This is a genomic window from Nocardia sp. NPDC049190 (assembly GCF_040648115.1).
Classification (GTDB): domain Bacteria; phylum Actinomycetota; class Actinomycetes; order Mycobacteriales; family Mycobacteriaceae; genus Nocardia.
On record NZ_JBEZDE010000032.1, the window covers coordinates 1 to 57671 of the forward strand.

Below are 57671 nucleotides of genomic sequence, written 5' to 3' on the forward strand. Positions count from 1 at the left end.
GCGGTGTCGAGTTTCACGCGCAACCCCGGTTTCGCGCCGGGACGGGTACCGCGCAAGCAACCGAAACCGGTAGCGGCGCGGTCGCTGTCGGAGCGTGTCGCGGATCTGGCGACAGACCAACTTGGGGTTGATTCGGCCGGCGCTCGCCCGCCCGAGCGCCCGGTGGTTCTCCCCGGATCCATCGATGCCGGGTCGGTCCGTTCAGCGGGCGCGCCGGGCGTCCCGGTCGACTGGGCTACGGCGTTGGATCGTCCAGAGCGCGCCGTGCGCGACCTCGATACTCCGGGAGCCGCGAATCTCCCTGGGATGCGGCATCTTGGGCTCGGCGCCGGATCTGTCTGGTTCAACCGGCCGCCGGGCAGCGAGGACGCTTCCGCTGGCGACGGTTCCGCGCCGACGGGAATTCCTCCGCAGCACCATGGCTCCCTGCCCGGTCATGCGGGCAGTGTCGAATTCTCGCTGTTCCGTGCGACTTTACTTGCCGCGTTGCGTCGAGTGGGGACAGCGGCATCCAAGCAGTTGATTCGAGCGCTGGCGAACACGCCCGAACCGGCGCTGCGATCCGCGCTCGCGAACCTGACTGACGATCAGCAGCGAGTCGTGGGACGTTGGCTCCGTGGTGATCGGGTTCTCGACCTGCAGTTGGACCGTGCGATTCGGCACGTGACAAGACTGTTGGCGCCGTCCGAGGAGACGTCGGCGGATGACCGGCCGGGCGTCGCGCTACTCGATCGTGCGGTGGCGGTTGTGCGTCAAGCCCGCGACGAGAAACCTTGGGAATTGGTAGTGGGTCTGCGGCGATTGGCTGAACGCAGTCCGACCCAGCTGCGGTGTGTCGAGCAGGTTGCGCTGGCGGATCCACTAAGGAAACCCGCTGCGGCGGCCGCCGAGCTGGGGATACCTGTGCATGATTTCGTGCAGCATGCCAACGACGGCCTATCTTGGTTGGCCCGGTTCCTTTTCCCAGGCGCACGGGGCAAGGACATCGTGTTGGTCGACGATGCCCGGATCCATTACCGCGCACAGCTGCAAGTGGTGCTAGAGGAGCTGCGCGAACACCACGCCGAGCAGTGGCGATCTGTCACGCTGCGCCTGCGGACCCAGCCCGCGAAGCCGGCCGCAGAGCTGGCGGCCGAACTGAAAATTTCCCTGAGCAGCTTCAATACCCGGCTGTACTACGGCACCCGCTGGGTGGCCGAACGGCTCGCGAGAGAAATCGGCGCTGTCCAGGTCACCGCACCGAGGCACATCGATGGGGCGGGCGAGGCTTCGTTCGACGGGGAATCGTCGACGGATCGCCCGCGGAACGAAGCTGTGGCGGCTTATGACCGTCTCCGATCGGACCATCCGGCGGCCCGGCATGACGTGCAATGTCTGCCGGATGCGGGTCGGGATGCGTGGGCGGCGGTGGGGGTTGCGCCGCCCGCGGATTTGGTCGAGTTCGAGGCCGACCGGCTGGACGGTGTGTTGGTCAAGGACGCCGCCGGCGTGCTGGGTGCGGGGTGGAATACGGATATCACCGTGCTGATGGGGGCCCGGGCTCGGGCAGCGGCCGGAGATGCGGTCGTCGCGGTGTTCGTGCACGAGCCGGAGCCCGGGCAGGTGGCGGAGTGGGCGCATGCGGTGGTGGTGCGGCAGAACAGTGTTGGCGATGTGGTGGTGTTCGACCCGGTGAAGGGTGTGGAAACCCCATTCGAGGATTACCGCACGCCTGCGCATGTGGCGATGTTGGCGATGGTGGTCACTCGGGACGGCCCGGATCCGGCGTTCGTTCCGGGGCAGCCGCTGCCGGCTGTCGTCGCGGCCTTCGCCGACGTCAGGATCGGCGCCGCTACCCCGAACGCCACGGCCGGGGATGTGGCGGAGTTGTCGACTCAACCACTACAGGGGCCTCCCGATCCACGCGATGGGGCTGAGGTGGTGCGGTGGATTCTCGGTAGTTCGTCGGTGCCGATGCGGTGGCATCGGGGGGCCGCGCAGTTGCCGGATGAGGTTCTGCTCGCTTCGGCGGCCGACCCGAATATCGATCTCGACGCGATCCGTAGGCGGTGGGAAGAACTCGAGGTCGACTATCGGCAATCAGGCTGGCGCAGCGGAGGAGGTCCGGTGCTCCGCGGCGATCCGCGCACCATCACCGCCGTGCGGCGGAAAGGGTTGCTCCCGCAGCAGCACAAGCGCGACGGAATGGTCGTCCACACCACGGTACGGGGGAAATCAGCGGGCGATAACGGCAAATCGGTGACGGTGGACCTCGCGACGTCGGATGTGGTTGTCTTGCACCGGATTCACGTCATCGACGCGCCCGGCGGGTTCGGAGTGGTGGATGAGGACGGTAGCGTCTACTCCGTGCATTGGCCGGGAGGCTTGCGCTCCGAACGTGTCATGGGCTGCTTCGAGATTCCCGCGGAAGTCTGGCAAGGAGTTCGAGGCGATTTCGCGGCCCTTGCCGACGAACTGCCGCGGTACTGGCAGCCCAACCCCGGGTATCGGTCGCACGACGGCGGTCCGGACCTTTCCGCACCGGAGACCGGGGACGAGGAGGGGTCGGCCGGGTCCGAGTTATATGGGCAGCTTGCATCGCCCTCGCAGTTGCCGATTCTGACGCGACCGGAGGAGGTGGCGCGGGCGCGTCGACATGTGCGGGAGCTGATGCGGGGATGGCAGTCCGATCAGGTCGATCACGCCGAGCTGCTGGTCTCGGAGCTGGGTTCGCGGATAGTGGACGGCGGCCGCGTGGGGGTGTTGTTCGCCGAGGTGACCGGTGAGCAGGGGGCTCGGGTGTTGCGGGTCGAGACGTTCGGCAGTGTGGGTGAGTCCGAATCGGTGATCCGGGCGGGCGAGCCGGTTCGGCGTGAGTGGGCGCTAGAGCTGTTGGACGCCCTGTCACAGCGGTCCGGTAGGGGTAATGCAGGCGGATTCGAGTCGGTCTGGTTCGAACTGGCGGAGGCCGTGCCCCCGGAAGCGACGGCGGCGGATGTCGGCAAACTCAGGTCTGCGGTGGTTCGTGCTCGGGAGCTGTTGGAGGGTTTGCTCGCGGAACTAAGTCCCCTGCGACGAGAGTGCGTGCGTCGGCGGTTCCTGGCGGATTCGCCTATGTCTTTTTCCGCTATCGCGGTCGATTTGGGTATCGACGAGAAGGAGGTCGACCGGCTGATACGGCTGGGCGTCAAATCCGACATGCTGCGGTCGGATGTGGTCGATTGCCGTGATCAGTTCGCTGTGTTGGGCCCGGAATTGGCGAAACTCGGCCGGGGTGAGTGGTATCGGCGGGTCATGGTGAATCTGCGTCGGTTGGCGCGTGTAGCCGCGATCGCCAGGTTCGCCAGACACTATGACGCGGTTACCTCGCCAGATGATGGGGAACTTGCAGGTGGGATCACTGGTCGCGTCGATAGACACGGCATTTTGTACGTTACCGCCCGGGTGGCGGAAGGCACTCCCTCAGGTGCAGTGATGTTCGGGCATCTGATGGATGCCGTTGGTGATCATGTGCGAGTTATCCACGCACGGTGGGTGAATCGTCCGGAGTTCACCTCCAATCTCGACACGTTCAATGACGGGATCAAACGACGGCTCTCGCCGATCGACGCAGCATTACTCACGTTTACCGGGAAGATGGCCGTCCGAGCGGGGTACACCGAGCCAGAAATCCGGACCCTGACCGGCACCCCCGGTGAATATGTCTGCGTAGAAGTGCGGTTCAGCCGGCCGTCGTCGGAGACTCCTGCCGATACCGTCACTCCCGGTGCCGAGCTCCGTGAAGATTGGGATTTGGATCCGACTTTCATCGAGGTCTGGGAGCGGTATTCCGGTGCGGTGCGTGTGGCGGTGGGATGGTCATATTCCGATAGGGCATTGGTGACGGCCCTGGTCGACGAGGTCGAGGAGTTGGCCCGCCATCGGATGCCGTTGCGTGAGCGGGGTGCTGACCCGTCCGGGTGGCTGACCTGTTTGGCCACGGTGGTGGCGAAAGATCCGTTGGGTTGGGCGAGTCGGGTGCGTCGTGCGCTGGTGGCGGAACTGCCGGCCGCCGACCGCGTGGTGGTCGAGCCGATCCTGGCGGACGCGAGTGCGACGGTGCTGGCGCATGCGGTGGACTGCTTGCTCCCAGGTCGCCGCGAGGTGATAGATCTGTTGTATAGGCAGCCGGACTCGTTGTGGGAGATCGGATTCGAGCCCGACCTGATCCGCGGCGTGGTGGCTGACGTGGTGGCTGCGATTGTCGATGTCAAACCGATCGCGCCGTTGCACGCCGGTCTCGGTGACGAGAAAGCCCCGGCTGATTACACCGTGGAACAACTCGAGGTACTCGAGCGAGTGCGCACCGGTGCGATGCTCTCCGATTCTGAGCGTCTCGTGCTGGCGTCCGCTGTGGACAACCTGCGGCAACGCCTGGATGGGAATGCGGAGCTGCTGCGACGAGCCGAGAGCTATCTGCTCGGCCCCGCCGAGCGGCTGTTGGCAGGCGAATCGGCGACGGCGACCGTGTTGGTTCCGGAGGAGTGGCTGCCGGCCTGGTTCCGAGAGTCGGGGTCGACCGGCGTGATCGCGGACGGCCCTGCGGTGGAGGTGGTGTCCGCGCTGCGGTCGGCGGTGCGGAGTCTCGCCGCGGACGAGTCGGTAGCGGCGGACTATCTGCGGCTGCGGATTGCGGGCCTGTCCGCACTGGAGGCCGTCGAGGTCATGGGACTGCCGTCGTGGCCGGCATCGGGACCGAACCGGGGTGGGCCCGGATGGGACTTGCACCGGGGCGCGATGGCGAAGGTCGCTCCGGTGTTGGTGCAGGCGGCGGCGATTTCGGACCGAGAGCTGCGAGCGGTGCCCACCCTTCTGGTCTATCGAGCGTGGCCGTTGTTGCCCCGCGTCGTCAGGCCGCTGACCGAGCACATCGTCTCCGGAAAGCGTGCGCTGCCCGATGCCGCGGAGATGGCGGAGTACTGGGAGTTGCCGGTCAGGGACGGCGTATTCCCGGCGACCGTCGCCCGTTTGGGGGAGATCTGCCTCGCAGAGTGGGCTCCGGCAGTGGCCGTGCCTGCGCAGTTCGGACCGACTACCACCACCGCCCTCCGTGCGTTGGCCGCGGAACTGGACCCCGACCGGGCGAAGCTGCTTCGGTTGTTGCTCTGGCTGCTCGACGAGCGGTCGACCGCACCGAAATCCCACTCCGATCCGGCGATCATGCGTCTGGACAATCTGGTGTTCCCCCCCGATAGCGGGCTGCAGTCCGTTCTCCTCGAGGCGCAACGCCAGGACAATCCGCTCGCGCTGGGACTCGGACCCACGCTGACAGAATCGCCGCGCTCGGCAACCCAGACAACGCCCGATGGAAGATCCCAGGTCCCGGCTACTCCCCGTTCCGTCCCGTCCGACGCCTTGCGGCCCTCGAGATACGTGCGTAGCCCGTGGGCCGACCGGGCCACGGCGGCGCTGCCGGATCCGCGTGCCGTCCGCGGGGCGGAGGTCCATTCGGCGAAGAAGGCCGCCGCCGCGCTGGCCGCCGGTGCCGCATGGGAGTCGCTGTCTCGTGGTGAGATCGACGCGCTGGTGCGGGCGCGTCCGGCCGATGTGCTCGCGACCGACGCGCCGTGGCCGGTATGGCACGCGGCATCGATGATGCTGCTGGTCCGGGACCGCGACAAGCTGCGAGACCGCCTGCGATACAACCTCGCTCTCGAAGACGAGCAAGAGCCCACGACCGGCGTGTTCGCCCGGCATCGAGCGCAGATGCGCGCGGACGTCGAGCGCCGGCGCGTCGAGATCGACGAGCTGTTGCGTGCCATGGTGCCGGCCGAGCAGGCGAGTGCGCTCACCGTGGAACTGCTCGAAAACGCCGACCGGCTGCAGGCACGATCGGACTCGGATCCGGTCTACCACCGTCTAAGGGCGGCCGGTGTGGAGCGGGTCGACGAGCTGTCCAGCGCTGTCGCCTACTACATCGGCGCTGCCTGGGTCCTCGCCACCGTCGACGCACAAAGCGCCCATCGAGCCTCGCGTCGGACAAGCAATCCCACGGACAGCACCGGCGACGGCGCAACCTCGAAGCCGCGCGAAGGCGGCGGGATGGCCGAAACCGGCCCGAAGGTGAACTTCCACCACGACGTCGATCCCGCCGAGATGCTCGATGTCGGCCGACTCGCGCAGGCAGGCCGGTCGCCTGAGGGTGGAATTCCGAAGGCACTGGAGAACCTCGTCCGCGCGGTGTTATGCACCCAGGGTGTGCGAGTGCGAGATCCGCGCGGGGACAACCGGTCCGGGAAGCCCGCGCCAATGGTCGAGGTCGTCGAGATTGGCGTCGGCGGCGCCGAGTTCCTGGTGCTGAAGGTGGAAGTCGTCGATGGTTCGGAGCCGCGACGGAAGGTCGAGTTGCACCTGTCGCGTGGTCACCAGGATCGGGTCGACCGCGTCACTCGACTGATCGAGCAGATGATGCCCGACTGGGGCCGGGACGTGGTCGTGCGGGCAGATGATCGTGCCCGGCTTGCGGCCGAGCACATGATGCGGTTCGACGATGTCACCATCACCGTCGAGGTGACCGGTCACCATGGCGCACGTCAAGCCATCGTGGCCGTCGATGGGGATTACGAGCGGATGGAGCTGCGGTTCGACGAGGCCGAAGGCAAAGACGAGGCCGACGGCGCACCCGTCGAGTGGAGCATGGAGAGCGATCGGTCGTTGTGGTTGTCTCCAGTGACCCGGGCACAGCACACCTTCATCGAAACCGGGCCCGACGGGGTGTCGCTGGTGGACATACGGCAGCGGTTGGTCGCCTCCGATCTCCAGGTGAGATACGCCCTGAAATGGTTGTCCCTGCAGCAAGCGATCGAGCACGACGGGGTAGATACCAGCGTGGACAGTGTCGTAGCGCTGCGCGGCCGGTATCCGAACCTGATGCAGGCGAACCCGATTCTGGATCGGTTGACGCGGGCGGCCGATGTGGCTCTGCATCAGGACTCGGGTGGCGACGCGAGACAGTTCCTGTGGCACGGCCTGCCGTCGTTGTCGGAGGCGGACGAGGCGGCGGTGCGCTACGTGGCGCAGTTGGTCCGGCCGGAGCGGGTAGCCGCGCTGATCGCGGCGTTGAAAGGCGTCGCGCCGATGCACCTTTTGGGTGCGCGGCTGCGCGACCTGCAACAGATCCTGGAGTTGATGACGCGGAACCAGCACGAGCGGGAGTTGTCGAAGTATGCGCCGGATCTCGCGCGGGCGTGGAAGCAACCGGCGCCGGCGCAATGGGTGTGGCAGGTACCGGGCGAGACCCGAACAGACCTGGACGAAACGCGGGACACGGCCGCCGCCGGCACCTCCGAACCGCCTGCGAGGTCTTCGGCTGCCGATGTGGAGCCGGGCCGCTCGGCACGTGGCGTCAGCTATACCGAAAACTACGGCCGCATGGACGTCGTCGGCGCGTCCCATCCGGCCCTCGCCGATCCGACGAAGACGGAGCCGGGGACCGCACCGACCCCGTCGGCACCGGCGCTGGAACACGGTCGTATCGAGGGCCAGCACGTGGCGGAAGGGGACGCGGTCGTCCCACCCGCCGAATCGGGGGACGAAACAACCACGGACACAGCTGCATCCGGTCAGGGTCGCAACCAATACGGGCCGCTGGAGCTGCTGCGGCGGCTGCGGAGACTCAACCCGAACATCACCGTGCCGGAGAACACTGGCACACAGCGCATTCTGGTGTCGGAGTTCGCGCAACACACGGGCGCCCGCCAAGTGCTGGTCAGGCAGTTCGCGGTCGGCACCGACCGCCCGCACCAGCGTGTCGTCGACGCGTTCGGCAAGCTGGTGAACAGCACGTCCAGATCTCAGCGGGAAGGTATGTCGGTCGTGGTGTTCGATGGCTTCCACAAGGCTGTCGACGGCGTCCAAGGTATTGCCTTCCGGCTGGTGTACCGGGCCGGCGCCATCCGCCTCGATGGCCTGCGCAAGGGCGTGAACGGGCGCTTCCGAGACACCATGACTGTCGACGAGCGGGCGAACCTCAAAGGCGTTTGGGCGCTTGCCTTCGACCGCGACGGCCACCCGATCCGTCTCAGTGGCATCGACATCGGCGGTTTGACAACGGACTTCACCATCGGGGTGGCAGTGGTGCGGGCCGGAGCGCCGGAGCCGCCCTTGCGGCGGCCGCACGGCCGGGGCGGGCCACCGTTGGGGCCGGGGCCGGTCGGTTTCGTGGACGGGCCGGGTGTTTGGTCGGATGCGCCGCTGCGGCCTCGGCGCGGAAGGTGGCGACCCGATGAACTGGCGACGTTCAATGCGGCGACCGGCGATGGGAGTTCGCCCGGCGATGCGTTCCGGGCGCGCGGTCGGGGACGGGTTCCGGTGGATGCGGAACTGCGGGAGATTCTCGACGTCGAGACGGTGGCGGCGAATGTGGCCGCTGGCTTCCCGGCCCACCGAACCCTGGTGGAGGTTTTGACTGCGGCGATTCTCGACGGTCGGCTGGAAGCGGGACGGCCGATGCCGTCAGCAGCGGGGTTGGGTGCGGCGTGCGGGATGTCGGCTGCCACGGTAGGCCAGGTATATGCGGAATTGAGACGCAGCCACCTGCTCAGGTCCCACCAAGGTTCTGGAACCGTGGTGGCGGACTACGCCGAGCTGGCGGATAGCCCTGTTGCCGAGCGGGATTCGGACCTCCAGGTGGACGTGGTCGACCTGTTGCCGATAGTGGCAGGCTGTGCCGATGTCACAGCCCTGACGCGAGCTATCGAAGCCGCGATTCTCAACGGCAGGCTCGCGCCGAACCGGCTGCTGCCCGGTGTCAAGGACGTTGCCGAGTCGATCGGGGTATCGCGGTCCACGGCGGCGCGGGCCTATTCCCGCCTGCGTCGCGACGGGTTACTGAAGAGCCTCGACGGCGTCGGAACCGTTGTCGCGGCACGGCACGAGGTAGCGCACCGTCCGATCGCGGCGGTGGACTCCGAACACGACGAGACGCACTCCCTCTCGAAAGACCACCAGCAGCCGAAACCGCAAGCAGAAACCGAGAACTCGCCCGCCTCTCTCGATCAGCTGCGCGAGCGCTTCGAGGCGGAGGTGGCGGAGCGGATGGCGGCGCGGTATCCGAAGGCCGCCGGGCAACTGGTTGCTGAGGTGTTTCGTCGCGCGCAGACCCGTATCGGCGAGCTCGACGAGTTCGAGGAGATCGAGGAGATCCGCCTGTGGGTCATGTCGATCACCAATGGTGTGTTGGCGCATCATGACAAGTTCGTGCGGCATATGCGGTTCCGCGCCGCGGTCGAGGCCGCGGCGCAGGGGGCCGAGCGGGACGCGTTGGCCCGGGCGAGCCATCGGGACTTCCGGAATGCTGTGGCTGCGCTGTCCCGTGGTCGGCGTCTGGTGCTGATGCGACGGTTCATTGACGGCATGTCTACCGAGGCAATTGCCGAAACGATGGGTCTCGGCGCGAAAGCGGTCAGGGAAATGGTGCCGGAGATCCTGCGCGAGTTGGCAGTCAAGCTCGGCGCGGAACTCGGCGAGGACGAGGACGATTGGTCTTCGACGGGTGGGGAAGCACTTGCGGACCTGCTCGAGAGTGGTGGTGTGGCTCTTGCTATGTCCAAGGGTCCGCTCGCGCCCGCGATAACCGTGCTTCGGGCGGTGTCGCGCGACGCGCGTCGCGACGAGTTGTGCTTCCTTGTCGAGCAGTTGTCTCCGATGGACCGGGATACTTTCGTTCGGTGGTGGAGCGGCGAGACGGCGCGCGATATCGCGCGACCTCGGACAGACAAGCCAAGCAGACAATCGGTCCGCCAGCGTCTGCTCCGTGTTGTTCCCCAGTTGGCAGTCGGGTTCGGCGATGATCAGGCCGATGACGACGCGGGTGCTTTCCCGAAGGGGGATGCGCTGGCGCAACTGCTTGCGACTGGTGGTGTGAGCCTTGCGATGTCCAAACGGAAGCTCGCACCCGCGATAGCCGTGCTTCGGGCGGCGGCGCGCGACGAGCGTCTCGACAAGTTGCGTCTTCTTGTCCAGCGATTGCCTCCGTCGAGCCGGGACATCTTCATCCGCTGGTGGCTCGGCGAAGCGGTGTTGGCTATCGCCGAGACGGTCAATCTCACCCAGAACGGTGTCGAGTGGCATCTGCGCCGCCTTGTTCTCCAGTTGGCAGTCAAGCTCGGTATGGAACTCGACAAGGGTCAAGCCGATGACAATGCGGATGCGTTTCCGGTTGGGCCGGCGCTGGCGCAATTGCTTGCGAGTGGTGGTGTGGAGCTTGCGCTGTCCAAGGGTGCGCTCGCGCCCGCCATAGCGGCACTTCGGGTGGCGCGTGACGAAGACCTCGACGAGTTGCGCGTCCTTGTCGAGGAGTTGTCTCCGTTGGGCCGGAACACTTTTGTCCGGTGGTGGCTCGGCGAAGCGGTGTCCGGCATCGCCGCGACGGACCATGTCACCGTACACGCTGTCCAACTGCGGCTGCACCGCCTCGTTCCTGACTTGGCCGAACGGCTTGGTGGTGGCGCCTCGGCGGACACCGCACGGCGGGCAGGCCCAGCGGTCAAGGGACGCTCCGGGCGTTCGGGAGTGGTGCCCAGCGCTCGCGTAGTCATGGACGGGACTGTGCCGCTGCCGGTTCCGGTGGTGAATGACAGCGGGCCTGATCAGCTTGCCCCGGATACAGGTGCCCTGCCGGGGCGCGTTCCCATTCCGAATGACTTCGGGTACGCCGACCCAGCCGATTCGCGGGAGGAACGGGCGCTGCTCGGTCGGTTCCGGGCGAGCATTCTCGCCGAAATGCGTTCGGCCCGTCCCGATGTGCCCGACGACGATCCGAGATGTCGGGCGCTGCGTGATGCGGACCGCGGTCGTGTGTGGTCCGCTGTCTCGGGGCTGACCGAACAGCAGCGAGAGTATCTCCGAGGATGGTTCCTGGAACGGACGTCGTTGCGAGCGCTGGCGCAGCGGTTGGGGCTGCGTCGCAGCGGACCTGAATTCCTCCGGCTGCAGCGCGAGACCGTCGCCGACCTGGTGAACGCGATTGCCGCAGACGCGGGAGCGGAACCGTGGACTGCCTTGCGGGAATTGCCCGAGGGGTCCGAGACCGCGTCGCTGGCGCCGACGCTCGGCGACGATTCGAACGGCGTATACGAGGAGTTCGAGAATATCGACGACCCTCGCGTGATCGAGGCCGTGCTGAGTGCGAGGCTGGGCTGCGACGCCGTCGGATTCGGGCTGCGGAGAATCACGAAGAGGGCGGCTCGCGAGTTCCCGCAGGCGATCGTCGACATGTGTGGGGCGCATAGCGAGATCGAAGTGCGCGGCGGGTTCGCCATCGGTGCGCAGAAGCGGGATGTCCGCGTAGTGGCGGGGTATGTGCAATCCGAGGTTACCGGGCCGGCATACACCGGATCGGTCTATACGCAGTCGGTGGGATTGAGCGAGCGACTTGCGAGGGATCCGGCCCTGGCCGAGGGAGTGGTGTACGACAAGACGGTTCGTGCCCTCGCCGAGAGCTTGAATATCGCCGGTCAATGGCGTGCCGCGCCTCTTGCGCTGGAGCGGCTGCGGCGTTTTCATGACGAGAGCGGCCAAGGGCAGCGGCTGAGCTTCGGTGACTGGCTGCGTGAAAACTTCGATGAGGATTGTTTCCAGTCGAAGGTTACGGATTCGGAGCATGCCTTCGAGCCGAGTTGGGCGCTGTCGTCGTCGTTCGCCGCGGTCGAGGTCGGTGAGTTCACGGATGGCCAGCGGGTGTTGTACCTATTGCTGGTCGAACAGGCCAGAATATGGCACCGCCGCGACGCGTACAGCCCGCGTATTCCGATCGAGGAAGCGGTGGCGTCCGCCGAGGCCAGCCGGGCGGTCGGTGCGGCGCTCTTGGCAGAATTCGGCATCCTGACCGTCGGACTGGACGCCTTCGGAATGGATCCGCGCGCGGTCCAGCAGGTGGACGCCGCACTCCGTGATGTCTATCGATTGCATCGGGAGATCGACGCGAATGTGATTCGGGTGGACGGTCGTCCGGCTGAGGTATATGCCACGACCGTGGGGACCGGATCGATCACCCTCGGCGCGCGCTGGGCGCGGAATCCCCGATATTTCGAACGGGCCAATCAGGACGATATAGACGCGAAGTTTCACCGCGGCCCGTCTGATCGCGCCTGGTATTTGACCTTCGTGCACGAATTGATGCACGCCTTCCATTTTCAAAGCTGGAACGTAGTGACCTTCTTTTTACTGCGGTTGGACCGGGAAGGGGTCATCAATGAGCTGCGGAAAGAATTCAGCACGCAACCGCCTGCGGTTCGTGTTCGCACATTCGAGAGGTGGTTGGGCGAACAGTTCACCGGGTACAGCTTTGCTCCGGACAAAGAGCTTGCTCGCTCGGAAGCATTGCAAAAAGGATTGATCGAGGCATACGCCGAGGCCGGTGCCGCCGTCATCCCGGCAATCTTGGAGGAGATGCGACGGGGATTACCGGAGGAAAACGCCGATATCGTCGCAATCCTGGAGAAATTGCCCGAGGGACGTACCACCCTCGGCGAGCGGGTGCTGTATCGCCGTCTGGTTCGACAGGTGCGGGCCACTGCCGCACGGCGACGTACCCAGGAGTGGAAGACGATTCTCGCGGAGGCGGCCGGTGCCCGGGGCGGGGAGCCGCTGGGCCCGCACGCGCGGCTCTTCACGGGCGCGGTCCCATATATAGAGGTCTTTACGGGGATCGGCGATGACGGCCGCGTCATGGACCCGCGGTTGCGGGCGGCGCTGGAGCGACAGGGCATTCCGGTTATCGAAATCCAGGTCGATGAAACGGGCACAGTGTTCTCCGAGGAATCTCTCGAGTCGTTTATCGACCGGCTCCGCAATCGGGATGGGACTGTAGCGCAACATGCGGCCGCTGCCAGTGCGCCGTGGCGGGCTGTTTTGCCGGTACTGGCCGAGCACCTGGGCGTGGCCGAGCAATTGGACGATCTTCGAGCGCTCTTCGAACTGACACGGCGCCTCGATGAGTTGGATCGACGGATTGCCGATCTCCTCCTCTCGGCGTCCGACCGCGCCGAATCGGTAGCGCAACGTGGCGATCTTCGCGACAAGTGGCGTCGGTTGGCCGGTAGTCTCGGGATCCGGTCGGGACATGTGGGCTCGGATAATTCGGACCCGCTGCCGCATCGGCTGCCGTGGCATGTTGTGTCGCTCGTCAATCGGGTGGCGGATCTTGATTCCCAGATCGCTCAGGCAAATGATGTCCTGGCGTGCCGCCGCGCATGGCCCGAGATATTCGAGGCGGTCGGCGCGGAGGCTGTGACACCATTTGTCGGCTTCAGTGAGAAGAAACTCCGAGACGACGGGCGGCCCGACAAAATCGTCGTGACTGTGCTGAGGCCGCGCGCCGATAGTGATCGCGGCCAACTATTCGAGTACGACTACTCGATCGAATCCGCGCTGTGCGACACAGAATTTGCTACGATGCTGGAGCTGGCCGAGAATGTCGAACTCCGATACATTGCAGTGATCGATGAGGCTGAATACCCGTACCCGTGGCGCGATCCGGAGTCGTTGATATCGCCGGTCGACACCGACGGGACTAAATGGAACGACGCCGGGGTAAAACTGCGACTGTTCGACGTTGCCCGACCGGAAATGCGTCGAGGGGAAGACGGCAATTTCGAGGTGCGTTGGTCGAACGACGATGCGCGTTGGCGCAAGCTTTTTCCGTACCCCGAAAAGGAACCTCCAAGGGCACAGATCGATCCCGAGCGCAATCGGGCCGAGATGGAGCGCCGCGGGCAGAGTCGGGACGATGTGGTGCGCCGTCGCCGTGAGGTGGAGGATGAATGGAAGCTGCTGGCACGACGACTCGGGATCGCGCCCGAGGATCTGGCCCCGGACAACCTGGGCAAGCTCGGGCAGCAGGCGCTGGACCGCTTCGAGGCGCTGGAAATACTGCACGCCGTCCTCGAGCGTGCCGACCAGTGGGAGACAGAATGGGGGACCCGGTCCGGCAGGCGGCAACTATCGCTGGCGCGGGTTCCTAATGCGCGCGACATAGGTGGGCTGCCGACCGGCGATGGCAAGCGTACCCGCTTCGGAGTACTTTTCCGGTCCAGTACTCCGCAATACGCTACCGAGTCGGATGTGCGTAAATTGCTCGATCTCGGGATCGATATGGTGCTCGACCTGCGAACGCCCGAACAATCATTGGAAGGTGGCCATGGGCTACTTCCCGGGGCCGGGATCCAGTGTGCCAATCTGCCCATCACCACCGACGGTAAACTACCCCGCGGAAAACAGAACTTCACAAAACTCTACTTTCAGAGTCTGACATCGAAAGTCAGTGCGCAGTCAATTGTTCGGACGGTGCGATACCTTATTGATCCCGAGCAGCGTGCCGTCATGATCCACTGCATCCACGGACGGGACCGCACCGGAATTCTCATCGCGTTGCTGCTTGCCGCCGTCGGCGTTCGGACCGAGGCGATCGTGCACGACTACGCTCTCACGAACGCGAACCTCCACCGCCTGAAAGGACTGCCGGGCAATTGGGGGCGAGCTACCGAACCTGTCGCTCTGCGCAGACTCCTCGAATTCCTTGACCAGCAAGGCGGCGCCCCGGCCTTTTTGCGAAGCCTCGGCGTGACCGATGCCGAAATTGCTCTCCTGCGCGATGTTCTGATCGAACCGACAACCGGAAGCGCCACCGCACACCCCAAAGACCCGCAGCCGCCTCGCCCCGCACCGCCGACGAGAAATGTGGAAGCCGAGGAGTTCGGCCTTGCTTCGGCCCCAGGGTCGGGTGGGGTCGAGAACTCGGATGTGCCTGATTTCGGCCGTGAGCCGTCTCCTGGTGGCGTCGATGGCACCAGAGACATAGACGGTCGCTCCGATTCCAGGGACCTGGGGTCGGATGCGGGATTCACAACTTCCGGTCGCGATCTCGAGCTCGACGCGGCTCGAGGGGAGTCCGGCGGACTGCCCTCAGCTACGGACCGGACCACCGCCCAGGCCGCACTCACGAATGCGTGGGACGTGGCCAACGTCTTTCGTGGCCTCCACACGGTAGGCCCCGAATCCCCCGCCGATTCACCGCAGCCGCCTCTGTCGACACCGTGGACCGGACCTACCGAGAACACCAGACCCGATGCGGGGCAGGGCAATTCTCATGCGACCGGGGCAGCGGAACCTCCGGTGACGCCGTGGAACGGTCGAAAGGCGCCGAAGCCGTTCGACGCGGCCGCCTTCGCCGACGCGCTCGACCTGCCGATCACGCAGGCCCGCAATCTCGCCGACTCGCCTCCAGCACCAAATATTCGCCGAGGTGAGAAACCATTTGTCGGCTTCGCCAAGGACCCGAACCTCGGCCCGGATGCCTGGGCTGATGGTCCGGGTGAGAATGGCGAACCCGAATCGACCTCCCCCGCACCGGATGGCGACCGCACCGATCGAGCCCCGGACACCGCACATCCGGGTCCCAGCACCGGACCGCGGAACCCGGAGACGGGGTGTCCCGGGGGGCGGTCTGTTCCGCGAGAAACGCAAGGCTCAGCGGACCCACCATCAAACGGTGCTTTCCTCCGCGAGTTGGAAGATCACCCCGAGCCGGGGAAATGGATTGAAGCGCAACGCAAGAAGCTGGGATTGATTGAAAAGGACTTTGCTCGCGCGATCGATATTTCAGTTAAAAGACGGAAGATTATCTTGGGCGCCGCCCGACCCGGTTTGGAAACGTTCCGAAAGGTGTGTTCGTATCTTTCCCTTTCCGGAGACCAGCAGCGTGTGGTCCTGCAGAAGTTCTATCCGGGCGAGTTGGTTTCGTTTCATATTCATCCCGTCGAACACGGTAGGATACTGACCAGCTGGCTAACCGCGTATCTTATGCATCGGGGATGGACCCAACTCGATCTCGCTCGGGCCATGGGAATGGATCGGGGACAGTTGGGACGCTATTTCACCGGTAAATATACACCGCGTCTGGAAACGTTCCGTGCGATATGCGTCGCCATGGATGTTCCTGATGAGTTGCAGCGTCAGGCCCTTCGTCAGTTCTACAACGAATGGCCGGAAACATTCAGTCTCGATCCGGGCGATCACACTGTATTCGGTAGCTGGCTTACTGCGTGTCGTGCTTCACTGGGATGGAGCCATCAACAAGTTGTCGACGCGACAGGGCTGCATTACAATACCATAAAATTGATGGAGTGGAACAACCGTCAGAGATTCCGTATGGAAACTCTGGAGAAACTGCGCGAGGGGTTGGAGCTCGACAACGACAGGTTCACCGAGCTTGTACATCACTTCGGTCTGGATGACTCGAGTCGCGATTCTGCCGCCGCCCCGCACAAGCGGGGGTTTTCTTCTCCCACGCCGCTCATGCGATCGCCGGAACTGGAGATGCTGGCATGGTGCCGTCGTAGGGCTGATCTGCCCGCAGGTGTTCGTCAATCGGTAGCCGAATATCTGTATATGAATGATCTCTCCCAGCAGCAGGCGCGGCGATGGCTCACCCGCGCCGAATTCGACTCCGCGATCATCGATGCCGATGAGCAACCCGGAATCATCCCCGATCCGCGGGGGTTCGATAGTGAACGCGACTGGGCGACCAGCCTACGCGACTATCTCGCACTCGACCCCGAACGCATGGACGATTTGACCGATAGCCCCTACGGCAGCTGGCGGAACATCGAAGACGGCAAGGAGGACCTCACGACGAGACAATTGCGAGCACTTCTGCGCCGAATCCCCCGGGCCCACGGCCTCTACTTCTCGTGTGACGAGCAATTCCCGCGCCACGGCCTCGTCCACAACGGCCGGGCCGTGTATCCCGAAGGTTACATGCAACAATCTCTGACTTCTCCCGGAGACCCTCGCATAGGCGAATACTTGCGCAATAGACGCGTATCGGCTGGATTGAGCCAGTCAGAGCTCGCCAATAAGGCAGGCGAGAACATGACAATAGGCAGAATCTCAGCATACGAGACCGGACAAGTGCCCTTTGTTTCGATGGCGGTAGTGGAGTCCTTCCTAGGCATTCTGGTCCCCGATCGGAGCGTAACTTACGACGAGGTCGGTGAATGCTTCGACTATCTTCCACGAAAGGAACTGCTGATTCCCAGTCCGCACGCTGCCGAATCTTTAGGCGAATATGTGCCGTATTTCCGACGCGTCAACCGTCTCCGGATCTACGAAGTGAAAGATATTCTCGGCGTCGATGCGACGGCCGAACTACTCGGCCGAGGCGCGGGGCGCAGCGCATCCGTCCTCATCAACAGCAGAACCGCCGATTTCCTGATGCTCCATGTGTATGAAACCTTTTTGCACATGAACGGCCGTTGGGAATGGAACGACTACGCCGAGGCGTGGGGATACCGCTATCGAATCGATCCGACGGGGGAAAAACTCCCGGACCCCGGTCGGGCCGAATCGGCGTCAGGCTGGGTGTACTCGACACGGCTATTCTACCGACTGACCCAAAAGAAACTGGCCGAATTAACTGGCGTGCCCGTGAGAACCATGGCCAATGCCGAAACAATTCACCCCCCCTCGCTCGTCATGCTGCGGCGGTTGCGCGATGCAACCAATGAAGACGAGAAGCTGCGAAGCCGCGGACCGATCACCGACGAAATGTTGGACGCTGTTCTCCTTCATCACTATGCCCACGAGGGAGTGTCGCCCAGCGAGGGGCGCGAGGCACAACTCTTGAAGGATTATTTCAGGTCCAAACCCCGATCGGGCAAGGAAATCGCGGCCCGAACTCGCGTCGAGGATGAATTCACTTGGATTGCATTTGCCACCGCGGCAAGATACCGCTACGAGACCCTCGAATTCAGTGAACGCGTATCGGTAGCGATGGAAGCGATCATCAGGGCAATACCATTCCACAACCCTCTGGAGACATTCAAATCCCACGCCTGGGCTTCGGCCAAGATCGCGCTTTATTCCGCACACCTCGATATCAAGTACTCGAACATATCCGACAATACCCCCTATGCCACGAACCTCATAAGACTGCTCGTCGACAAGATCGCCAGGTATATCGCTCGCTATCAGCAGGACCATCAGGGCCGGTCCCCCAAGGACACCGACATCGCAGCAGCACTCGGCATCGAGCTGGCCGAGGTCACGAGAGCTCATCAACTGCTCGGCACCGCGAAACCATGGTCGCTGGACGAGCCGCTCCGCGGCAAGGGCGGCAATATGGAGCGCACTCTCCACGACACGGTCGCCGACGACTCGACGTCGGAGACCGACACAGACGAACCCGACACCGACGCGGAATCCGCGACCGACTTCTCCAACGACGAATTCGACACCGTCCCCGACGAATTCGAGCTCAAGCTACGCGCCGCGCTGGCGGATCTATCCGACGACGATTACGGGTTCGTGCGGAATCTGATCGAACTCAATCTCGTCGGCGACGTGCCGCTGGGCGATGCGATCGCCCGTCTCGATCCGGAGCGGGAACGAGACCGCGAAGCCGTCGTACGTCTCCTCACGAACAGCCTCGACAAACTCAGGACCGCATTCTCGAAATTCCGCCCCGCGTTCCAGCAGGGCACCTCGGCCGACACCGCGAGCCAACGGTCGCCGCAACTGCGGAGCTCTGATTCGCTGACCAATTTCTCCCGGCCTGATCGCAATGCGCAGGACACCTTCACGCGAACACTGACCGCGCTCCGCGACATCGGCGTTCCCCTTACCGACGCGTCCACCCACGAAACCTGGTGGCAAGACCTTGAAGACGCCACCGGCGGACAGATCCGACCGGTGTCTTTCGACCCCGCCGACGGCAACTACGCCCCCACCTACGCCGTCGCCGACAGACTCCTCGACGCCGATGATCCCTTGGACGCCGCCGCGGTCCTATTCGACGACGGCAACGGCGACTACCTCCGCCTGATCGTCATGGCCGGCATCCACCCGGACCCGAACGCCGCCCTCCCCGGCCCCCGCGTCGTGGGTGGCCGTGTCCACCCTCGCACAGTCCTCATCCCCAGAGTTGTTGTCTACGACCCGCACACTCACGGCCCCATGGAATTTGCCACCTGGATCGACCCCAACCTGGAACCGGACCCGGACCCGGACTTTTACAACAGGCACCGCAACCCCTACGGCCGCATCCGCCGAGCCTGGATCATCGGCTACACCGTCGACCTCGGCACCCGCACCCTCGATCTCCTCCACGAACCCGGCTACCTCTACCCCGCAGACATTCCCCCCAATCTCCCATTCGAGCGCTGACAAACGATAACCTGTTGCACACCACCGGCGCTGTCCAGCAAGAAGTGTCGGCGCCTCGTCGGGCGGCTGATGGCGGTGCAGGCCAACCTGCGATGGCTGCCAGGGTAGATCATCAGGCATTGGTCGGGGTTGAGGTCGTGGGTGCGTAGTGCGAGGGCGCCGCCTCGGCGGCAGGCGGTTTCGATGTGCGGGCGCAGGATCGTGGGCGTCGAGTTCGGGGGCATCGCCGGTAGTAGCGCGGTCTGGCAGATCTCGGCCAGCTGGTTCGATGGGATGGCGTAGCGGTGGGGAGGGGCGTCGTACGGGCATGGTGAGTGGGCGGGCAGGGTTGCCGCACCCCGGGCGGGTCCCGTTGTCCTAGGCGTAGAGGTACACGCATCGCACCGCACCGGTGAATGCTCGATGGCGCTGGTGCCGCCGCGGGAGGGTGCGGGTCGGTTGGTGCGTGCCATCTCATCCAGCTCGGTTTTCGTCGGTTTTCGAGGCGGTGATCACGCCAGGCGTCGCGCAGGTGGTCGAAGTGGGTGTTGTAGGTGCGCAGCGGCCCGCCAATAACTGCGCCCGTACTTTCGGAACGACCTCGCCGAAGGTGGGAACATTCGCGCCGGTGGTGACGAGATCGGCGGGAGAGATGCCCATCTGGACAGCAGCAATCGCGCGGCAGCGACGGTTTCCGCGCTCGCCGCATGCTGTGTCGGTGTCGTCATCGTCGTGGCGGCCCGGTCAGTCGCAGGCTGGCCGCGCGCAACTCATCGAGCGCGGCGGGTGGGTGGATCAACAACTGGTTGCGGGTGCGGTGCCCGATGAGCAGGGTGCGGTCGCCGACGAGCAGCTCACCTGCCGCCGCAGCCGATACGGGATGTGGAAGTTCGCCCACCCGCGGCGATAACGGCCTGTCCGTCCTGGGCCGGGCGGGTCAGCAGCACTTCGGCGGCGAGGCAGGTCGGTTCCAGGCGGCCAGTCCACGGCGGCGAAACTGATCTTGTCGAGGAGGCGGCCCCCGTCGCCGACAGTGCAAATCCCGTAGACGACATCACCATAGGCGGGCTCCGCCGTTCGGGTCTCGGGTAGCGGTTCGTGTGCGAAGGCACTTACACAGAGAGCACGGATGTGTGTCACATCTGACGTGAACCTGTGCGCGAGAGGGGACTTGAACCCCTACGTCCGTGGACACCAGAACCTAAATCTGGCGCGTCTGCCAATTTCGCCACTCGCGCTTGATGGTACGACCGTCCAAACTCTACCGGGCGTATCGGTCATCGCGCAGCATCGGGTGGGTGTGGCGTACCCGTCAGTAACCCCACCTGCGATTATAACAATTTGGAAACTATCAACATGAGGAGAACTCATGTTTCGTACGCGTTGGTAACCCGATGGACCAGCGGGTTCAAACATGAGGAAGGGGCGTGCTTCTGACTATTTTGGTACGGAAGTACCGAAATACTCGGTGGTAGCCCCGACGCCCGGGGGCAAACGTGAGGATTTCCTCATGATTTTGTGTCATCCTCGCCAATATCAGGCCGATTGCTTGCGATCACCCGTACACCCAGAGGGAGCGGCGTGTCGCCAAGGGCATGTCGCACGGAGAAGGAAGTCGAAGCGTCTTGACGATCAACGAGAGCACCGAGACCGGGACCGGACAGAGCGCGAAGGCGGCCGCGGCCGCCGGGAAGGCCGCGTCCGCTGGTGCGCGGTCGCCGCTGCTGGATCGTCTGCTGGATGGCGTTCCGTATGCGCTTGCCTTCGGTGGCCAAGGTGCGCAGTGGCTCGGCGAGCTGGAGGAGATCGGGCGCGACAGCGCTTTGGAGCCGGAGCTGACCGCGTTGGTCAACGAGGCGGCCGCGCTGCTCGAGCCGGTCGCGGCGCAATTGCTCGTGGTGCGGCCGGTCGGCTTCGACCCGATCGGCTGGATGTTGGAGAACGAGCTGGCCGACACCGACGAGGGCGAGGTCTCCGCCGCGCCGTCCGAGCGGGTGCTGCGGTCGGCCGCGGTGTCGATGCCTGGCGTGCTGCTGACCCAGGTGGCCGCGGTGCGGGCGCTGCGGCTGCAGGGACTGGACGCGTCCGAGCACGCGCCCGCCGCGGTCGTCGGGCACTCGCAGGGTCTGTTGGCGGCCGCCGCGGTCGAGGCGGGCGGCGAGCGCGACGCCGAGCTGTTGGCCGTGGCGCAGTTGATCGGCGCGGCGGCTGGTCTGGTCGCGCGCCGGCGCGGGCTGATGCCGGTGGGCGATCGCTCGCCGATGGTCGCGGTGTCGAACGTCGACCCCGAGCAGTTGCGGGCCGTGGTGGCCGAGGTAAGTGAAGGCATCGATCCGGCCGCGGCCGCGGTGGTCTCGATCCGCAACGGTCGTCGTCGCGCGGTGTTGTCCGGTGCGCCGGCGCAGCTGGAGCGGGTGCGCCAGCGGTGTGCGCAGATCCACGACGAACAGGCACGTGAGCGGGACGCGAAGGTGCGCGGCGGCGCGGTGTTCGCGCCGGTCTTCGAAGACGTGGCTGTCGATGTGGCGTTCCATCACCCTGCGCTGGCCGACACCGTCGACCTGGTCACCGGCTGGGCCACCCAGTGCGGCGTGGACGCCGAGCTGGCGGGCGAACTGGCCCGGCAGATCCTGGTGGATCCGATCGACTGGGTCGACGTGGTCGATGACGTAATTTCCGCGGGTGCGCAATGGATTCTGGACCTCGGCCCTGGTGATCTGCTGTCCCGCGTCACCTCCGGCTCGTTGAAGGGCACCGGCGTCGGGATCATCGCGGCGGCCACCCGTGCCGGGCAGCGCAGCCTGCTCACGCCGGGCGCCGCGCCGGAGCCGGCGACCTCGTGGTCGGCGTTCGCGCCACGGCCGGTGCGGCTGCCCAACGGGCGCATCGTGGTCGAGACCGCGTTCACCAAGCTGACCGGACGCTCACCGATTTTGCTCGCGGGCATGACTCCGACCACGGTCGACGCGAAGATCGTCGCGGCCGCGGCCAACGCGGGTCACTGGGCCGAACTGGCCGGTGGCGGTCAGGTCACCGAGCAGATCTTCGCCGACCGGGTGGCCGAGCTGAAGACGCTGCTGCAACCCGGTCGCGCGGTGCAGTTCAACTCGCTGTTCCTCGACCCCTACCTGTGGAAGCTGCAGCTGGGCGGTAAGCGCCTGGTGCAGCGGGCCCGCACGGCGGGCGCTCCGTTCGACGGTGTCATCGTGACCGCGGGCATTCCCGAGTTGGAGGAAGCCGTCGCGCTGATCGAGGAACTGACCGAAGTCGGTATCTCGCACGTCGCATTCAAGCCGGGCACCGTTGCCCAGATCCGGGCGGTGCTGCGGATCGCCGACGAGGTCCGGGACTATCCGGTGATCATGCACATCGAGGGCGGTAAGGCCGGTGGCCACCACTCGTGGGAGGACCTCGACGATCTGCTGCTGAGCACCTACGCAGAACTGCGCAATCGCGCCAACGTCGTGGTGTGCGTCGGTGGCGGCATCGGCACGCCCGAACGCGCGACGCAGTACCTCACCGGTGAATGGGCGGTTCCACACGGCTACCCCGAGATGCCGCTGGACGGTGTGCTGATCGGCACCGCGGCCATGGCGACGCTGGAGGCCACCACCGCACCGGAGGTCAAGCAGCTGCTCGTGGACACCCCCGGCACGCCGGATTGGGTCGGCGCGGGCACCGCGTCGGGTGGAATGGCGTCGGGTCGTAGTCAATTGGGCGCCGACATCCACGAGATCGACAACGCGGCCTCCCGCACCGGCCGCCTGCTCGACGAGGTCGCGGGCGACGCCGACGCGGTCGCCGCGCGCCGCGACGAGATCATCGCGGCGCTGAACGCCACCGCCAAACCGTATTTCGGCGATGTGGCGACCATGACCTACCAGGACTGGCTGGAGCGCTACGTCGAACTCGCCGTCGGCTTGGACCGTCGCAAGGACTTCGACTGCGGCAGCGACCTCGGCGAGGCCATCGCCGACGCCACCCGCTCGGTCTGGCTGGACATCACCTGGCGCGACCGTTTCGCGGAGATGATGCGCCGCACCGAATCCCGGCTGCACCCGGCCGACCGCGGCGAGATCCCCACCCTGTTCCCCAGCGACGAGGACTTCGAGAACCCGGTCGCCGCGCTGTGCACGCTGAAGGAGCGGTACCCGGCCATCGCGCACGCCCTGCTGCACCCGGCCGACGTTCCGTTCTTCGTGTCGCTGTGCAAGACGCCCGGCAAGCCGGTGAACTTCGTCCCGGTCGTCGACGGCGACGTGCGCCGTTGGTGGCGTTCGGATTCACTGTGGCAAGCGCATGACCCGCGGTACTCGGCCGACCAGGTGTGCATCATTCCGGGCACCGTCGCGGTCGCGGGCATCACCCGGGTCGACGAGCCGGTTGGCGAGCTGCTCGACCGCTTCGAACAGGACACCGCGTACTCGCTGGTGCGCGCCGGCGTCGTGCCCGCCGCGATCGATGCGCGCCGCACCGCCGGTATCACCAGCGGTCCGATCGACGCCGTGCTCGCCGCACCCGACGTCCAGTGGGCCGGGCGCACCACCATCAGCCCGGTGCACCGGCTCGGCGACCTGTCCGAGTGGGTCGTCGACGGCAAGGGTGCGGTGCACCCGCCCAGCGGCGCGACACTGTCCGAGACCACCGGTCCCGAGCAAGAGCATTCCTATGTCGAGCTGACCGTTCCTCTGCTGGCGGGCAATGTGGTTCGGATCCGCATCACCGTTCCGGTGTCCACCTACAACGGCGCGGCCCCGGTGGTCACCGAGGCCGACGCGGACGAGGCCATGTCCGCGCTGCTCGCGGTCGCCGCGGGACAGTCGCTGCCGGAGGTCAAGGGCAAGGTCGCGCACCTGAACCTGGCCTGGACGCCGGACCTCATCGCCGACCACGCGGGCGTCACCGGTTCCGGTCTGCCCGCCACGCTGAGCACGCTGGGCCGCATCGCGCCGGACGTGCTGGTCGGCGCCTGCTGGCCGGCCGTGTTCGCGGTGCTCGGCGCGGCGCGCACCTCGAAGGACGAGAGCGTCATCGAGGGCATGCTCGACCTGGTCCACCTGGACCACCAGATCCACCTCGCCAGCGAACTTCCCGCCGACACCAGCGTTCTCGCGGTCCGTGCGGAGGCGGGCGAGACGCTCGACACCGACCTCGGCCGGGTCGTCGAGGTGCACGTACGTATCACCGCCATGCTGGACAAGCCCGAGACCGGGATGTCCATGCCGGTGCTGGCCACCCTCACCGAGCGGTTCGCGATCCGCGGGCGCACCGGGACAGGCCAGCTGACCGATCCGCCGCGCGCGGCGGGGACAGTGTCCGACTCGGCCACCGACACCCCGCGCCGGCGTCGTCGCGACGTCACCATCGTCGCGCCGCGCGCCATGCACGCGTTCGCCGCTGTCTCCGGTGACCACAACCCGATCCACACCAGCGATTCCGCGGCGAAGTTGGCCGGCCTCGGCAGCCCGATCGTGCACGGCATGTGGCTGTCGGCCGCCGCGCAGCACGCGGTGTCCGCGGTCGATCCGGCCGGCTCGGCTCCCGCGCGGACGCTGACCGCGTGGACCACCCGTTTCCTCGGGATGGTCCGCCCCGGCGCGGAGATCGACGTGCGCGTCGAGCGAGTCGCGATCGACGCGGGCAGCGAGATCGTCGAGGTCTCCTGCCGGACCGACGGCGACCTGGTGATGACCGCGACCGGTCGCACCGTGGCGCCGAAGACCGTCTACGCCTTCCCCGGCCAGGGTATTCAGCGCAAGGGCATGGGCCTGGACGCCCGCTCCCGCTCGAAGGCCGCCAAGGAGATCTGGGAGCGCGCCGACAAGCACACCCGCGCGGCGCTGGGCTTCTCCATCCTGGCCGTGGTGCGGGACAACCCGACCTACCTGAAGGCGCGCGGCGTCGAACACCGGCACCCGGACGGCGTGCTGCACCTGACCCAGTTCACCCAGGCCGCCATGGCCACCCTGGGCGTCGCTCAGGTGGCGGAGCTGCGCGAGTCGGGCGCTTTCGTCGAGGGCGCGATGCTGGCGGGCCACTCGGTCGGCGAGTACAACGCGCTCGCGGCCGTCGCCGGGGTGCTACCGCTGGAAGCGGTGCTGGAGGTGGTGTTCCAGCGCGGCTCGTCCATGCACGAGCTGGTGCCGCGGGATGCGCAGGGCCGCAGCGACTACCAGATGGCCGCCATCCGCCCCTCCCAGATCGGGTTGCCCGACGACGAGGTGGTCGACTTCGTCAACGGCATCGGCGAGCGGGTCGGTGAATTCCTCGAGGTGGTCAACCTGAACCTGCGCGGCTCGCAGTACGCGATCGCCGGCACGGTGGCGGGCCTGGCGGCGCTGGAGGAGGAGATCGACCGGCGCCGTGCGGAATTCGGCGGTCGACGGGCGTTCATCGTGGTGCCCGGCATCGACGTGCCATTCCACTCCACCGTCCTGCGCAAGGGTGTCCCGGAGTTCCGGCAGAAGCTCGCGCAACTGCTGCCCGCGGATCTGCAGCCGGAAACCCTGCTCGGGCGCTACATCCCGAACCTGGTGCCCAAGCCGTTCTCGCTGGAGCGCGCCTTCGTCCAGGAAATCGCGGACCTGGTGCCCTCCGAGCCGCTGGCCGAGGTGCTCACCGACTTCGACAGCTGGGCGGCCCGGCCGACCGACCTGTGCCGGGTCGTGCTGATCGAGCTGCTCGCGTGGCAGTTCGCCAGCCCGGTGCGCTGGATCGAGACCCAGGACCTGCTGTTCACCGATCCCGCGCAGGGCGGCCTCGGCGTCGAGCGGTTCATCGAGATCGGTCTCGGTGCGACGCCGACGGTGGCCAACCTCGCCAGCCAGACGTTGAAGCTGCCGGCGTTCGGCGGCGCCAAGATCGAGGTGCTCAATATCGAGCGCGAGGCCGCGATCGTGTACTCGACCGACACCGACCCCGCACCGGTCGACGAGCCGGTGGAGGAGGTGGCCACCGCCACCACCACCGCGGCCCCGGTCGCTGCGGCCGCCCCGGTCGCCGCGCCCGCACCGAGTTCGGGTGGCGCGCGTCCGGACGACATCGCATTCACCGCCGCCGACGCCACCCGCGTGCTGATCGCGCTGTGGACCAAACTGCGGCTGGACCAGATCGGTCCGGTGGACACCATCGAGGGCCTGTGTGACGGCGTCTCGTCGCGACGCAACCAGTTGCTGGTCGACCTCGGCGCGGAGCTGTCGCTCGGCGCGATCGACGGCGCGGCCGATGCGGACATGGGTGCGCTCTCGGCCACGGTGGAGCGTCTGGCGCGCACCTACAAGCCGTTCGGTTCGGTCTTGAGCGACGCGGTCGGCGACCACCTGCGCAAGGTGTTCGGTCCGTCCGGCAAGCGCCCCGCGGCGATCGCCGAGCGCGTGAAGAAGGTGTGGGAACTCGGCGATGGCTGGGCCAGCCACGTGACCACCGAGGTGTCGCTCGGCACCAGGGAAGGCGCCAGCGTGCGCGGCGGCGATCTCGGCGGGCTGGTGTCCGGCTCGCTGGGCGACGCCGCCTCGGTCGACGCGGCCATCGACGCCGCTGTGCAAGCCGTCGCGGCTCGTCGCGGGATCGCGGTGTCGCTGCCCGCGGTAGGCGGTGGTGGCGGCGCGACCGTCGACGCGGCCGCGCTCGGCGAGTTCACCGAGCAGATCACCGGACGCGACGGCGTGCTCGCCACTGCCGCGCGGGTGGTGCTCGAGCAGCTCGGATTGTCCGAGCGGGTGTCCGCTCCGGAGGCGACCGACGACTCGCTGGTCGAACTGGTGTCGGCCGAACTGGGCTCGGATTGGCCGCGCCTGGTCGCCCCCGCGTTCGACGCGCGCAAAGCGGTGCTGTTGGACGACCGGTGGGCCACCGCGCGTGAGGATCTGGCCCGGCTGTGGCTGCTCGACGACATCGGCTCCGCCGAGGGACCGGTGACCGGATTCCTGGGTGCGGGCGAAGCCGTCGCGGCGCAGGCCAACTGGTGGCGTCAGCGCGCCATGGGCGAGGCGCGCTCGGTGCTGGCCCGGCTCTACGAGCGCATCGCCGAAGCGGCGCTGAGCACCGAAGAGCCCGGGCTCTGGTCCTCGGATGTCGCGGTGGTCACCGGTGCGAGCAAGGGATCCATCGCGGCGGCGGTGGCCGGGCGCCTGCTCGGCGGCGGCGCCACGGTCGTGGTCACCACCTCGTCGCTGAACGACGCGCGTCTCGGCTTCTATCGGAAGCTGTACCGGGAGAACGCCCGGCACGGCGCCGCACTCTGGGTCGTGCCGGCGAATATGGCGTCGTACCAGGACATCGACGCGCTGATCGACTGGGTGGGCACCGAGCAGGTCGACAGTGCGGGCGGCGCGAAGATCAAGATCAAGGGCGCGATGACCCCCACCCTGCTGCTGCCGTTCGCGGCGCCGCGGGTGGCCGGTGACCTCGCGGACGCCGGCGCCCGCGCCGAACTGGAGATGCGGGTACTGCTCTGGTCGGTCGAGCGGTTGATCGGCGGACTGTCCACGCTGGGCGCCGACCACGATGTGGACGCGAAACTGCATGTGGTGCTGCCCGGTTCGCCCAACCGCGGCCTGTTCGGCGGCGACGGAGCCTACGGCGAGGCGAAGGCGGCGCTGGATGCGGTGGTCGCCAAGTGGCGGGTCGAGAAGTCGTGGTCGTCGCGGGTCACGTTGGTGCACGCGCTGATCGGCTGGGTGCGTGGCACCAGCCTGATGGGTCACAACGACCCGATGGTCGCCGCGGTCGAGGAGGCCGGGGTACACACCTGGTCCACCACCGAGATGGCCGACGAGCTGCTCAAGTGGTGCACCTCGCGTGCCCGCCAGGTCACCGTGACCGGTCCGGAGCAGATCGACCTGACCGGAGGATTGGCCAAGGCCAAGCTGGATCTGCCCGCGCTGGCCAAGCAGGCCGCGGAGCAGGCCGAAGCCGAGACCGCTCATGCCGACGCGGCACGGACGATCGCGGTGCTGCCGACGCCGCCGACCATGACCTCGGCGCTGCCGGTGCCGGATTTCGACGGCGTCACCGCCGATCTCGCCGACATGGTGGTCATCGTCGGCGCCGGTGAGCTGGGCCCGTACGGCTCGGCGCGCACCCGGTTCGAGATGGAGGTCTCCGACGAGTTGTCGGCCGCGGGCGTGCTGGAACTCGCCTGGACCACCGGCCTGATCACCTGGGAGAACGACCCGAAGCCGGGGTGGTACGACGCCGAGTCCGGCGACTACGTGCCCGAACACGAGGTGGCCGAGCGGTACCACGACACGGTGGTCGCCCGCTGCGGTGTGCGCCGCTACGAGGACGACGGCGCCATGACCGCCGGCGACGACGGCAAGGTGACAGCTCCGCTGATGACCTCGGTCTTCCTCGACCAGGATCTGTCGTTCACGGTGGGCGGCGAGGCCGAGGCGCGCGCCTTCTACGCCGCCGCCCCGGAGCACACGGTGATCACGCCGGTCGCCGATTCCGGCGACTGGACCGTGACGCGGAAGGCGGGCACCGAGATCCGGGTGCCGCGTCGGGCCAAGCTGTCGCGCACCGTCGGCGGTCAGATCCCGACCGGCTGGGATCCGACCATCTGGGGCATTTCGGCGGATATGGCCGCCTCGGTGGACCGGGTCGCGCTGTGGAACATCGTGTGCACGGTGGACGCGTTCATCAGCTCCGGTTTCAGTCCGGCCGAACTGATGAGCTGGGTGCATCCCTCGCTGGTGGCCAACACACAGGGCACCGGTATGGGCGGCATGTCCTCGATGCGTTCGCTCTACATCGACAACCTGCTCGGCGAGTCGCGTCCGAACGACATCCTGCAGGAGGCGCTGCCGAACGTGGCGCTGGCGCACGTGGTGCAGTCCTACGTCGGCAGCTACGGCGCGATGGTGCATCCGGTGGCGGCCTGCGCCACTGCCGCGGTGTCGGTCGAGGAGGGCATGGACAAGATCCGGCTCGGCAAGGCGGAGTTGGTGGTCGCCGGTGGCTACGACGACCTCGGAATCGAGGGCATCGTCGGCTTCGGTGACATGTCGGCGACCGCGGACTCGGCGACCATGAGCGCGAAGGGCATCAGCGACCGGTACTTCTCTCGGGCCAACGATCGCCGCCGCGGCGGGTTCGTCGAGTCGCAAGGCGGCGGCACCGTGCTGCTCGCCCGTGGTGACATCGCCGTGGAGCTCGGCCTGCCGGTACTCGGCGTGGTCGCGTTCGCACAGTCGTTCGCCGACGGCGTGCACACCTCGATCCCGGCGCCCGGCCTCGGCGCGCTCGGCGCGGGTCGTGGTGGGCGGGAATCGCGGTTTGTCGCGGAACTGCGCAAGCTCGGTGTGCAGCCCGACGACATCGCGGTGGTCTCCAAGCACGACACCTCGACCGGAGCCAACGACCCGAACGAATCCGAACTGCACGAGCGGCTCGCCACCGCGATCGGGCGGTCGGAGGGCGCCCCGCTGTTCGTCGTCTCGCAGAAGAGCCTGACCGGGCATGCCAAGGGCGGGGCGGCCGCGTTCCAGCTGATCGGCCTGTGCCAGGTGCTGGAAAACGGTGTGGTGCCGCCGAATCGGAGCCTCGACTGTGTCGATGACAAGATGCAGGAGTACCCGCACCTGGTGTGGGTGCGTGAGCCGCTGCGCTTCGGCGACCGGTTCCCGCTCAAGGCGGGTCTGGTGACCTCGCTCGGCTTCGGGCACGTCTCCGGCCTGCTCGCCGTGGTGCATCCGGAGGCATTCATCCAGGCCATCGAGCCGGGGCGGCGCGAGGAGTACCAGCGCAGGGCGCAGCAGCGTCAGCTGGCGGGCCGGCAGCGGTTCGCCGAGGCCATGTGTGGTGGCACGCCGCTGTACGAGCGTCCCGCGGATCGCCGTCTCGGCGCGGATGGCACCCCTGCCAAGCGGAGCCGGCAGTTGGAGGCCGACATGCTGCTCACGCCGGAGGCGCGCCTCGGGCGTGACGGCGCGTACCGGGCGAACGGGCTCGGATGCGCGTGACCGTATCAGCGGCAGGGCAACTCGTCGCACGGGGTCCGCGCACCGGCGCGGACCCCAGGTCGTAGGCTGCCCGGCTATGACGATCCTCGGTATCGGCTTGGACTTGGTGACTATCTCCGAGTTCGCCGAACAGCTCGAACGCGCCGGAACAACCATGCTCCGAGAGAGTTTCACGGCGGGAGAGCGGCGATACTGCCAGAGCAAAGGGACCGACCCGGCACGCAGCTACGCGACGCGCTGGGCGGCGAAGGAGGCGGTGATCAAAGCTTGGGCCGCGTCGCGGTTCGCCCGCAGCCCGCAGATCGGCGACAACCCTTATCCGCTGATCGAGGTGGTCAACGACGCGTGGGGCCGGCCGAGCATCAAGCTGCACGGTCTGGCCGCCGAGTTCCTTCCGCGGGTGAAGGTGCACCTGTCTCTGACGCACGACGGCGACACCGCGGCTGCCATGGTCGTACTGGAGGACCCGGGCGAGCGTGACGAACAGGTCGAAAGCGGCGAAGGAACAAAAGGAACGAACTGAAGGCGCGGTGATCCCGGCTCCTGCCGGGATCACCCGCTAGCGCTCGCTGGCGGTGCGCGATTCCTTTTCCGCGACGAGCAGGTAGGCGACCATCAGTCGCTTGAGTTCCGACACCGCCTCCGCGTTGCTCTGGTCGTCTTGAACCGAGAAGTTCAGCATCGAATAGACCACGTGCACCAGCACTTCGGCCATCATGGTGCGGCGCGCCCGCGGGGTGCGCGGGGTGAGTGGCCGCAACATCTGTGACACGACCTCGGCGAACTCCTTCTCGTGGATCGCGCCGGTGGCCCGGGTGGACGGGGTGGACTGCATGGCCAGCCAAACCTCACGCCGGGACGGGTCGGTCATCCAGAGATTGGCCAGATGATCGACGAACTGGTTCATGTGCCGCAACCAGTCCAGTGACGGGATCTCGCCGTGGAAATCGGCCAGCTCCTGGGAAACGGCAACCAGATCTTGTCGATTCAGCTCACAGACGATCACGTACTTGTTGGCGAAGAACTGATACAGCGTGCCGATCGGCACTTCGGCCCGCGTCGCGACCTCTTCACAGGTGAACGACTCGAACCCGACCTCGACCAGCAGTTCGCGTGACGCCTGTAACAGGGCGTCGAACTTGCGTTTGCTGCGTTCCTGCGTCGGCCGGCGCCGCGGCATGAGCTCCTGTGGGTCGTCCTGCAGCTCCAACGCAGGGTCCAGACGTTGCTTCGACCTGGCCTCCGCGCGTACTTCCACACATCCAGGCTAACGGTAGTAACACCCGCGCGACACGCGTGCGTGCTGTGTCTGTTCAGGTCTGTCGAATTCGCTACCCATCCACAGCGAATGTGGCGTCGAACACATACCGAGCGCGCGTGCATCACGACGCGTGTTCCGAGCAGGGGAATCCATGGGGCTCAGGGCTTTCGGCTGGCTCGCGAGCCTGGTCAATGCGCAGAGGGAAGGCGTGGTCAGTGGTAGCTCGATCTGTGGTAACTCTCGGCGTTTCCACCGAACGCGGCGCCGTGCACGCGGTAGCGCTCGCCGATGGCGGGAAGCTGTCCGAGCGCGTGGTGCTGCACCGGACCGAACAGACGCACGGTGACACCAAGGCGGACATGGCGGCGGCGGTCGAGACCGCGCTGGACGGCCTCGCCGCCGAGCTGGGGCCGGACCGGGAAGTCGGCGGCGTGGCGGTCACCTACCGGGATGCCGCTGAGCGGCGTGCCATCGTGACCCGGCTGGCGGCCGGTCCGTGGCACACCGCCTCGATGGTCTCGGCGAAGTCGGCGCACCTGAGTGTGGCGAGCATGATGACCTGGCTCGACGAGTTCGACAACTTGCTGGTCTGCGAGGTCGTGCCCGGCTATCAGGCGTTCACCCTGGTAGACCGCGGGCGGCGCCGGGTGCTCGCCGCGGTCGGCCGGGCGGGCGGAGCGAACGCGACGTCGCTGGGCGCGGCGGTGACGGCGGCGTCGGATCAGCTGGAACTGGCCGCGACGAAGCCGAACGCGGTGGTGATCATCGGGTCGGCAGGTCGGGCACCTGCGGTGCTCGCCGCGGTGCGCAGCTTCAGAGCTCCGGTGATTCCGTGCCGGATGGCGGCTTTCGCGGCCGCGGCGGGTGCGGCGGCCAGCGCGCAGGTGGAGGTGGACGAGGTCGATGAGCCGGTCGCCGAGGAGCGTCGGGTGCGCAGCGCAACGGCGCTGTTCGCGGCGGCCGGCGTGCTGGCGGGCGGGATGCTTGTCGGGGGTTTCTACGCGATGAACGGGTTCAGCGGGCCGACATCCAGCGCGGTGGCAGCCGACGCGCGCGTGAGCGCCGGTGGCTGGCTGGTCGACAGCGCTGGTCCGGCCGGCGTCGGGGCGGGTGAGCAAGGGGCGGCCCGGCGTCCGGAGGCGGCTGGATCGTTCGAGGAGTCGACGGCGGGCACCAGGGATCCTTTCGCCTTCTCGCAGGACTGGGGTGATCTGCAGGAGGATGATCCGGTGCCGCTGGAGCCCGCCGATCCCGACGAGGCGCAGACGAGCTCCTCGACAGCACTGGTGCCCGGTGCGGGGACCCCAACGGTGACCGAGGTCGGCCCACCCAATGGTGTGCTGCTTTTTCCCGGCGAGACTCCGCCGCCGGCTGCGTTCACCCCGGAGGCCGCGGACTGGTGGGACAAGCACTTGCGCACTATGGCGCAGTGGGGGACACAGCAGGTGCGGTAGACGTATCGGCAGCGCGCGGTCGCGGGCCCGGCGCCGGTGCGGCGCCGGGCATTTCGCTGTGCGGACTACACCGAAAGGTCGCGGCGCAGTTTGGCGACGTGTCCGGTGGCGCGGACGTTGTACTGCGCCACTTCGATCCTGCCCGCCTCGTCGATCAGGAAGGTGGAACGGATGACGCCGACGACGGTCTTGCCGTACATGGTCTTCTCGCCGTATGCGCCCCAGGCGGTGAGTACGGTGCGGTCGGGGTCCGAGAGCAACGGGAAGGTCAGCTGTTCGCTGTCGCGGAACTTGGCCAGTTTGGCGGGCTTGTCCGGCGAGATGCCGAGAACGTCGATGCCCGCGCCGTTCAGGTCGGCCAGGTTGTCGCGAAAGTCGCAGGCTTGCTTGGTGCAGCCGGGCGTGCTCGCGGCCGGGTAGAAGTACACGATCACCTTGCGGCCGCGATAATCGGCGAGCGAGACGTTTGTGCCGTCGGCATCGGGCAATGTGAATTCGGGGGCGGTGTCGCCAGGGGAGAGTCGTTGGTTGGTGGTCACCTTCAGCACGGTAACCGACCGCTCGGACGCTGTGCGGAAGGGAGATCTCCCGCTGCCCGCTGGTGCGGTGTGCGGCCGGATACACTCGTCCGCGAGCGCTGGGTGTTCCGCGAACGGCCGAGAATGCGGCGTGATTCGTGCCCCGGGCGCGGCAATCGACAACAGGAGGGTTGAACGTGGCAAGGGATACCGAGCGGATCGAACGGGACATCGAGGCCGCCCGCACTCGGCTGGCGAGCACGCTCGACGAACTCGCGGTACGCGCGGATCCGCACCGGATCGCCGACGACACCAAGCAGATCGTGGTCGCGAAGCTGAACGAGCCGAAGGTGAAATACAGTCTGATCGGCGCTGCGGCGCTGGTCGCCGGGCTGGTCGTGCTCAAGATATTCCGCTGAGACGTACAACGACGACACCCGGTATGGCAGCTGCCATACCGGGTGTCGTCGTTGTACCGGTCGGTCAGACCGTCGGGCAGGCGAAGCCGTCGCCATCGGGGTCCAGCTGCGGGCCGTAGCCCGGTTCGCCACGGAACAGCGGTGCCCGGCCCGCGGCGCGGGCTTCGTCGCAGTTGGCGAAGGTGCCCCCGGCCGAGCCGGTCTGCGAGTAACCGGCGGAGCCGGTCGCGGCGGAGCCGGTGTCGACGGCCGACGAGCCGGTCCCGGAGGAACCGGTCGGAGGGGCGGCTAAGGCGGCGGGCGCCGCGATGAAGGTCAGTCCCGCGGCGGCAGCACTGACGGTGAGCCGGCGAACGTTCATGTATTCCTCTGTGTAGTTGCTGCGGTGGATGGGCGTCCGACCGGACGCCGCATCCACTGTTGTGACGGCTAGCGTTCTTGTCAACCGTAGCGGGAGGGAACTAGGGCATCGGGGGGTAGCGGCCAGGGCGTCGGTCAGGTGGTCGGCTGTTCGCCGTTGACGTGTTGGGCGGGGATGTTTCCCATCCGTCCGGCCTGGAAATCGTCCATCGCTTCGATGATTTCCGCACGGGTGTTCATCACGAACGGCCCGTACTGCACAACGGGTTCCTTGATCGGCTGTCCGCCGAGCAACAACACCTCGAGCTCGCCGGTCCGATTGTCTTGGCGCGCATCGGCTGTCATCGAAATCACGTCCCCTCGGTCGAAAACCGCCAGCTGTCCCTCCCGCAGCGGCCTGCGCTCCGCGCCGACCGTGCCGCTGCCGGACAGCACATACGCCATCGCCGTAAACTGTTGCGGCCACGGGGTTTCCAACCGGCCGCCAGGCGTGATCGAAGCGTGCGCGTAGGCGATCGGCGTGTAGGTGGAACCGGGGCCGGCGAATCCGCCGACTTCACCCGCGATGAGCCGGACCAACGCGCCGCCATCGTGCGAACTCACCAGTGTCAGGTCGCTGCCACGTAGATCCTGGTACCGCGGCGCGGCGAACTTCAGGGCGCGCGGCAGGTTCACCCAGAGCTGGACACCGTGGAACCAGCCGCCGGTGACGACCAGTTCCTCCGGTGGGACCTCGTCGTGCAGGATGCCGGAGCCCGCGGTCATCCATTGCGTGTCGCCTTCGCTGATGACTCCGCCGCCGCCGTGGGAGTCGTGGTGCACCATCGTGCCGTCGAGCATGTAGGTCACCGTTTCGAAGCCGCGGTGTGGGTGCCAGGGCGCGCCCTTGGCTTCATGTGGTTCGTAGGCCACCGGCCCCATCTGGTCGAGCAGGATGAACGGGTCGGCGGTGCGCAGATCCACGCTGGGGAACGGCCGGTGGACCTCGAAGCCCGCGCCTTCGCGCTGGGTGTGCGCGGTCACCACGGCACGGACCTTTCGCTCGCGCAGGGTCGCGTCGGGGCGGGGCAGGCGCGGCAGGACCATGATGTCAGGGACGGTGATGGCGGGCATCGGAACCTCCTCGGGGTTAGTGTCCATGTCAACCAAACGGGATTACACTTCATTCCCATGGTCCGGTGGTTGAGTGACGACGAGCAGGCGACCTGGCAGGCCTATGTGCGGCTGCGTCAGCGGATGGACGCGGCGATTTCGGCGGGGTTGGCCGAGGATGGTCTTTCCCTCGCGGACTATGAGCTGATGGTGGCGCTGTCCGCGGCGCCGAACGGCTGCCTGCGAGCCAAGGAGCTGGCCACCGAGGTGTGCTGGGAGAAGAGCCGGTTGTCCAAGCATCTGGCCAGGATGGATGCCCGCGGTCTAGTCGAACGCCGACCCGCGGAAGAGGACGCGCGTGGGGTGATAGTTCAGCTCACGCCGCAAGGACGTCTCGCCCTGGAGCGGGCCGCGCCGAATCATGTGGATCTGGTACGTCGGGTGTTCATCGAGCCGATGACGGCGGCGGAGGCGCAGGTATTGCGCGCGCTCGCGGACAAGGTGGTCGCCGGGGCAGAGCGGGTGGCCGACCTAGGTGCCTGAATGGCGGCCGTGCCCGCGGGTGCCGCGGCCGGTCAGCCGATGCCACCAGCGGCGGCGCTCGGTCGCTGTCCGATCCGGACGCGCCGCCAACGGCCGGGCGCTCGGTGATCGGCTCGCTCGCTCCTGTTCCAGTCCTGTTCGCCACCACCTGACGACCTCGTCCGCGCGCACCGGCGAGATCGGAACGAACGGACCGTACGGCATCCGCAGCCAATCGACGATCCGCTTGTTGAGCTCGGCCACCGTGTCCCGCACCTGCCGCTCGGAGTTCAGTTCCCGCACGGTGTCGGGCAGGCGTTCGACGTCGCGACGCAGCAGCAGGGAGGGGGGCAGCAGGGCATCGCCGCCGACACCCTCGCGGCGCAGATATTCCCGCAGCCACCAGTCCTCGTCGAGGCGGGCGCCCGAACCGGGGATCGGCTTGCCCTGACCGGCGAGGTTATCGAATTCTCCGCGTTCGGTCGCCTCGCGGATCTGTTTGTCGATCCACGATTCGAAGTCCAGATCGGACGGCTTGCGCTCGGTCATCGCGACGGCATCGCCGGCGGGGGCATGTCCTGAGTCTACGCAAGTGCGTAGTAGTCGTGAAAGTGAGTGTGGCAGAGCAAATTCTGGACAAACGGCGGCGCGATCACGACCGCAGGACGATCGGTGGCCCTCACTGACACCGGCTTGAGACGCAGGGCTGTCAGAGATAGCTCGCCGGCCGCCGGGCCTTCTCGGCGAGGTGCGTCCGGGCCCCGAGCGGCAGTGACTGCAGCCTCGTTGTTCGAGGGCCGCGAGGCGGAACCGACGCCGGATCATCGGCGGCCGAGACGGTCTCCGACCCGTCGGTCAGTGCGAATATGTCCAGGTCCGGCAGTTAGAATGGACGTGGTCGCAGCCACGCGGGGCTATTGCTGCCGGTGAACGACTCGCGGATTGATACGCATCAGGATGATTGTTTTGTCCTGGACTCTGAAGGCGATACGTCCGATCGAAGGAGTCACTATGGAGTCCAAGGCAAGCGCGCTGGTGGTGCAAGCTGGTGAGGCGGCGAGGGCATCGCTCGCGGACGGCGCGTTCGAGCTGCTCGCCGATGGGGGCGCGGTCAGCGCCAGTCGGCTCACCCTCGCCGTCGGCGCCGACGGCGCACCACCACACCACCACAAGCTCTCCCACGAACTGTTCTACATGCTGGACGGGACGATGCTTTTCCGTCTCGGCGACACGCTCACCACGGTGGGAAAGGGCGGACTCGTCGTCGTACCGCCCGGCCTGCCGCACGTCTTCGGTGCGGCGGCGGGGGAGATGGCCGACGTGGTCGTCGTGCTCAGCCCTGGTATCGAACGGTTCGGTTACTTCGAACAGCTGGCCGCCATCAGTCGTGGTGAGGCGGAATTCGCGTCGCTTCTCCCTGAGCAGGACCGCTACGATGTGCATTTCGAAAACCTCCCCGACTGGCGATCGGCCCCATCGGCGGGTGCATGACTCGATTCCGCGCCCGTGTGTATTGGTGAAAAGGATTGCGGTAGAGCAGATTTCGCAGGAATCGCGGGGCGATCACGACCATGGGCCGATCGGCGGCTTCACCCACAGCAGCTTCTCGTCGGTGTGTTGACGCGTGGCCGCGGGATGGTCCGGATTTCGGGCAGCCCAGCGGTCTTTCTCATCCAACAGTTCGGCCACCGTCGCCCAGGTCTCGTCGGTACTCGGCGGGTTGGTCTCGGCGGCCCTGGCCAGCTTGCGTCGGGTGCGCGCGGGAAGCGCGAGCAGTTCGGCGCCGGAGATGCCGCGCTGCCAGAGATAGCTCGCCAGCCGCCGCGCCTTCTCGGCACGGCTCTTGGCCGCGGTGTCACTGTGGGCGTAATCGGTCATAGCACTTGTCCACGGGGTTGGGGTGCCTCGACCCTAGTCGACCAGGCGAACCGGGCAGAACGCGACGAAGCCTCCCCGTCCGTGGACAGGGAGGCTTCGTCACGCCGGTCGGCTCAGTACGCGCTGTCGACGTAGTCCATCGAGCCGTAGCGCTGGGCGGCGTAGTTGCAGGCGGCCGCGATGTTCGCTACCGGGTCCCAGATGTCCCAGGAGGTGCCTTCGACGTGGTAGGTGGCGAAGGTCGGGTCGATCACCTGCAGCAGGCCCTTGGAGGGGATGCCCATCGCGGCGTTGGAGTCCCACAGGTTGATGGCCTGGGGGTTACCGGTGGACTCGCGCATGATGTTGCGGTGAATGCCCTCGTAGGTGCCCGGGATGTTGTGCGCCCGCATCACGTCGAGCGCCTGCCGGATCCAGCCGTCCAGGTTGTCCGCGTAGGCCGGGGCCGGTGCGGGCATCGGCGCCGGGATCGGCGCGGGCACAGCGGCCGGGACCGGGGGTGCTGGGACCGGCATGGGTGCCGGGATCGCCGCGGGGGCGGGCACGGCCAGCGCGGCCTCGGCGACATGCGAGGCGGCGGGCTGCTCGTCGGCCACCATGGCGATGCGCGACGGAACGCTGTCGTCGGCGACGGACACCGCGGACGAGGCGGCTACCGCGACTACACCCGCGGCGGCGAAGGCAACGGCGATGCTCTCGCGCAGCGACGGACGTCGGAAAGTGGAAAAGCGGATGTCAGGCATTACGAAATCGGTTCCTTTATCGGGGACTGTTTCGATCCGGCCGCATTCGGGCAACACGGATCCTTTCGGCGGACGCTTGGTGGGCGATCGCCGATCTGGCCATGTGCTGTTGTGTGGTTTGGTTGTGGGGATACTCGGATCCCCGGGCACGCGACGTGTCCGGTGCCGGCTCGCCCTGGATGGGCCTCGGCTGCGGTGTCGCTCGGAACTCCGTATCCTCGATGCGGAGTGACGGGCGGAAGAATGGGTATTGCGGATCCGTTGCCGGTTTCCGCTCCGCCGACCGCGTGGCTGGCAGATGCCCTCCGTGCGGTCGTTTTCCGATGGGTGTTCACAACTTCTCGGACTAACCAAACTTCAGGTCGCTTTTGTGACCTGATTGCAGAATGGTCACGCATGGTGAACAAAGGGTTAACGAGTGGCGAACGAGCGGTGCTGATGATCTTGGAACGCTCGCGCCGTAGTTGCTGAACCGTTACCTAAGCTGGGAGTTTGTCGCTAAACCTGATGTGCGGTACGTCACAAATTTTTCTTGCCGACATGCTGGTTCTCGGCATTCGCAGCAGGGTATCGGCGTCCGAATTGAGACCAGTGGTGCATCTGAGAAACGGCCCAGGTTGCACGACTATCCGGGGAATCGGCGTTAGCCTGGCGAAAGAAAACCGCGCGATTGTCGTCTGATAACGGACAAAAGCGCGGTCTTCGGATTGTGCGCCATCAGGGACTCGAACCCCGAACCCGCTGATTAAGAGTCAGCTGCTCTGCCAATTGAGCTAATGGCGCCCGCCGTGCGTTCCGGCGCGGGACAAACTTTAACAGGCCGAGGCGGTAGAAGTGAAATCGTGCTCTGACCTGGGTTGATGTCATGTTCTCTCGCGCGGGTCACACCGGAGGCGTCAGTGCTGATCTCACGGTTGTAACGCTGTTGTGTCGGCCTCGCATACGCGTTGGCGTAGTTGTGACGTACTGGCAGAATGTCCGATTGTGGTCTCGACCGCCCGCCCACAACGGCGGGGTGACGGCGTAGGCGGTTGGTATCTGAAGCCATCGGTGTGTTCTCCGAACGCCGAGACTTGAAACGGGGTTGAAATGAGCGTTGGTCAGGGTTGGCGAGGGGCGACCGCACGGTGGTCGACACGAAAGATTGCGGGAGCTGTTGTCGTGCTTGCCGTGGCCGCGCTGGCCATGACGTCGTGTTCGTCGTCCGGCCCGAAGCCCGCCCAGGTCGCGATCGACCGCAACCCGATCACCGAGCTGATCAAGCCGAAGTTGCTGTCCCCGGTCAAGGACGGCGAGGTGGGGGTTTCGCCGGGTGTTCCGATGGCGTTCAAGGTCGAGGACGGTAGGTTCACCAATGTCAGCCTGGCGAATCGGCAGGGCGTGTCGGTGAGCGGCAAACTGGCCGCGGACGGTCGGTCCTGGGAGACCACCGAGGTGCTCGGCTACGGCAAGACCTACCGGCTGACGGCGGACGCGATCGGTATCGGCGGCGCGAACTCCACGACGCTGAGTTTCACCACGAGTTCGCCGGACAATCAGACCAAGCCCTACCTGATACCCGGCGAGGCCGAGGTGGTCGGCATCGGTCAGCCGGTGGCCGTTCAGTTCGACGAGAACATCCCGGATCGGAAGGCCGCGCAGGCCGCCATCAAGATCACCACCGAGCCGCCGGTGGAGGGCGCGTTCTACTGGGTGAACAATCGTGAGGTGCGCTGGCGGCCGGAGCATTTCTGGGCGCCGGGGACGCGGGTCGCGATCGATGTGAACGTCTACGGCCGTGATCTCGGCGACGGTCTGTACGGCCAGGACAACATCCACTCCTCCTTCACCGTCGGCGACGCCGTGATCTTCACCGCCGACGACAACACCAAGCAGGTGGTCGTCGAGCAGAACGGCCGGGTGATCCGGACCATGCCGACCTCGATGGGCAAGGACGGCACACCCACTGACAACGGCATCTACATTGTCGCCGACCGGCACGAGCGGATCATCATGGATTCCTCGACCTACGGTGTGGCGGTCGGCTCGCCGGACGGATACAAGACGCCGGTGGACTTCGCGACGCGGTTGTCCTACAGCGGCATCTTCTTCCATTCCGCACCATGGTCGGTCGGTCAGCAGGGCTACAGCAATACCAGTCACGGCTGCCTGAACCTCAGCCCGGCGAACGCGCAGTGGGTTTATCAGAACGCGAAGCGCGGTGACATCACGATCGTCAAGAACACCGTGGGCGGCACGCTGTCCGGCATAGACGGCTTGGGTGACTGGAATATTCCGTGGCAGACCTGGAAGTCGGGCAACGCGGACGACAACCGCTGAGTTTCGTCCGGCTGCGCTGTTTCGTCCGACGCTGTTTCGTCCGACTACGCCGAACAGCCACCGACCACTTGGGTTCACGCGGTCGTCGTAACGCTCTCGACACGAGAGGGATGCGACGACCGCGTCGTGTTCGCGCAGGGCGTGGCTCGTTCAGCGTTTCACGGCGTAGTGACAGCACCATGCCTGGCGCAGCCGAGCCTCGCCGGGGCGAAGGCGGTGGGGCGCACAAGAAAAGCCCGGGAGTATCCGATTTCTCGGAGCCTCCCGGGCTGTTCGGGTGAGCGACGGGACTCGAACCCGCGACAGCCAGGATCACAACCTGGTGCTCTACCAACTGAACTACGCTCACCATCGGCCGGTGAACAACCGGCGCGGTAGATATTAGCGCGTCACCCCTGTTAGTCCCTAATCGGTTTCCGGCGGGCCATTGACCTGGGGCTATTCCACCGTGCTCCCGCCGACCTCGGCGGCGACGGCGGCGATCTCGGTGGTGGAGGGCCCGGGTGGTGCGACGAACGCGGTGCGCCGGTAGTACTCCAACTCGCGAATGGACTCCTTGATATCGGCCAGTGCGCGGTGGGTCAGCCCCTTTTCCGGCTGGCCGAAGTAGATCCGCGGGTACCAGCGGCGGCACAGCTCTTTGACCGAACTCACGTCGATCATCCGATAGTGCAGATGGTTGTCCAGCAGCGGCATGTCGCGCGCGATGAAGCCGCGGTCGGTCGCGATCGAGTTACCGGCCAGCGGCACGGTGCGGGGGGTGGGAACGTACTGGCGGATGTAGTCGAGTACCTGTTGCTCGGCCTCGGCCACGGTCACGGTGGAGCGGCGCACCTCGTCGGTCAGACCGGAGTTTTCGTGCATCTCGGCGACTACCGCGGGCATCGCGGCGAGGGCCTCGTCGTCGGCGTGGATGACGACGTCCACGCCCTCGCCGAGTATGTTGAGATCGCTGTCGGTCACGAGTGCGGCCACCTCGATCAGCTTGTCGCTGTCCAGGAGCAGACCGGTCATCTCGCAATCCATCCACACCACGTACTTGTCGCTCACTGGAGACACAGTAGCCGTGGTGGTGACCGACCGCGCTCACCTGGCTGCGTTGTCGAAGCGCGTTCCGATATCACACGCGCCGAATACACCCTCACGTATATGGCGGATACGAGAGCGGATCAGTGGGGTCGAACCCGCCGTGCCTGCGGAACGGGGCCGCGTTCGCGGGATCGCGTATGGCCGCAGGCGGGCGATGGTCGACTCCACTGCCGTCGGCACGCCGCGGCAAACAGCAATCGTCGTCCGGCTACCTATCCTCACCGGCGGAGATAGAGTTTCTCTCAGATCGACATGGGCGTTTTCGGCGCGACAGCAAATATTGCGCAAAGCAGTCGGAGTCAGGCCGAGACGAAGGACGTGCGATGACGACCCCTCGAGAGAAGGCGGCCGCGGCGCGAAAGGCCGCGCAGGAGGCGGCGCGGGTCGCGGACGAGGCGGCCGCCGCCGCGGAAGCTGCGGAGCGCGAACTCGCCGAGCAGGAAGCGGCTGGGGTGCGAGTCGGTGGTGCGGCGGCGCCGGAATATGCCACCGGGAAGACTGATCGACCCGCAGCTCACACAAAAGCCGATGTCGAGCCGAAGCAGGCGCCCGCGCTGTCGAGCGCCGCCGCACAGATCGCCGCGGGATACGCATTCGAGGGCGCGGCACTGGAACTGGGCGCCGCGGTGGTCGACGGACAGGTGGATCCCGCGGCGCGCATTCGTATTCCGATGCGGATGATGAACCGGCACGGCCTGGTCGCGGGCGCTACCGGTACCGGTAAGACGAAGACGCTGCAGGGCATTGCCGAACAACTCTCGCGTTCCGGGGTACCTGTCGTGCTCGCCGATATCAAGGGTGACCTGTCCGGTTTGAGTCGGCCGGGACGCGCCGACGACGAACTCGGCGTGCGCGCCGCGCAGTCCGGCACGCAGGACTGGGCGCCCGCCGGGTTCCCGACCGAGTTCGTCTCGTTGGGCACCACCGGAATCGGCGTGCCTATCCGCGCGACCATCACCTCGTTCGGGCCGGTGCTGCTCAGTAAGGTGCTCGGCCTCAACGAGACGCAGGAGTCGACCCTCGGCCTGATCTTTCACTGGGCGGACACGAACGGCCTCGCGCTGCTGGACCTGAAGGATCTGCGCGCTGTGATCACCCATCTCACCAGCCCCGAGGGTAAGCAGGACCTGAAGGGCATCGGCGGCGTTTCCGCGGCCACCGCGGGCGTGATCCTGCGCGGGCTGGTGAACCTGGAGGCAGAGGGCGGCGACACATTCTTCGGTGAGCCGGAACTGGATCCGACCGATCTGGTGCGGGTGGCGGGCGGACAGGGCGTGATCACGCTGTTCGAGCTGGGCACGCAGGCGGCGCGACCGGCGCTGTTCTCCACCTTCTTGATGTGGGTACTCGCGGACCTTTTCCAGACGCTGCCCGAGGTCGGCGACGGGGACAAGCCCACACTGGTCTTCCTCTTCGATGAGGCGCATCTGCTGTTCGCGGAAGCCTCGAAGGCGTTCCTCGAGCAGGTGGAGCAGACCGTCAAACTGATCCGGTCCAAGGGCGTCGGGGTGTTCTTCTGCACTCAGCTGCCCACCGACATCCCGAATCAGGTGTTGTCCCAACTCGGTGCCCGGATCCAGCACGCGCTGCGCGCGTTCACCCCGGACGACCAGAAAGCGCTGACGAAGACCGTACGCACCTACCCGACGACCAGGATCTACGACCTGGAGAAGGCGCTGACCTCGCTGGGTACCGGTGAGGCGATCGTGACGGTGCTCTCGGAGCAGGGCGCGCCGACTCCGGTGGCCTGGACCAGGATTGCGCCGCCACGTTCGCTGATGGACACCATCGGAGCGGACGCGATCAAGTCGTGCGCCCTGTCCAGCGCGCTGGCCACCAAATACGGACAGACCGTCGACCGGGAGTCGGCCTACGAGCTGCTCGCCGCCAAGGTCGAGGCGGCGGCACAGGATCCCGAACCCGCCCCACCACCGGGGCGAGCCGCGACGCGCAGGGAAGAGTCCGCCGCCGAGCGCATCATGAGCAATCCCGCGGTGAAAGGCTTCCTGCGGTCGGCTGCGACCGCGGCGGGTCGTGAGATCAGCCGCAGCATTTTCGGCACCCGCAGGCGCTGAGCGGGATGGCACCCGGACCTCCGACCCCGGGTGTCCGAGCGCGTGCCCGGCTCAGAGCCCGATATCGCGGGCGAGCAGATCAGCGGTGGTCTCGCGGCGGACCAGTTCGCGGGTGCGACCTCGCCGCACCGCGATGATCGGTGGGCGCCCGACGCTGTTGTAGGAGGAGGCCAGGCTGTGGTGATAGGCGCCGGTACACGGCACCGCCAACACCTCGCCCGGGCGTAGGTCGGCAGGCAGCTGGACGTCGGTGGCGAGAATATCGCCCGCCTCGCAGTAGCGACCGGCGACCGTGGCGGTCATGTGCGGACCGCAGGGGTGCCGGTTGGCCACCACGACCTCGTATCCGGCGCCGTACAACGCGACGCGAGGGTTGTCGCTCATCCCGCCGTCCACCGTGACGTAGGTGCGACCGCCCTCGATGTGCTTGATCGAGAGCACTCGGTAGAGCGTCACGCCAGCCCTGGCCACGATTGCCCGGCCCGGTTCGAGTGCGATCGATGGGCGGGGAAAGTGGTGGCGCGCACAGGCGGCGTCCAAGGCGTCCTCGATGACGTCGGCGAGTTCCGGCAGGTTCATCTCGGCGTCACCGCTGCGGTAGGCGACCGCGTGCCCGCCGCCCAGATCGAGTTCGGTCACGATGACGCCGTGGTCCTCCCGGACCCGCGCCATTTCGCCAACCATCCGCCGAACCGCCTCGCCGTAGTGGTCCGGGTCGTAGATCTGCGAGCCGAGGTGGCAATGGAAGCCGATCAACGTCAGGTTGGGCTGACGCATGATCCGGTCGATCGCCTCGGCGGCCATCGCGCTGCCGATCGGGAAGCCGAATTTCTGGTCGAGCACACCGGTACGGACCGCGGGATGTCCGTGCACATCGATGCCGGGGGACAGGCGAAGCAGGACGCGTTGCGGCGTGGTGGCCAGCGCCGAAAGCAGGGTGATTTCGGTGAGCGAGTCGACTACGACCCGGCCGACGCCGCTACGCACCGCGGCCTGTAGCTCGTCGAATGATTTTCCGTTGCCGTGCAACACGATTCGAGCCGGATCAACCCCGGCGGCCAGTGCGATGGTCAGCTCGCCGGCGGAGCACACGTCGACCGAAAGTCCCTCCTGGGTAACCCATTCCGCCACCGCACGAATCATCAGCGCCTTGCCCGCGTAGATGATCTCGGCCTCGGGGAAGGCTTTGTGGTAGGCCCGGCAGCGAGACCGGACCTCTTCCTCGTCGAGGACGTAGGTAGCGGTGCCGTACTGATCGGCGATATCGGCCAGGGCCACCCCGCCGAGGGTGATCCTGCCGTCGCCGTCGTAGTGCGTGTCTCGCGGCCAGACCGCGGAATCGAGGCGCGGAGGCATCCCCGACCGCAGCGACGGGAAGATATCGAGCAGCGTCACGATGTTCTCCTGGGTCGTCCCCGCTTTTCCTGAGTGCGGGGCCGATGTCAGGACTACGCCGATGACAGGGCTGTGTGCTGGTCGTTTGCGCATCCTTGACCACCGATGGGTGGTTCTTGACAGGCTGCTGACGCTGCCGCGTGACGGAGGTCCCAGTAGGTCCAGTAGGTCCAGTAGGTCCAGGAGGTCCAGGAGGTCTCAGCCGCCGAGCTTCCGGTAGAACGCGCCGGCGATGGGTGCGGTGAGTGCGCGCGGACCGTACTGGCCGGCGACGCTCATCCCCTTGCCGAGCAGGCCGGGGACCACCCGCATCTTATTGCGGACCAGGGCATCGATGGACAGCTTGGCGGTGTATTCCGAGGAGACCCACATGAAGTCGGGCACCATGCGGTCCACGATCGAGGAGTCCGCGGGATCGGGGGTCTCGGTGCGGACCGGGCCGGGGGCGAGCAGCGTCACGTGGACACCGGAGTCTTTCAGCTCGCCGCGCAGCGACTCGGAGAAAGTGTTGGCGAATGCCTTACTGGCGGCATAGGTGGCATTGTTCGGGATCGGCATGTTGCCCGCGGCCGACCCGCTGATCAGGATGCCGCCGCCACCGCGAGCGATCATTCCGGGCAGCACGGCGAGCGTCAGATCGTGCACGGCGACGGCGTTGAGTTCCATTTGAGCACGCTCATCGGCCAGGTCGAGTGCGGCGACCGCGCCGAAAGTCGCGATGCCGGCGTTGTTACACAGAATGGCGATGTCGCGGCCGGTCAATTCCTCGGCGAGTTCGCCGCGCTGGGCTCGATCGGCCAGGTCCACCGCGCGCACCTCGGCGGTGATGCCGTGCGCCAGCGCCAGCCGCTGCGCGAGTTCGGTCAGCAGATCGCCGCGGCGGGCGACCAGGATCAGCGAGTAGCCGCGGGCGGCGAGTTCGGCGGCAAGCGCGGTGCCGATGCCGGAGGAGGCGCCGGTGACGACCGCGCGGTTCTCGGAGGAGGGAGAGGGCAGGCTCACCCGCTGCAGCTTAGGCGATGTGCGGTGCCGGCCCGCGCGCACCGCCGCCGCTCGGATGCCCGGCCTGCCGTGGATGCGCGGTAGAGCATTTCGTAGCCGCGAGAGCTGTCCAGGTAGGCGCGAACACGGTGGATGCGGCCGTCGCCCGGCCGATGACAGCGACGAATGTTGGAAATCTGGTGGAAATCGGACGGGGCATCCGAACCGCCGAGGGGGCGCCCGGCATCGACGCGGCGACTAGAGCCGCGCGGCCAGCCGGGTGCCCTGATCGATGGCGCGCTGGGCATCGACTTCGGCGGCCACATCGGCGCCGCCGATCACGTGCGGGTTCACTCCTGCCGCGCGCAGCGGGGCCTCGAGTTCGCGGACGGATTCCTGGCCCGCGCACACGATCACGTTGTCGACCGGGATCACTTGGGGGCGTTGGCGTTTCTCGCCGAAGCTGATGTGCAGGCCACGGTCATCGATACGTTCGTAGTTCACCCCGCCGATCTGTCGCACGCCCTTGGCCTTCAGTGCGGCGCGATGCACCCAGCCTGAGGTCTTGCCGAGGTCCTTGCCGAACGGGGTCGTCTTGCGTTGCAGCAGGACCACTTCGCGGGCCGCGGGAGCGGGCTCGGGTGTGGCGAGTTGGCCGGGAACCTGCTCGTCGTCGGAGGTGACGCCCCACTCTTGTTTCCACTCGTCCAGTTTCACTGTGGGGTGTCCGTCGACGACGAGGAATTCGCTGACGTCGTAGCCGATACCGCCCGCCCCGATCACCGCCACGCGCCTACCGACCGGCTTCTGCTCGCGTACCAGTTCGGCGTAGGTGAGCACCATCGGGTGGTCGATGCCGGGGATCTCCGGGATGCGCGGTCGCACGCCGGTGGCGAGCACTACCTCGTCGTAACGCCCTTCGGCGAGTTCGGCTGCGTCGATCCGCTTGTTCAGATGCACGGTGACGCCGGTGATCTGGAGCATCCGGTGGTAGTAGCGGATCGACTCGTCGAACTCCTCTTTGCCCGGAATGCGGCGGGCGATGTCGAACTGCCCGCCGATCTTGTCGTCGGCCTCGAACAGGTCGACCCGGTGGCCGCGCTCGGCGAGATTCACCGCCGCGGACAGCCCGGCGGGGCCCGCGCCGACGACCGCGATCCGCTTGGCGCGGCGGGTGGGCAGCAGTTTCAGCTCGGTCTCGTGCCCGGCGCGCGGATTGAGCAGGCAGGAGACGGTCTTGTGCTGGAAAGCGTGGTCCAGGCAGGCCTGGTTGCACGCGATGCAGGTATTGATCTCGTCGACCCGGTTCTGCGCGGCCTTGTTCACCCATTCGGGGTCGGTGAGGAACGGACGCGCCAGCGAAACGAGTTGAGCGTCGCCGCGGGTCAGGATCTCCTCGGCCACCGCGGGCATGTTGATCCGGTTGGACGCGCAGACCGGAATGTCGACTTGCTGGGCGATTTTCGCGGTGAACTCCACGAACGCGGCGCGGGGCACCGAGGTCACGATGGTTGGCACGCGCGCCTCGTGCCAGCCGATGTCGGTGTTCAGAATGTTCGCCCCCGCCGCTTCGAGGTCCTTGGCCAGTGCCACGATCTCCTCGAAGGTCTGCCCCTGCTCCACCAGTTCGGCCATGGACAGCCGGAACACGATGAGGAAATTCGGGCCGACCGCGGCACGGGTGCGGCGCACGATCTGCACCGCGATCCGGCGCCGATTGCGTGCTGAGCCGCCCCACTCGTCGGTGCGCTTGTTGGTGCGCGGCGCGAGGAATTGGTTGATGAAATACCCTTCACCGCCCATGATCTCGCAGCCGTCGTAGCCGGCGAACTGGGCCAGTGTCGCGCAGCGGACGTAGTCGTCGATGGTCTGTTCGATGCCCTTGGCCGAGAGCTTGCGCGGCCGGAACGGGTTGATCGGCGCCTTGATCGACGAGGCCGACACACTGCCGGGCAGGTAGGAGTAACGGCCCGCGTGCAGGATTTGGATGGCGATCTTGCCGCCCTCGTCGTGCACCGCTGTGGTAATCGCGCGGTGCCGGTAGGCCTCGGTCTTGTTGGTCAGTTTCGCGCCGAACGGCAGCAACCACCCGGTGCGGTTGGGCGCGTAGCCGCCGGTGATGATCAGGCCGACGCCGCCGCGGGCGCGTTCGGCGAAGAACGCCGCCAGCCGGTGGGTGTCCCAGGCGCGGTCCTCCAGGCCGGTGTGCATCGACCCCATCACCACGCGATTGCGCAGGGTGGTGAAGCCGAGGTCGAGCGGCTCGAAGAGGTGGGGGAAGGAACTCATCGGGAAGTCTCGCCTTTCTCCGGCACCTCACGCGGGGCTGACGCGCGGGGGTGCAGTGCTTGCAGAACTTCGTCGCACCATTCGACGAATCCCGACTCCACGCGCACGCCCGCGCGTAACACGAGGTATTGGTGCAGGGCCGTCCCGGACAGCTGGTCCGGCACGGGGAAGTCGCGTTTCTCGATGAGTAGATACAGTTCCAGCCGCTGATGGTGCTGGTCACGGTGGCGGGCTACCTCAGCGCGCAGCGCGTCGAGGTCCCCATAGGCGGCGGCGCGGATCTTTACCGCGAGTTCATTGCGGGGGGTGCCGACATCGGCCGGTTCGGCGATCCATCGGGCGAGTTCGGCCCGCCCCGCTTCACTCACCGAGTAGACCTTCTTGTCCGGTCGGCCCGCTTGGATCACCGACTCGCTGGTGAGCCAGTCGGATTCCGCCATGCGCTTGAGAACACGATAGATCTGCTGGTGGGTCGCGCTCCAGAAATAGCCGATGGACTTGTCGAAGCGGCGTGCCAACTCATATCCCGAGCCGGCGCGCTCGGTCAGCGATACCAGCAACGCGTGCTCGAGGGCCATGGCAGTCAGATTATCCGTAACAAACAGTTCTATGCAACTGGGTGCATATCGATGGGATCCGTCCGACGGGTGCTCGTCTGGCTGGTCGATGATCAGCGTGATCGACGGTCAACCCGACGGCCGTACGGTGCACTCGACTCCACCCATGTCGCCACCCAGGCCGTGCCGTGCGGGCCCTCGGTAGGTGGGAGTGTCAGCTCGTATGCCTCCTCGGGGCGTACTACGGCGGTTAGGCTGCGCCCATGACCGAGGTGAGCGCACGGGCGACTGTCGGGCAGGCCGCCGGGCGCGGGAACGTGGTGGCATGGGGATTCTGGGACTGGGGATCCTCCGCGTTCAACGCGGTGATCCTCACGTTCGTGTTCTCGGTGTATCTGACCGACAAAGTCGGTGACGATCTGCCCGGTGGGGTGTCGGCGAGCGCCTGGCTCGGCTGGGCGATCGGTGTCGCCGGGTTGATCGTGGCGTTGACCGCGCCGGTCAGTGGCCAGCACTTCGACGCGCAGGCGAAGCGCAAGCGCTCACTCGGCACGCTGACCGCGCTGACGATCGTCGCGATGGCGCTGATGTTCTTCGTGCATGACGACTATCACGACCTGTGGCTCGGACTGGTGTTGCTCGCGTTCGGCTCGGCCTGTTTCGAGCTGGCCGGCGTGCCCTACAACGCGATGCTGCGGCAGGTGTCCACTCCGGCGACGGTCGGCCGGGTCTCCGGATTCGGCTGGGCTATGGGCTATTTCGGCGGCATCGTCCTGTTGCTGATCTGCTACTTCGGCTTCATCTCCGGCGAGGGCGACAACCGGGGGCTGCTCGGGGTGCCCACCGATGCGGGGCTGAACATCCGGCTCGTCGCCGTGCTCGCCGCCGTGTGGTTCGCCGCCTTCGCGCTGCCGGTCCTGTTCGCGGTGCCCGAATTGCCGCGCACGGATGCCGATCCGGGTGCGGCGGGCGCGGGGTTCTTCCGGTCGTACCGCGTGCTCTGGCGGGACCTGCGCGAACTGTGGCATATCGACCGTCGCACAGTGGCTTTCCTGGCGGCCAGCGCCATCTTCCGCGACGGCCTCGCCGGGGTGTTCACCTTCGGGGCGGTGCTAGCCGTCCGGGTCTACGGCATCGCCGACTCGGACGTGCTGCTGTTCGGAATCGCCGCCAATGTCGTCGCGGCGTTGGGTGCGGTCGTCGCGGGCCGCTTCGACGACCGGGGCGGGCCCAAGGTTGTCATCGTCATATCCCTGAGTGCCATGCTGATCTGCGGACTCGCGCTGCTGATGGTGTCCGGACCGTTGCTGTTCTGGATCTTCGGACTGCTGCTCACCGTCTTCGTCGGCCCGGCACAGGCGGCGGCCCGGTCCTTCCTGGCCCGCCTGGCCCCGCCCGGGCGCGAGGGACAGTTCTTCGGCCTGTACACGACGACGGGACGCGCCGTGTCGTTCCTCGCCCCCACGCTGTTCGGCCTGTTCGTCTGGCTGTTCGACGCGGATCGCGCGGGCATCGTCGGTCTGCTCGTCGTGCTCGCGGTCGGACTCGCGGTGCTGCTTCCGGTGCGGTCACCGGACCGGACCGATCCGGTTGCCGACGAGCCCCTCGCCGGAGGCTGACGTGCCGGACGCGCTAGCGAATCAGCGCTGTTTCGGCGGCGACCACGCGCCCATGCCGAGTGCGATCAGCCGCATCTGCCGCACGGTGCGGTCGACGATCGCGCTCTGCTCGCGCGGCGCGGCCGACACGTAGGCCGCAATCCCGTCGGTGACCGTCGCGACCAGCAGATCGGCGGCGATCTCCAGATCTGGGGGAGACCAGGAGTCCAGGGCGCTGATCCGGGAGAGGTCGGCGACGAGTTCCCGGACGATCAGCTGGAGTTCGAGCGCGATCGCCGTGCGCAGCGCTGCGGATCCGCCGTGCCGCTCTCTGCTCAGGAAGCTGAACAGCTCCCGTTCGGGGCGTACCTGTTCGAAGACGAATCGCACCGTGTCCGACAGGCTCGCGTCCGCGTTGCGTCGCACGTCGCGGAGTGCGAGACGCAACGCGGTGACGCCGTCGTCGACCAGCGTCGCGCCCAGGTCGTCCAGCGACGCGAAGTGCCGGTAGAACGCGGTCGGCACGATGCCCGCCGTGCGGGCGATCTCCCGCAGGCTGAGCGCGGCGAACCCGCGGTCGGCGGCCAGCGCGAGGGTGCCGTCCAGGAGTGCTCGCCTGGTCCGCTCCTTGCGTTCGCCTCGGGTCGCTGCCTGCTCGCTCATCACGCTGAGCATACATCCGTTCACCATTTGACTGGGCTCGCGATGGGGTTCGTGTCACAGGTTTCGCTGGTTGACAAACGCCCCCTGGTATAGCTCACACTAGTTGAGTGTACAGACGTGCACTGAAATATCGGTCGCGCGTCGTCAGCTGACTAGAGGCACGGAGAACGAATGGATCTCGTCGACCTGGTGCAGACCTTGACCTCGCCACACCCGCTGGACCGCTATCTGGAACTGGTGCGCCCCACGCTGACCATGCGCGAGATGCGGGCCGAAATCACCCACGTGCGCCGTACGGTGCCCGGTTCGGTGACGCTCACGCTGCGACCGAGCAGACAGTGGAAAGGCCATGCCGCCGGACAGTATGTCCGCATCGGTGTGGTGATCGACGGCGTACGTCACGCCCGGTGCTATTCGCCGGTGAATCCGGAAAGCGGCCGGTATCGCTCTCTCCAGCTCACCGTCAAGGCTCATCCCGGCGGTGTGGTGTCGCAGTTCCTCTACCGCAACGCCGCTGTCGGCATGGTGGTCGACTTGGAGCCTGCGGACGGCGTGTTCCGGTTACCCGAGTCGCGCCCGGAACGCGTGCTGCTGATCAGTGGTGGCAGTGGGATCACGCCGGTGCTGTCCATGCTGCGCACCTTGGCCGACGAGAGCTATCCCGGCGAAGTCGTCTTTCTGCACTACGCGAAATCGCCGGAGATGGTGCCGCACCGTGCCGAACTCGACGCGATCGCTCGTCGGCACGCCAACTTCCGCATCGAACTTCGTCATACGTCGCGATCGGACAGTGGCGTGAACCGGGGCGATACCGACCTGCCACGGGCAGAACTCGTGCCGGTGCGCCGGAGCGGGCATTTCGACTACGACGAACTGGAACGTGTGGCGCCCTGGTTCGCCACCGCGCAGACCTATGTCTGCGGCCCGCGGTCCCTGATGGCGGCGGTCCGCACGGTCTACCAGGCCGAGCAGTTGGACGACCGGCTGCACACCGAGGAGTTCGCCCTGTCCACCGCGGCGATCGACGCGGCGCAGGTGCACGGCACGGTGCACTTCACCGCCAGCGGGCGCAGTGCGCGCAACAACGGAGCGACGCTGCTGGAGCAAGCCGAATCCGCCGGTCTCACGCCGGAGTACGGCTGCCGGATGGGGATTTGTCTGTCCTGCACCGCGGTTCGCCGAACCGGCGGCACGCGCAATGTGCGCACCGGCGAGACCGACAGTGATCCCGATCAGCCGATCCAGCTGTGTATCAGCGCGCCGCTCGGCGATGTCGAGATCGACATCTGACAACGAAGGGTAGTGATCATGACCATCCGTACCGAAACCGAAGACGGACCGCTGGTGCTGAGTCCGGAGCAGGTCGAGGAACTCGGTCGCGAACTCGACCGACTGCGCGCCGAGGTCGTCGCCGATCTCGGCGAGCGGGACCGGAAGTACCTCTACTCGATCATCGCCACGCAGCGTGGTTTCGAGATCGCGGGTCGTGGACTGATGTACCTCGGCTTCCTTCCGCCGGTGTGGCTCGCCGCGGTGGCGGCGCTGAGCGTGTCGAAGATCCTGGACAACATGGAAATCGGCCACAACGTGATGCACGGTCAGTACGACTGGATGCGCGAGCCGGGCCTGAATTCCCGGGTGTTCGAGTGGGACACGGTCTGCCCGGCCGATCAGTGGAAGCACTCGCACAACTACCTCCATCACACCTACACCAATATCCACAACAAGGACCGCGACATCGGCTACTCCGTGCTGCGGATGGATGCGGGGCAGCAGTGGAACGTGCTGCGTCTGGGGCAGCCGCTGTATGCCTTCGCGCTCATGATGTTGTTCGAGTGGGGTGTGATGGCGCACGACCTCGAGGTCGAGAACATCCTCGCCGGTAAGCGGAAGTGGCCGCAGGTCAAGCAGCTGATCCTCGGCCAGGGTCGCAAGGCGGGCAAACAGGTGCTCAAGGACTACGTGCTCTTTCCCGCCCTCACGGGGCCGCTGTTCTTCCACACGTTGGCAGGCAACGTCGCTGCCAATCTGGTGCGCAACGTGTGGGCCTTCGGCATCATCTTCTGCGGCCACTTCCCGACCGGCGTACAGACGTTCACCGAGGAAGAGACCGCGGACGAGACCCGTGGTGAGTGGTACGTCCGTCAGATGCTCGGTTCGGCCGACATCACGGGCAGCAAGCTGTTCCACATCATGTCGGGCAATTTGTCGCACCAGATCGAGCATCACCTGTTCCCCGATCTGCCCGCGAGCCGCTATCCGGCGATGGCGCCGACCGTGCGCGCGTTGTGTGAAAAGTACGGTCTGCCGTACAACACCGGCCCGCTCGGCAAGCAGATCGGCTCGGTGTGGAAGAAGATTTTCACGCTCGCGCTGCCGCCTCGGATGGTCCGGAGCGAGTCGTCGCCCGGTGTTATCGTGATGCGTCAGCGAAAGGCGAGTGAAGTGGGCGTGTGAATGATCGGAAAATTTGAGAGCAACAAAGATCTCATTCAGGAATTGACATCCTCGGGCGCCAAACATATCGGCAATATCGCCGGCATCATCACCGGGACCGTCTCGGAGGTCACCAGGGAGATCGGTGAGTGGATCACCGACGCGATCGAGATGAACGAGGCGGCGGCCGCGGCTCGCGCGGACGCGGCGGCGCACCGCGATCTCGACCGCGACGACCAGGTGGCGGTCCCGGACGACGAGCCGCCGGTGACCGAGGCGGTGGAGTTCGTCGATGCCGAGTTCGTCGATGCAGAGGTCGTCGAACCCGAGGGCGAACAGCCGCGTTGATCAGACGATACCGGCATTCGGGAACCTGTGTTCGTGACGTCGGCGATCGGGTTCCGGTTCTCTTCGATCGGTTCGGCGAACCTTGTTTTCCGGCAGTCGGCGCCACCGCTCACCTGCTCTGAATGTGCCTAAACAGAGGCATTCCGGCTTAATCTTATTGTGCGATATGTGATTTCGCGGTCATGCGATCACAGCGCAGGCCGTGGGCGGTGCTCGACGGACCCGATGCCACTCGATGGCCATCGAGTGGCATCGGGCCTTCACGGGGTTGGCCGCGCTGCTCCTCGATGTCCTCGTCGGTTGACCACACATCAGTCCCTCGCTCGTCTGCTGGTGCGCGTCGATGTGTCGCCGTTCGTGGTTGCGACGGCGGGCGGGCGGGAGGCGGCGTTCACCGCGATTCGGCGCGTCGGGGTCCTGGCGCGCGTCGACGGCTGATCGGTTCCGAAACGCCATTCCTGTTCCAGTCGGCCGGTGATGCCCGTGCGGTATCGATTCTGACCCTGGATACGCCAGGGCCGAGGAGGATTTCGAGGAGGGCACCCCTCGGCTCCGGCGCAGTCCCGCCGCCGGACGCCGCCCCATAGTCAGCCCGGAAAAGTGACCGGGAAATCCGCGACGATGCGATGAGGAAGACGGACCGAGAAAACGGGACAATTCCAGGAAAGCGCGGAAGTCCTATCCGCGCAATAGTGTGGTGTAAAAAAATGAAGCTGGCCGGAAATTGTTATATTCCGTTACGGTCGGGTCGCCTGATCGCTACGCTCGGCTCCCTCGGCTATTCGAGCGGCTGAATAGCAACCGGTCGCGCGCGGGGCTGCGCGGTGTCCCCCGATCGGCTAGCCTCCATGTTCGTGCCCGCGTACGTGTCATCGCCCGAATTGACATTCGGCTTCATGTTCGCCCTGGAAGACCCTGAGCGAATCGCGGAGGTCGTACGCAACCTCATCGTCCACAAGACCGTCTCGGTCTTTCGCCTCGCCCGCCTGTCCGATGACGACGGCCCACCGGAGCGGTACGTGGTGAACTGGGCTGTCATCCCGCAGATCTCGATCACCACCACCGCCCCGGATCGGGACGAACTTCGGGCCACTCGGACCATGCTGGTCAACGCCTTCCTCAGCGAGCAGGGCGAGGTCAGCCTGTATTCGGCGCAGGGGACCGGACCCGGGTAGCCGCCCCGGATTCGGGTATCCGGGGCGGTTGCTTCCGGTCAGCCGACCGGGACCGGTGCGTCCAGCCGCCTGGCACGGGCGAGCGCCAGCAGCGCCGCCGCGGCGGCGGCGCCGATGGCGATGAGCATCGCCCAGGCGAGCGAACTCGTCCCCGCCTTGTGCGTGGTGTCGAGGAGGGCGCCGATACCTAGATTGCCGAGCAGGATGCCGATTCCGACGATGGTGTTGTATAGGCCGTAGTGGGTTGCCACCAGGTGGTTTCCCGATAGCGCGACCACGGTGTCCATCTCGAACGGAAACACCGCCGCCGCACCGACTCCCAACGCCGCCGCGGTCAGCAGCAGCGCCCCGACCGCGGGCCACACGCCGAGGCCGGTGCCCGGCACCAGCAGCAGCGGAACGAACGAGGTCGCGAGAATCGCCATGCCGAACGCCAGGCTGTGGCCGCGCCCCCAGCGCTGCGCGAACCAGCGAGTAATCCGCAACTGTCCGGCGATCGCGATCACCCCGGAGACCACGAACACCGCGGTCATCAGCACGGTCGCCGAATGCGCGCCGACAATGCGCGCGGCCTGGATGGGCAGCGCCAGGTAGACCTGGAACGACAGCGCCGAGCAGCCGATCATCGCCGCGGCGAAGAGCAGGAACGGGCGGTTGGCCAGTACGACGCGCCAATCATCCAGCACCGAAGTAGTTCTCGGCGCCGCGGTGTGCTGCGGCAAGGCGCGGAGTTGGGCGAGCGTCAACAGACCGAACACCGTCGCCGCGCCCGCGGCGGTGGCGCGGAAGTCGATGGCCATCAGCGCCAGCCCGACGATCGGACCGAACAGGATGCCCGTTTGGTAGAAGACGTTGAACACCGCGAACGCCGCTACCCGACGCGGCCCCGAATCCGCCGCCAGATAGGCGCGAACCGCGGGGTTGAACAACGCGCCCGCGAAACCGGTTGCCGCGGCCGCCACCACCAACGCCGGCAGCGAATCGGCGAAGGCCAGCAGCACGAAACCGCCGGTGCGGAGCAGGCATCCGGCCACGATGAGCGGTTTGTAGCCGAACCGGTCGGCCAGGGTGCCGCCGAGCAGGAACATCCCCTGTTGGGCGAAGTTCCGAACGCCGAGTACCAGGCCGACCGCCCAGGCGGCCAAGCCGAGCGACCCGGCCAAGTGGCCGGCCAGGTACGGCATCAACATGTAGAAGCCGGTGTTGATGGCGAACTGGTTGACCATCAGCAGACGGCTCGGCCGAGGGAAGCTGCGATAGGTGGCGAACAGCTCGGTCATAGCGCCGGCTCCACTGGGGTGGTGGTGTGGTGTGCGCCCCGTGGGTCGACGACCGTCGTGCATCGGGTCCAGGATTCCACGACGGCGTCGGCGGGATGACCGATGTGAGCGGGCTCGGACGGTGGATCGATGCCGAGCAAGCCGTGCTCGCGACAGTATTCGTCGCTGTAGACGGTGTCGAAGTACCGCAGCGGACCGTCGGGGAAGACCGCGGCGATCCGCTCATCCGGGCCACTGGTCCTGGCCAGCCAGCCCGCCACCAGGGTGACGGCGCCGACGCTCCAGCCGCCGCTGGCATAGTGCGTCGCGGCGAGGCGACGGCAGGCCCACACCGCCTCCGCCGGGGCGACCCAGTGGATTTCGTCGAACGCCGGGTAGTCGACGTTGTCCGGGTGAATGCTCGAGCCGAGGCCGCGCATCAGGCGCTGACCAGCGGGAAGTCCGAAGATCGCCGAGGCGACGGTGTCGACGCCGACCAGTCGCAGGTGTGGAAAGTAACGGCGCAGGATGCGCGATATCCCGGCGGAATGGCCACCGGTGCCGACCGAGCAGACCAGGATGTCTACCCGGCCCAGCTGGGCGACGAGCTCGAGGGCCAGCGTTTCGTAGGCATCGCGATTGTCGGGATTGTGGTACTGGTCGGGGCACCACGCCCGCGGATCTCGCGACAGCAGTTCGGCGACGCGGTCGCGGCGCGCCTGCTGCCAGCCGCCGATCGGGTGCGGCTCGGTGACCACGTCCACCCGGGCGCCGTAGGCCGCCAGCATGTGGTGCATGAGCGGCTCCAGTCCGGGATCGGTGACCAGCGTGACCGGGTGATGGTGCACCATTCCCGCCAGTGCCAGGCCTGACCCGAGTGTGCCGCTGGTGGATTCGATGATCGGAGCACCTGGTAGCAGTTCGCCGCGAGCCGCGGCGCGTTCGACCATATGCAGTGCGGGCCGGTCCTTCATGCCGCCGGGATTGGCGCCTTCCAGTTTGGCCCAGAAGCCGCGGCCGGTCGGCCCCGTGGTCGCGGTCAGTGGCTCGGTGATCCAGAGAACCGGCGTGTTGCCGACCATGGTGGCCGGTCGCGGGCAGCGGTGCGCGGTGGT

31 protein-coding genes and 3 tRNA genes are annotated in these 57671 nt (G+C 66.6%); 15 read left to right on the forward strand and 19 right to left on the reverse strand.

Annotation, left to right across the window (positions count from 1 at the left end; genetic code table 11):
- Nucleotides 1–306: 306 nt before the first annotated feature.
- Nucleotides 307–19182 carry a tyrosine-protein phosphatase gene (locus AB0B25_RS24280; RefSeq protein WP_357183599.1) on the forward strand — a complete coding sequence of 6292 codons (18876 nt, stop codon included), beginning with the start codon at nt 307–309 and terminating at the stop codon, nt 19180–19182.
- 703 nt (nt 19183–19885) lie between these two features.
- On the opposite strand, the gene AB0B25_RS24285 is transcribed toward AB0B25_RS24280, so the two are convergent.
- Entirely contained in the window at nt 19886–20059 is a 174-nt protein-coding gene (locus tag AB0B25_RS24285; RefSeq protein ID WP_357183601.1) for a hypothetical protein, read from the reverse strand.
- Between the two features lie 258 nt (nt 20060–20317).
- A tRNA-Leu gene (locus AB0B25_RS24290) sits at nt 20318–20399 on the reverse strand.
- Nucleotides 20400–20786: 387 nt separating this feature from the next.
- Here AB0B25_RS24290 and AB0B25_RS24295 point away from each other — a divergent pair.
- Nucleotides 20787–30125 carry a fatty acid synthase subunit beta domain-containing protein gene (locus AB0B25_RS24295; RefSeq protein ID WP_357183604.1) on the forward strand — a complete coding sequence of 3113 codons (9339 nt, stop codon included), beginning with the start codon at nt 20787–20789 and terminating at the stop codon, nt 30123–30125.
- A 76-nt stretch (nt 30126–30201) separates the two neighbouring features.
- On the forward strand, nt 30202–30648 hold the full coding sequence (locus AB0B25_RS24300) for a holo-ACP synthase (protein ID WP_357183607.1): 447 nt from the start codon (nt 30202–30204) through the stop codon (nt 30646–30648).
- A gap of 36 nt (nt 30649–30684) precedes the next feature.
- Here AB0B25_RS24300 and AB0B25_RS24305 read toward each other — a convergent pair whose 3' ends face one another.
- Complete coding sequence (locus AB0B25_RS24305; RefSeq protein ID WP_357079577.1) at nt 30685–31305, reverse strand: TetR/AcrR family transcriptional regulator; 621 nt, start codon at nt 31303–31305, stop codon at nt 30685–30687.
- Nucleotides 31306–31601: 296 nt separating this feature from the next.
- On the opposite strand from AB0B25_RS24305, the gene AB0B25_RS24310 reads away from it, so the two are divergent.
- Nucleotides 31602–32840: a hypothetical protein gene (locus AB0B25_RS24310; protein ID WP_357183609.1), complete on the forward strand. Its 1239-nt coding sequence runs from the start codon at nt 31602–31604 to the stop codon at nt 32838–32840.
- A 65-nt stretch (nt 32841–32905) separates the two neighbouring features.
- On the opposite strand, the gene bcp is transcribed toward AB0B25_RS24310, so the two are convergent.
- Nucleotides 32906–33379: a thioredoxin-dependent thiol peroxidase gene (gene bcp / locus AB0B25_RS24315; RefSeq protein ID WP_357183612.1), complete on the reverse strand. Its 474-nt coding sequence runs from the start codon at nt 33377–33379 to the stop codon at nt 32906–32908.
- Between the two features lie 176 nt (nt 33380–33555).
- Here bcp and AB0B25_RS24320 point away from each other — a divergent pair, with 176 nt between their 5' ends.
- A complete protein-coding gene (locus AB0B25_RS24320) occupies nt 33556–33777 on the forward strand; it encodes a DUF3618 domain-containing protein (RefSeq protein ID WP_357079549.1) in 222 nt (73 codons plus the stop codon).
- A 64-nt stretch (nt 33778–33841) separates the two neighbouring features.
- Here the strand turns inward: AB0B25_RS24320 and AB0B25_RS24325 are convergent, their stop codons facing one another.
- Together AB0B25_RS24325 and AB0B25_RS24330 are read right to left on the reverse strand one after the other, a co-directional pair.
- Entirely contained in the window at nt 33842–34138 is a 297-nt protein-coding gene (locus AB0B25_RS24325) for an excalibur calcium-binding domain-containing protein (RefSeq protein ID WP_357079546.1), read from the reverse strand.
- A gap of 134 nt (nt 34139–34272) precedes the next feature.
- A complete protein-coding gene (locus AB0B25_RS24330; protein ID WP_357183614.1) occupies nt 34273–35250 on the reverse strand; it encodes a pirin family protein in 978 nt (325 codons plus the stop codon).
- Between the two features lie 57 nt (nt 35251–35307).
- Here AB0B25_RS24330 and AB0B25_RS24335 point away from each other — a divergent pair, with 57 nt between their 5' ends.
- Nucleotides 35308–35772, forward strand: a complete 465-nt coding sequence (locus AB0B25_RS24335; RefSeq protein WP_357183617.1) for a MarR family winged helix-turn-helix transcriptional regulator — start codon at nt 35308–35310, stop codon at nt 35770–35772.
- Here AB0B25_RS24335 and AB0B25_RS24340 read toward each other — a convergent pair.
- Nucleotides 35761–36300, reverse strand: coding sequence for a DUF1992 domain-containing protein (locus tag AB0B25_RS24340; RefSeq protein ID WP_357183620.1), 540 nt, complete (start codon nt 36298–36300; stop codon nt 35761–35763). The two genes, AB0B25_RS24335 and AB0B25_RS24340, sit on opposite strands and share 12 nt — an antisense overlap.
- Nucleotides 36301–36762: 462 nt before the next feature.
- On the opposite strand from AB0B25_RS24340, the gene AB0B25_RS24345 reads away from it, so the two are divergent.
- On the forward strand, nt 36763–37242 hold the full coding sequence (locus AB0B25_RS24345; protein WP_357183623.1) for a cupin domain-containing protein: 480 nt from the start codon (nt 36763–36765) through the stop codon (nt 37240–37242).
- Nucleotides 37243–37314: 72 nt separating this feature from the next.
- Here AB0B25_RS24345 and AB0B25_RS24350 read toward each other — a convergent pair whose 3' ends face one another.
- The 3 genes from AB0B25_RS24350 to AB0B25_RS24360 all read right to left on the reverse strand — a co-directional run bounded on the left by AB0B25_RS24350 (nt 37315) and on the right by AB0B25_RS24360 (nt 39155).
- A complete protein-coding gene (locus tag AB0B25_RS24350) occupies nt 37315–37629 on the reverse strand; it encodes a hypothetical protein (protein WP_357183625.1) in 315 nt (104 codons plus the stop codon).
- A gap of 113 nt (nt 37630–37742) precedes the next feature.
- Nucleotides 37743–38372, reverse strand: a complete 630-nt coding sequence (locus AB0B25_RS24355) for a transglycosylase SLT domain-containing protein (RefSeq protein WP_357183628.1) — start codon at nt 38370–38372, stop codon at nt 37743–37745.
- A 710-nt stretch (nt 38373–39082) separates the two neighbouring features.
- A tRNA-Lys gene (locus AB0B25_RS24360) sits at nt 39083–39155 on the reverse strand.
- A 402-nt stretch (nt 39156–39557) separates the two neighbouring features.
- On the opposite strand from AB0B25_RS24360, the gene AB0B25_RS24365 reads away from it, so the two are divergent.
- On the forward strand, nt 39558–40691 hold the full coding sequence (locus AB0B25_RS24365) for an Ig-like domain-containing protein (protein ID WP_357183712.1): 1134 nt from the start codon (nt 39558–39560) through the stop codon (nt 40689–40691).
- A 276-nt stretch (nt 40692–40967) separates the two neighbouring features.
- Here AB0B25_RS24365 and AB0B25_RS24370 read toward each other — a convergent pair.
- Nucleotides 40968–41040 (reverse strand) — tRNA-His (locus tag AB0B25_RS24370).
- An 89-nt stretch (nt 41041–41129) separates the two neighbouring features.
- Entirely contained in the window at nt 41130–41741 is a 612-nt protein-coding gene (gene orn / locus AB0B25_RS24375; protein WP_357183631.1) for an oligoribonuclease, read from the reverse strand.
- Between the two features lie 362 nt (nt 41742–42103).
- On the opposite strand from orn, the gene AB0B25_RS24380 reads away from it, so the two are divergent.
- Nucleotides 42104–43855: a helicase HerA-like domain-containing protein gene (locus AB0B25_RS24380; protein WP_357183633.1), complete on the forward strand. Its 1752-nt coding sequence runs from the start codon at nt 42104–42106 to the stop codon at nt 43853–43855.
- Nucleotides 43856–43906: 51 nt separating this feature from the next.
- Here AB0B25_RS24380 and lysA read toward each other — a convergent pair whose 3' ends face one another.
- The 4 genes from lysA to AB0B25_RS24400 form a co-directional block, all read right to left on the reverse strand.
- Complete coding sequence (gene lysA / locus AB0B25_RS24385) at nt 43907–45250, reverse strand: diaminopimelate decarboxylase (protein WP_357183636.1); 1344 nt, start codon at nt 45248–45250, stop codon at nt 43907–43909.
- Nucleotides 45251–45448: 198 nt separating this feature from the next.
- Nucleotides 45449–46252, reverse strand: a complete 804-nt coding sequence (gene cmrA / locus AB0B25_RS24390; RefSeq protein ID WP_357183639.1) for a mycolate reductase — start codon at nt 46250–46252, stop codon at nt 45449–45451.
- A gap of 237 nt (nt 46253–46489) precedes the next feature.
- Nucleotides 46490–48520, reverse strand: coding sequence for an NADPH-dependent 2,4-dienoyl-CoA reductase (locus AB0B25_RS24395; RefSeq protein ID WP_357183642.1), 2031 nt, complete (start codon nt 48518–48520; stop codon nt 46490–46492).
- Complete coding sequence (locus tag AB0B25_RS24400; protein ID WP_357183644.1) at nt 48517–49098, reverse strand: PadR family transcriptional regulator; 582 nt, start codon at nt 49096–49098, stop codon at nt 48517–48519. Before AB0B25_RS24400 ends, AB0B25_RS24395 begins: the two co-directional genes overlap by 4 nt.
- A gap of 242 nt (nt 49099–49340) precedes the next feature.
- Between AB0B25_RS24400 and AB0B25_RS24405 the strand changes: the two genes are divergently transcribed.
- Nucleotides 49341–50696 carry an MFS transporter gene (locus tag AB0B25_RS24405; protein WP_357183647.1) on the forward strand — a complete coding sequence of 452 codons (1356 nt, stop codon included), beginning with the start codon at nt 49341–49343 and terminating at the stop codon, nt 50694–50696.
- 21 nt (nt 50697–50717) lie between these two features.
- Here AB0B25_RS24405 and AB0B25_RS24410 read toward each other — a convergent pair whose 3' ends face one another.
- Complete coding sequence (locus AB0B25_RS24410) at nt 50718–51338, reverse strand: TetR family transcriptional regulator (protein WP_357183650.1); 621 nt, start codon at nt 51336–51338, stop codon at nt 50718–50720.
- 171 nt (nt 51339–51509) lie between these two features.
- Here AB0B25_RS24410 and AB0B25_RS24415 point away from each other — a divergent pair, with 171 nt between their 5' ends.
- The 5 genes from AB0B25_RS24415 (at nt 51510) to AB0B25_RS24435 (ending at nt 55297) form a co-directional block, all read left to right on the forward strand.
- Nucleotides 51510–52628 (forward strand): ferredoxin reductase, encoded by a 1119-nt coding sequence (locus tag AB0B25_RS24415; protein ID WP_357183652.1) that lies wholly within the window; start codon nt 51510–51512, stop codon nt 52626–52628.
- Nucleotides 52629–52646: 18 nt separating this feature from the next.
- Nucleotides 52647–53795 carry an acyl-CoA desaturase gene (locus tag AB0B25_RS24420; RefSeq protein ID WP_357183655.1) on the forward strand — a complete coding sequence of 383 codons (1149 nt, stop codon included), beginning with the start codon at nt 52647–52649 and terminating at the stop codon, nt 53793–53795.
- On the forward strand, nt 53796–54122 hold the full coding sequence (locus tag AB0B25_RS24425; RefSeq protein ID WP_357183658.1) for a hypothetical protein: 327 nt from the start codon (nt 53796–53798) through the stop codon (nt 54120–54122).
- A gap of 300 nt (nt 54123–54422) precedes the next feature.
- Complete coding sequence (locus tag AB0B25_RS24430) at nt 54423–54560, forward strand: hypothetical protein (RefSeq protein WP_357183661.1); 138 nt, start codon at nt 54423–54425, stop codon at nt 54558–54560.
- Nucleotides 54561–54970: 410 nt separating this feature from the next.
- A complete protein-coding gene (locus AB0B25_RS24435) occupies nt 54971–55297 on the forward strand; it encodes a hypothetical protein (protein ID WP_357183664.1) in 327 nt (108 codons plus the stop codon).
- 38 nt (nt 55298–55335) lie between these two features.
- Here AB0B25_RS24435 and AB0B25_RS24440 read toward each other — a convergent pair whose 3' ends face one another.
- Both AB0B25_RS24440 and AB0B25_RS24445 read right to left on the reverse strand, forming a co-directional pair.
- Nucleotides 55336–56577 carry an MFS transporter gene (locus AB0B25_RS24440; protein ID WP_357183667.1) on the reverse strand — a complete coding sequence of 414 codons (1242 nt, stop codon included), beginning with the start codon at nt 56575–56577 and terminating at the stop codon, nt 55336–55338.
- A complete protein-coding gene (locus AB0B25_RS24445) occupies nt 56574–57638 on the reverse strand; it encodes a PLP-dependent cysteine synthase family protein (RefSeq protein ID WP_357183715.1) in 1065 nt (354 codons plus the stop codon). The genes AB0B25_RS24440 and AB0B25_RS24445 overlap by 4 nt, the downstream gene beginning before the upstream one ends.
- Nucleotides 57639–57671: the final 33 nt, after the last annotated feature.

Coding starts and splice junctions, on each gene's coding strand:
- AB0B25_RS24405 (WP_357183647.1), top strand. CDS start 49,341: ATGACCGAGGTGAGCGCACGGGCGACTGTCGGGCAGGCCGCCGGGCGC.
- AB0B25_RS24305 (WP_357079577.1), bottom strand. CDS start 31,305: ATGCCGCGGCGCCGGCCGACGCAGGAACGCAGCAAACGCAAGTTCGAC.
- AB0B25_RS24380 (WP_357183633.1), top strand. CDS start 42,104: ATGACGACCCCTCGAGAGAAGGCGGCCGCGGCGCGAAAGGCCGCGCAG.
- AB0B25_RS24400 (WP_357183644.1), bottom strand. CDS start 49,098: ATGGCCCTCGAGCACGCGTTGCTGGTATCGCTGACCGAGCGCGCCGGC.
- AB0B25_RS24365 (WP_357183712.1), top strand. CDS start 39,558: ATGACGTCGTGTTCGTCGTCCGGCCCGAAGCCCGCCCAGGTCGCGATC.
- AB0B25_RS24415 (WP_357183652.1), top strand. CDS start 51,510: ATGGATCTCGTCGACCTGGTGCAGACCTTGACCTCGCCACACCCGCTG.
- AB0B25_RS24325 (WP_357079546.1), bottom strand. CDS start 34,138: ATGAACGTTCGCCGGCTCACCGTCAGTGCTGCCGCCGCGGGACTGACC.
- AB0B25_RS24340 (WP_357183620.1), bottom strand. CDS start 36,300: ATGACCGAGCGCAAGCCGTCCGATCTGGACTTCGAATCGTGGATCGAC.
- AB0B25_RS24435 (WP_357183664.1), top strand. CDS start 54,971: ATGTTCGTGCCCGCGTACGTGTCATCGCCCGAATTGACATTCGGCTTC.
- AB0B25_RS24300 (WP_357183607.1), top strand. CDS start 30,202: ATGACGATCCTCGGTATCGGCTTGGACTTGGTGACTATCTCCGAGTTC.
- AB0B25_RS24395 (WP_357183642.1), bottom strand. CDS start 48,520: ATGAGTTCCTTCCCCCACCTCTTCGAGCCGCTCGACCTCGGCTTCACC.
- AB0B25_RS24445 (WP_357183715.1), bottom strand. CDS start 57,638: ATGGTCGGCAACACGCCGGTTCTCTGGATCACCGAGCCACTGACCGCG.
- AB0B25_RS24280 (WP_357183599.1), top strand. CDS start 307: ATGCGGCATCTTGGGCTCGGCGCCGGATCTGTCTGGTTCAACCGGCCG.
- AB0B25_RS24425 (WP_357183658.1), top strand. CDS start 53,796: ATGATCGGAAAATTTGAGAGCAACAAAGATCTCATTCAGGAATTGACA.
- AB0B25_RS24350 (WP_357183625.1), bottom strand. CDS start 37,629: ATGACCGATTACGCCCACAGTGACACCGCGGCCAAGAGCCGTGCCGAG.
- AB0B25_RS24440 (WP_357183667.1), bottom strand. CDS start 56,577: ATGACCGAGCTGTTCGCCACCTATCGCAGCTTCCCTCGGCCGAGCCGT.
- AB0B25_RS24345 (WP_357183623.1), top strand. CDS start 36,763: ATGGAGTCCAAGGCAAGCGCGCTGGTGGTGCAAGCTGGTGAGGCGGCG.
- AB0B25_RS24355 (WP_357183628.1), bottom strand. CDS start 38,372: ATGCCTGACATCCGCTTTTCCACTTTCCGACGTCCGTCGCTGCGCGAG.
- AB0B25_RS24420 (WP_357183655.1), top strand. CDS start 52,647: ATGACCATCCGTACCGAAACCGAAGACGGACCGCTGGTGCTGAGTCCG.
- AB0B25_RS24335 (WP_357183617.1), top strand. CDS start 35,308: ATGGTCCGGTGGTTGAGTGACGACGAGCAGGCGACCTGGCAGGCCTAT.
- AB0B25_RS24330 (WP_357183614.1), bottom strand. CDS start 35,250: ATGCCCGCCATCACCGTCCCTGACATCATGGTCCTGCCGCGCCTGCCC.
- AB0B25_RS24410 (WP_357183650.1), bottom strand. CDS start 51,338: ATGAGCGAGCAGGCAGCGACCCGAGGCGAACGCAAGGAGCGGACCAGG.